Raw genomic sequence first — 56,433 nt, 5'->3', positions numbered from 1 at the left:
GACCCCTTGAAGACTACAAGGTAGATAGGTTGGAGGTGTAAGTGTGGTAACACATTTAGCTGACCAATACTAATAGGTCGAGGTCTTAATCTAATAAAAGCCGGCTTTAAACCTAGAGAAACTTATGTCTAATTAGTTGAACTTGGATTAAAACGGCTAAACCGTAAGTATGGCAGACGCGTATCTGTCTTAAATAAAGACAAATACAATATGTCAAAAACATTAGAATGAACCGTTACAAAACTTCTTCTCAGTATGTAGTTTTTAGAGTATATTCCTCGATAGCTCAATGGTAGAGCATTCGGCTGTTAACCGAAGGGTTGTAGGTTCGAGCCCTACTCGGGGAGTTTCACTTTAAATTAAATAAGGCCCATTGGTCAAGCGGTTAAGACACCGCCCTTTCACGGCGGTAACAGGGGTTCGATTCCCCTATGGGTCATTTTCGGTGGCGATGCGTCTATGGGAAACACCCGTTCCCATACCGAACACGTTGGTTAAGCCATAGACGGCCGATGGTACTTGGTTGGAGACGACCCGGGAGAGTAGGTGGCTGCCGATTTTTACATGAATAATTTATATGATGTAATCATATATATATAATATAAACAATGGCGCCATAGCCAAGTGGTAAGGCAGAGGACTGCAACTCCTTTATCATCGGTTCAAATCCGGTTGGCGCCTTATATCGCGGGATGGAGCAGTTGGCAGCTCGTCGGGCTCATAACCCGAAGGTCGTAGGTTCGAGTCCTGCTCCCGCAATTAATTAGTAGAACGTCTATCCATTAGGATAGGCGTTTTTATATATCTATAAAACTAATTCCAAAAGCATAATAGCCTTAGAATAGGGATATTCAGTATAAATATTAACGAAGTCTATGACTCTTACTTTCCAAAAGCCACTAACTTCTTTGAAAGTCTAATTTTATTTATGACTGGAAAAGAAGTGTATTTTTAAAGAAAATTATACTTTGGAAATATATACTTATGTAATTAATTTGTGATAGAATAAGAGAAAGATAATAATATCTAAGGATATAGTGTAATAAAATATTTTAGGGTTATTGATTGTTTTGTATAAAAATATAAATGGATTTAAAGCACATTGTTAGAGCTCTTAATACCAATTATAATTAGAGGTGATAGAATGAACTTACAAATTGGAGATATTGTAAAGCTTAAAAAATCCCATCCTTGTGGAAGTTTTGAGTGGGAAATTCTTCGAACAGGTATAGATTTTAAAATAAAATGCCTAGGTTGTAATCATTTAGTTATGGTACCTAGAAAAAAAATTGAAAAAAGTATAAAATCAGTAGTATCATCAGAACAAAATCTTAAAAACAGTTGATTTAATGTTTCAACTATGATATAATAAGCAACTGTGAAACATCCTTGCTCTTTCCAAAGAGAAAGGGCCAAAGTCCAAAAGGAGGTGCTTAAAGATGAACAATTACGAATTAGCTTTAGTTATTAATGGTAAAGTTGATGAAGAAGTAAAAACTGCTACAGTTGAGAAAGCAAAAGAATATATTGCTAGATTTGGCGGTTCTCTTACAAAAGTTGATGAATGGGGCAAAAGAAGACTTGCTTATGAAATCGATAAAGTTAGAGAAGGTTTTTATTTTTTCTTTACTTTCCAAGCTGATGCCGGTGTTCCAGCGGAACTTGAAAGAGAACTTCGCATTACGGAACCAGTATTAAGATTCTTAGTTACAAGAATAGAAGAATAATAAGCGGGGGTGTATTTTTATGAATAAAGTAATCTTAATGGGAAGACTTACTAGAGACCCTGAGGTACGTTACTCACAAGGAGCAAACCCAGTAGCAATTGCAAGATATAGTCTTGCAGTAAATAGAACTTTTAAAAGAGAAGGCGAACCAGATGCAGACTTTATTAATATCGTTTCATTTGGAAAGCCTGGTGAATTTGCTGGTAAGTACTTTAAAAAAGGTCAAATGGTTGCAATAACAGGACGTATACAGATTCGTACTTATGATGATCAAGATGGAAAACGTCAGTATTTTACTGAAGTTATTGCAGAAGAACAACATTTTGCTGAAAGCAAAGCGTCCTTCGAAAACAATAGACAAACTACGCCAGCTCCGTCAGGTGATTCTGCCGAAGGCTTTATGCCAATAGATAATAGTTTTGATGACGAAGATGATTTACCGTTTTAAATAAATGAAATACCTATTCCCATTGTAAAGGAGGTTATAACTATGGCTTTTCAAAAAAGAAAAGGCGGACGTAGAAGAAGAAAAGTTTGTGCTTTTTGTTCAGATAAAGCAGGACAAATCGATCACAAAGATGTAAATAAATTAAAAAGATATGTGTCTGAAAGAGGAAAAATTCTTCCTAGAAGAGTAACAGGAAATTGTGCTAAACACCAAAGAGCGGTTACTGTTGCAATAAAAAGATCAAGACATATAGCTTTAATGGCATATACTTTAGATTAATAATAAAAGTCCTGGATGACCAGGACTTTTTATTTTTTTACTTTATAGGAAAGTTCTATTTCCTATAAAGTAAAAAGTTAGAAAAATGCAGCGCAAGAACAAAGGTGACTTCAGATAAGAAGTTAGCAAATGTTTTTTAGAGTGACGAAGTCACTTTGTTGTTTTAGAAGTTAATTTATAAATTTTCAGCATTAATTACATTGAAAATAATTTATTTAGCATTATCTTAAAATATATTTTTAAGATAAGCTAATAATTTATTATATATCATTTATATCAGTTGTAATTTACCTTTGCATATTACTCTTAAAATGTTATAATTAATAATTGAGATAAAAGAAGTTATGAGAGGCAGGAATAGGGATGACTTTTTTTGAGGGTGAGTTAGATATCACAAAAAAAATAAAAATGATTGAAAAACTCAAAAGTAGTTTGTTAAGCCAAGTTGCAGATTTATATTCTAGTATGGCAGATGATGACAATAGTAAAGAGGAATCTTATTTAGATATATTATCTGACATACTAATTTTAACATATTTATTATCAAATAAATTAGGAACATCAAATGAAGCATTAGATATAAGAGTATTAAACAAATTAAAGATTGCAATGCTTGGAAGTAAAGATCATTATACAGACTGGGATAGGGAACTAGGGGAACTTTCTAGACATCTATTAAAGTCAAGAAACCTTTAATGGAGGTTGAAAATGAATAATCGTAACGATATATTAAGCTTATTAGGGGTAATTATAGTTATTTCAGTATACAGTTACCTATTAGGGATTACAGCGTCTTCTATCATAGTTTTAGAGCTTATTTTTGCTATTCCTATTATCATTTATGTATATAAGAAAAATATTAATATGTATTTTATTGGAGCCGTTGTAATAAGTCTGTTATACCATGCTATGGTGTTTGATAATACTGGGGTCTTGTTGTTGCTTTTAATATACATAATACCATCAGTAATAATAGGTTGTTTAATAAGAAGGAAAAAGCTATTATCCGAGACAGTTGCTTTTGTAACCATAATTTATTTTTTGAGTATAATATTAATAATATTTTCATACAATCAAATTTATCAAGTTGATATAATAAAAGATACCTATGATTCATTAGAAACTGTACTTCTAGAAAATAAAGATGTATTCGAAGAAATGTTTCAAGAACAGCCATCATTTACTTTTGAGCAATATGTTTATGAAGTTATAAGTACATCCAAATACTATTATATATCATTTATATTCATACTATCTCTTATTAGTATATTTATAAAGGTGCTTTTAGCAAGAACCCTATTAAATATACTCGGATGGAAAGAATTTAAGTTGAATAGTATTATCAAATATAATCCGCCACGAAGTTTTTTATTATTCTTTTTGATAATAATAGTGTTACAGGGATTAACGGAGCATTATAGTTTTGTTATGACAACTAGCAATCTTATTGTAATATGTATTTTTATATTATTTTCTGTTGGTATTCTATTTGAGATATACTTAATTAAAGTAGCAAAGAATTTCGGAATGAAAATAGTGTTACTACTAATATCAATTATATGCTTATTATTTATGCCCTTTTACTTTGTTGTTATCGGCGTAGTGGAAATATTATTTAAAATCAGAGAAAATAAAAGCATAAGTAAAAATTAACCTCGTTGAAGGGGGTGTTACTATTGAAAGAGTCAAAATATCAATTTAATACAAAAGTAGAAAGGTACTTTATTTGGCCAGCATTTTATTTATTGGCTTTCGTATTACTATCAATAATTATTTCTATTTATGATAAAAAATTGGGATTAATTAGTTTTATATTTTGTAGTTTTATCTTAATAATTACTATACTATTACATTATGTGGTAAAGAAAAAACTTATGAGTGAAGTAATTAATTTTGCTCTTGATTTTGGTGTAGTTCAAAAAAACCTTTTATATAACTTTCCTATACCTTATATCGTGCTTGATAATCAAGGAAAAATCAGATGGTATAATGAAAAGTTTGAGAAGTTATGTGTTGATGATAAAATATTAAACAAACCGATTTCTTCAATAGTCCAAGAAATAAATTATGAAACATTAATAAACAACAAAGACTCTATTAAACATATACAAATAGGTGAAAACTTTTATGAACTGGAAGTAAAACCTATATATGTAAATGAAATAAATGAGGACAAAAGTGCGGAATTCGATGAACCAATAAAAATGTATGCAGTTTATTTATTTGACGAAACAAAAATTAAAGATTTACAAAGTAGAATTAAAGATCAAAAAACAGTTATTGGTTTATTATATATAGATAACTTTGAGGAAGCATTGCAAAGCATAGAAGAAGTAAGAAGACCCTTATTAGTTGCCTTAATTGATAGGAACATAAACAAATTTGCCCAGAACATTGATGCAGTAGTACGAAAGTTTGAAAAGGATAAATATTTTTTTATATTTCAACATAAATATCTACATCAATTACAGTCAAACAAATTTGCCATATTAGACGATATAAGAGCTATAAATATAGGGAATGAAATGCCAGTTACACTAAGTATGGGAATAGGTGTTAATGGAAAATCTTTTACTCAAAGCGTAGAATTTGCAAGGACATCTATTGATTTGGCCTTAGGCCGTGGAGGAGATCAAGCTGTAGTTAAAGATATGGAAAGGTTGTACTACTACGGAGGCAAAACAAAGGATGTAGAGAAAAGCACAAGGGTTAAAACAAGAGTAAAAGCCCACGCTTTTAGAGAGTTATTAGAAGGCAAAGATAAAGTAATTATAATGGGACATAAATTGCAGGATCTAGACTCATTAGGAGCTGCAATAGGAATATATAGAGCTGCCAAAACATTAAATAAAAAGGCCTATATTGTATTAAAGGACATTACTACATCTGTAAGACCATTATATGAGTTATTCAAATTGGATGCAGAATATGAAGAGGATATGTTTCTAAAGAACGAAGAGGCCATAGAAAAAGCTGACAATAATACTCTTTTAGTGGTAGTAGATGTTAATAGGCCTAGTTACACAGAATGTCCCGAATTGCTTGAGATAATTCCTAATATAGTGGTTTTCGATCACCATCGTGTTAGCTCTGAGAATATAGAAAATGCAGTTCTTAGTTATATAGAGCCATATGCATCATCAACTTGTGAGATGGTAGCAGAGTTAATTCAATATATGTCAGAAAAGATAAAATTAAAACCCCTTGAAGCAGATGCACTTTTTGCAGGTATTACTGTGGATACAAAGAATTTTATGGTTAAAACAGGTGTTAAAACTTTTGAAGCAGCCGCTTTTTTAAGAAGAAATGGTGCAGATGTGGTGCGGGTTAGAAAGTTATTTAGAAATGATATGGAATCATATAAAGCAAGGGCTGAGGCAATTAAGAATGCAGAAATCTATAAAGATAGCTTAGCCATAACATTTTGTCCTGGGGATAAAATAGAAAGTCCTACAATCGTTGCAGCACAAACTGCAGATGAATTGCTAAATATATCAGGGATAAAGGCATCCTTTGTACTGACACAAATTGAAAATACAATATATATTAGTTCTCGTTCAATTGATGATATAAATGTACAATTAATCATGGAAAAACTTGGAGGAGGGGGTCACTTAAATGTTGCGGGCGCTCAACTTGTCAATTTTACTGTAGAAGATGCATTAGATGTTTTAAAAGATAAAATAGATGAATTAATTGAGGAAGGTGAATTATAATGGAAATAATTTTACTTGAAGATGTTAAAAAGTTAGGTAAAAAAGGTGAAATAGTTAAGGTCAATGATGGTTATGCACGAAACTTTATTTTACCTAAAAACCTAGGTGTAGAGGCTACAAATCAAGCTAAAAATGAGTTGAAATTCAAAAAACAAGCAGAAGAGAGACTCAAACAAGAAGAACTAGAAGAGGCAAAAATTTTAGCTGAAAAACTAAAAGAGTCAACAGTAGAAGTAAAAATTAAGTCTGGTGAAGGTGGAAGGATTTTTGGTTCTATTTCCACAAAAGAAATTGCTAAGTCGGCTAAAGATCAATTAGGGTTTGAAATAGATAAGAAGAAAATGCAATTAACAGATCCAATAAAATCACTTGGAACACATATTATTAAAATCAAAGTACATCCAAAAGTAACAGCAGAACTTAAAGTAAAAGTATTAGAAGAAAATTAGTTTAAAAAGGTAATTAGAAACTTATGTCTCTTGGGCAGGAAGAGACATACGCTGGTGAATATAAATAACAAACCTTACAAAGGAATGCTTTGTAGGGTTTTACTTCTGTAAACAGGAAATAGGAAAAATATGGACATTAGAAGAAGGGAGGAAGTTGTAATTACTTATGAAGAATTACAACGCAATACATGGATGAAGCAGTTATTAAAAAGGTTCTTCCCCATAGTTTAGAAGCTGAACAGTCAGTTATTGGCTCAATGTTATTAGATCGTGAAGCTATATCTGTTGCTTCTGAAACATTACATAGTGAAGATTTCTATCAAAAGCAACTAGGACTTGTTTTTGATTCAATTATAGAATTATACAATAGTAATCAGCCAGTAGATTTAGTAACATTACAAAATAAACTTAATCAAAAAGGGATACTAGAGCAAGTTGGTGGTATAAAGCATTTATCAGATTTGGCTAATGCGGTACCAACGTCTACAAATATAAAGCAATATGCTAATATTGTATCAGAGAAATCATCTTTAAGAAGGTTAATAAGAACATCTGAGGAAATTGTCAATGAATGTTATCAAGGACAAGAAAAATTAGATGTGATTCTAGACGAAGCTGAAAAAAGAATTTTTAATTTGGTACAAAATAAAAGTTCAGAAGAATTTTCACCTATTAAAGACATTATATTAACAACATTAGATAAAATTGAAAATGCTCATAAGTTTCAAGGTCAAGTTACAGGCATAGCCAGTGGTTTTTCTGACTTAGATTATAGGACAGCAGGTTTACAACCTTCTGATTTAATATTAATAGCAGCAAGACCATCTATGGGTAAAACAGCATTTGCTCTTAATATGGCTCAAAATGTAGCAATAAGAAGTAATGTACCTACGGCAATTTTTAGTCTTGAGATGTCAAAAGACCAATTGGTTAATCGTTTGTTATGTTCTGAATCAATGATAGATGCACAGAAAGTACGTACAGGAAACCTTGATGAATCAGATTGGGAAAAGATAGCAGAAGGATCGGGAGTTCTTGCAAAAGCCCCAATATATATAGATGATACTCCAGGTATATCTGTATCTGAAATGAGGGCGAAATGTAGAAAGTTAAAGTTAGAAAAAGGGTTAGGATTAATTTTAATTGACTACTTACAACTTATGTCAGGTAGTGGTAGATCAGAATCAAGACAGCAAGAGATATCAGAAATATCACGATCTCTAAAGGCTTTAGCAAGAGAAATGGAAGCACCTGTAGTTGCATTGTCACAGTTAAGCCGTGCATGTGAAGCAAGAGCAGATCATAGACCAATGTTATCCGACTTAAGGGAATCAGGAGCAATAGAACAGGATGCTGACGTTGTTATGTTTTTATATAGAGATGAATATTACCATCCAGATTCAGAATCTAAGAATCAAGCAGAACTAATTATAGCAAAACAGCGTAATGGTCCAACAGGAACCATTAATCTAGTGTGGTTAGGTCAATATACAAAGTTTGTAAATATGGAAAGATAGTTGTAAACCAATTAATTTAATAATATAAAAGGAAATAGGGAAGAAATATTCTCCCCTATTTTTTTACTTTTAATTATGTGAAACAATATCAAACCCTTTATTAATTAAAAGATCAATAATGCCTTCTTCACCAACGAAGTGTCCAGCACCTATAATAACAAAGTAGGTACCTTTAGTTTCACCTATTAGTAATGCTTCTATGGCATCGGTCATCTCATAATTTCTTTTTATCATAAGAGCATCCAAATACTCATTTGATAATGCTTTTTCTTCAGATGTCATTTCATTTTCATCTAGAACATAAATGCTTTCAAGAAGTTCAAGATCCCCATCTTTCCACATATTCATTAAGATAAATTCATCACTGCTATTTCTTAAAACATCAGCGAGAAGATACTCTTGTAATTCTGGAGAATAACTATTTAATAACTCCATTTGATATATCAAACCTTCTAATTCAATAATTTCCATGGATTCTGGTTTGTAATTTAGGAAATAACTTTCAATTCCATATTCTCCTGAAAAACCTTGCATTGCTAAGTTGACACTGTTAATTTCTAAGGTTAAAGCCCAGGGTTTAAATAAATTAATAATATCTGCACCAATACCAAATTGAGCATAAAACTCAAGAACTTCATTAAAAAGATCTTCGGATATATTGTCTTCTAAAGTAGATCCATCTGTGTACATTTGTAAGTTGTTTAAATATGGAATAATAGCTTCATCAACATTTAGAATATCAGCTTCTAAAACTAAGTAATCAGAGCTTAGAAAAGCATATTCTATTGCACTTCTAATAGGATATAAGTCTTCCTTACCAACATGTATAGAACCAAGAAGATACACTAATACACCATCATTGTTTATTTCCCAGAAGAAGCCTTGAGATGGAGCTGCAATATGGACTGCGTTAAATTCATCATACCAATAAGCATAAACAGGTAAAAGCTCAGTTATGAATTGGACGGATAGTAATAAACGACCATTTAGTACAAGTGTTTCCTCATAAAAAAAATCTTCGCTTAAGTAGGTTTTAACAAGTGAGTCATCGATTTGAACATTAATGGTATAGTCATTATAAATACCAGTTGCAATCCTAGATTCCTCGTCCCATAACACCTCTCCTCCCAAAGCATCAAAAAGTGCACGAAAGGGGATATAAAGTGTATCTTCTACCCACACAGGAGATTGATCAAAGTCTACCTCAATATGGTTAACTAATAAACTAATCTCACCTAATTCACTACCGCTAACAATAGGTGTTGTCAATAAAGTAATGCTTAAAACCAGAGCAATAAAAAAACTTAATCTTTTCTTCATATTAATTCTCCTAAAAATATTTAGTATATTAAAACAATAAATCAATGCATAGAATTTTATCAAACACAAAAGAATAAGTCAACGATTAATTTAAAAAAAGAAAATAATCGAATGATTTATTATTACAATAAACGACATTTAATATAGGACATGTTTATTTATCCTTATTTATTAATACAATAATAGAAACATACGACTAAAAAATAAAAATAGCAATAGGTGTAAGAATTGTAGAATCATATCAAAAAATGTCATAAAACAGATAAAATATTTAAATAAACACAATTAATTTAAAAAACTTTTAACATATTCTTGTATAACTGTAAAAATATGGTATAATAATAAATAATTGGTAATTATTTACAAATGCGGAGGGGTTCGATGGTACGCTATATTATATCAGATGCATCTAAAAGGCTTAATGTAGAGCCTCATGTTCTCAGATATTGGGAAGAAGAATTAGAGTTAGATATTCCAAGGAATGAATTAGGTCATAGATATTATAGAGAAGAAGATATTATGGCTTTAGAAAATATTAAAGCACTTAAAGATCAAGGATTTCAGTTAAAAGCTATTAAAATGTTATTGCCTAATATGGACCAAGTAGAAGATGTTAGTGACCATATATCGGAGAACGAGAAAAGTAATGATAGAATTAATGAAATACAAGATAGTGAATCTAATACAGATAATTTAATGGAAAAAAAGTCCCAAGAAATAGATTTGAAACTTGGAACAGATAACAAGTTAAAACAATTTCAGTTAATAATGAAAGATATGTTCGAGGCAACATTAGAAGAAAACAATATTCTATTGACAGATACAGTTTCTGAGAAAATTATTAAACAAATGGATTATTTATTGAGACTAAAAGAAGAAAGAGAAGAGGAAAGGTTTAAAAGATTTGACGAAACATTAAGAGAAGTTCAAAAAACTAGACAAGAAGCTGCGGTAACTAAGTCTAAAAAATTTAAGTTGTTTTTTTCAAGATAAAAAAAGGTTAAATTAAGGTATAACAAGTAGTTTGGTAAATAAACCAATTACATAGGTATAATAAATAATAAAAAACTCATCTTATAATAGATGAGTTTTTTTAAGTACAAAAATAATATAGATTATTCTGGTTGTGGAGCATCAACTGGACAAACGTCAGCACAAGCACCACAATCGATGCAAGCATCTGCAGCTACTACGTATTTATCTCCGCCTTCTGATATAGCTGAAGTTGGACATTCTGGCTCACATACACCACAGTTAATACATTCTTCTGATATTAAATATGCCATAATAAATTCCTCCTAAATATTAAAATAAAATCTTAGTATATAACGTGTCAGTTACATTTTATAATATAATCCTTGTTTTTACAAGTATTTTAGTTTAAAATTCATGGCAATCTATTCATTGGTATAAACATTGAGGTTATAAGATTCAAAAATAGATTTTGCTTTTTTTACTTCTTCATTTGTAGGTTCTGGTGTGTTTTTTAATTTGTATTCATAACCTAGCTCTTCCCATTTGAATTCTCCCATTTTATGAAATGGCAAAAGTTCTAATTTCTCAACATTAGTAAAACCTGCTAGATAGTTACCTAGATTATGCATATCCTCTTCATTATCTGTTAAGTTAGGTACCAAAACAAATCTAACCCAAGTAGGTTTATTGATTTGACTTAGATACGTCATGAAATCTAATGTAGGATTAAGAGAAACACCTGTAAGATTTTTATAATTGCTATGGTTATAACTCTTAATATCTAATAATACCAAATCAGTGTATTCAAGTACTTCTTTAACTTTATCATTAAAAATATACCCTGAGGTATCTAGAGCTGTATGAATACCATTTTCTTTACATGCTTTTAAAAGCTCTCTGACAAAATCAACTTGTAATAAAGGATCTCCCCCAGTAACAGTAACCCCACCACCAGAAAAGCGCATATAAGATTTGTATTTTAATACTTCATCAACGAGTGAATCCAAATCCATTTCTTTACCATCTGATAGTTTCCAAGTGTCAGGATTGTGACAATATTGGCAGCGTAGAGGGCAGCCTTGCATAAAAATAACAAACCTTATTCCAGGGCCATCTACAGTACCACAAGATTCAAGAGAGTGTATTCTTCCTTTTAGAGGATTCATAAATAAAACTCCTTTATAAATAATTTCAGGTGGATATGATCCACCTGAAACTAAAAAATAATTATGCTCTTTCGTGGAAAGTACGATTAATAACGTCTAATTGTTGTTCTCTAGTAAGTTTTATGAAGTTAACCGCATAACCTGATACTCTTATGGTTAATTGTGGATACTTCTCAGGACGCTCCATAGCATCTAATAAAGTTTCTTTATCAAAAACATTAATGTTGATATGATGTCCTTTATCGTGGAAGTAACCGTCAAGTAAACCAGATAAGTGAGTAATACGTGATTCTTCATCTTTACCTAATGCCTTAGGAACGATTGAGAAAGTATAAGATATACCGTCTTCAGCGTGTTGGTAAGGTAATTTTGCTACTGAAGCCATTGATGCAATGGCACCATTTGTATCACGTCCATGCATTGGGTTAGCACCTGGTGCAAAAGGTTCTCCAGCTTTTCTTCCATCTGGTGTATTTCCTGTTTTCTTTCCGTAAACTACGTTTGAAGTAATTGTTAAAATAGATAATGTAGGTACAGAATCTCTATAAGTTTTGTGTTTTCTTAACTTATTCATAAAGTCTTCTACTAATTTTTCAGCAAGTCTATCTACTGCATCATTATTATTACCGAATGCTGGGTAATCCCCATCTACAACGAAGTCAACAGCTAAACCTTCTTCATTTCTTATAACTTTCACTTTTGTATTTTTAATTGCTGATAATGAGTCAGCAACTACTGATAATCCAGCTATACCACAAGCAGAAGTTCTTAATACATCTTTATCATGTAAAGCCATTTGAAGACTTTCGTAATTGTATTTATCATGCATATAGTGAATGATGTTTAATGTATTAATATAAAGTTGAGCTAACCAATCCATTACTTGATCAAATTTAGCAACCACTTCATCATACTCAAGATATTCTGATGTAATAGGTGCAAACATTGGACCTACTTGATCACCAGATTTCTCATCTTTACACCCATTTATAGCATACAATAATGCTTTAGCTAAGTTTGCTCTTGCACCAAAGAACTGCATTTGTTTACCAATTTTCATTGCAGATACACAGCAAGCGATTCCGTAGTCATCACCAAACCATCCACGCATTAAATCATCATTTTCATATTGGATTGAACTTGTATCTATAGAAACTTTAGCACAGAATCTTTTGAAACCTTCTGGTAAACTTTCAGACCATAACACAGTTAAGTTTGGTTCTGGTGCTGGTCCTAAAGTATATAATGTATTTAACATTCTAAAGCTGTTTTTAGTTACTAGAGTTCTTCCATCAATACCCATACCACCAATAGCCTCAGTTACCCAAGTTGGATCTCCTGAGAAAAGGTCATTGTAAGCAGGTGTACGTAAGAAACGAACCATTCTTAATTTTATTACAAATTGATCCATTAATTCTTGAACTTCTTTTTCTGTAAGAGCGCCATTTTTTAAATCTCTTTCAATGTAAACATCTAAGAAAGTTGCAACTCTACCTATTGACATTGCAGCACCATCTTGCTCTTTAATAGCACCTAAATATCCAAAATAAGTCCATTGAATTGCTTCTAATGTATTTTTAGCAGGTTGACTAATATCATACCCATAAGCTGCTGCCATATTTTTAAGGGCTTTAAGAGCCTTAATTTGCTCAGCAATTTCTTCTCTTAAAACAATAATATGAGCTTCCATATAATCCATTTCAAGTTGTTTTTTCTCTAATTGTTTTGCTTGAACCAAGTAATCAATACCGTAAAGAGCAACTCTTCTATAGTCACCAATAATTCTACCTCTACCATAAGAGTCAGGTAAGCCAGTAATAATACCAGAACGTCTTGCTCTTCTCATCTCATCTGTGTAGGCATCAAAAACACCATCATTATGAGTTTTTCTATATTTTGAAAATGTTTCATTTGTAATTGGATCTATTGTGTATCCATAAGATTCAAGTGCATTTTCAACAACACGGATACCACCATTAGGCATTATACCACGTTTTAAAGGTTTATCTGTTTGATAACCTACGATTAGTTCAAGATCTTTATCAACATAACCAGGACCGTGAGAGTCAATTGTTGAAGGTATTTTAGTCTCCGCATCTAATATACCTTTTACTCTTTCCTCGTTAGTTAATTCACAAACTTTTTCCCATAATTTTGTTGTTTGCTCCGTTGCGCCTTCTAAGAAACTTGCATCACCTTCATAAGGTGTAAAATTTGATTGAATAAAGCTTCTTACATCAACACTGTTTTGCCAACTACCTTTTTTAAAACCTTGCCACTCAGTTTTCATAATAAAATCCTCCTTTATAATATTAGAATGACTTCTAAAGTCATGATTTATACTAGTTTTATTAAGTATATCCCTTGACTATATTATATATGAATACTGTATACACGTCAATACAGTTTTAAATAATAATTATTATTACTTATATTAATAAACTAAGAATGGTGATTAATATAAGTAGGGATATTCATATCAAAGCAGATTATTGAAATATACTAGATAAATATTAAGTATAGTGCTAATATTATATAGAAGAAAGTATACTATAAGTCTAGTGAAAATATAACAAAATATTGGGTGATTAATATGGGTGAACCGATTTATTTAGCAGTTAAAAAAGAGTTAAAAAATAGAATTAAAATAGGTGTATATAAATCTGGAGAACAGATACCTTCCGAAAGAGAATTAAGTGAACTATTTAATATTAGTAGAATGACAGCTAGGCAAGCAGTAAACGAGTTAGTAAATGAAGGTTTAATTAAAAGAGAAAAAGGAAGAGGTTCATTTGTATCTTCACCACAATTTTTACAAAAAAATATTAGATCATTTACTGAAACATTACTTGAACAAGGACATGAACCAAGTACAAAACTTATTGAATTTTGTACTGTGTATAACTTAAAAGAAATAAGTATGAAATTAGGAGAAAAACCAGATACTAATTACTATAAAATTAAAAGATTAAGGTTTGCGAACCTAGTGCCAGTTGCATTAGAAACAGTCTATATACCAAAATATAGATGTGAAAAACTAGAAGACTATGATTTAGAAACATCCTTATATAATATTCTAGAAGATTACGGATATATAATACAATCTGTGTCTTGTAATATTGATGCTTGTTTGTCAAGTAGACCTATTATGCGTACATTTGATGTATCCAAGCCAGTTACTTTATTAAAAGTAGAAGGGGTTAATTATACAATCAATGGAGAAAAATTATTTTATGAAGAATCCTATTATAGATCTAATTTATATAAGTATCATGTAGATATTAATAGAAGATAGAATAACCTATTAGACATTTTTTACTTTATATATTATAATGTTTTATGAAAGAGGGATTTGTAAATAATGTATTTTATTTCTAGATTTCTTTCAATAAATTTTTACATCTATTAATGTAGCTGTAAGTTTATATATTTTTTAAAGGAGGTTTTAATAATGGCTAAAATAACGAAAGATATGATTATAGCAGATATAATTGCAGTAGACCATGGTATTATTCCTATTTTATTAGAATCAGGAATGCATTGTGTAGGGTGTCCTTCTGCCCAAGGAGAAACATTAGAAGAGGCGTCTTTTGTACATGGTAAGAGTGCAGATGAACTAGTTGATAAAATTAATGCATATTTAGAAAGTAAATAGATAAAAAAGAAGGACTGTAGTAATTACTACAGTCCTTTAATTTTTATAGATAGAGTTACAGACACCTCTTATAACTTGCTTAATACTTGGATGGCATTATGTTTGACAATTGAATCAAAATGTTCATTATAATATGATTCAGTTGCATAAGTAGATAAAATTTTAGTCCCAAACTCTGATCCAATAGCAGATATTGACTTAAAAGTTATATCATCAAAATCAGACTTATGTAAAACAAGATAGTAATTACTTTTATTATCCTTATACAAGGAATTAATGCCAGAATAACTGATATCTAATTGTTTTGAAAAAGAAGATACATTATCTAAATTATTGAATAGATAAACAAGTAAGTGGTTATCAGATTTAACAGAAAACTTCTTACTATTTAGGTCTTCATTATTTTTTTCTTCAGTTGATGATTTGATATCTTCACTATCTTGATCTGATTTTTTCTTTTTAAATCGTTTTATATTCGATGTTAAATGGGCAAACTTGGTATCTAGATCTTCAGGATTGTCTACTTTTGTAATAATTAACATAATGCTCTCCGTTGACAACGGGATAGCTTCGATCATTAGAGGAACATCATCTGCTTCAAATCCAAATTCAAAAGAAGCTTGCTCCATCATATCCCTAAAAAGATCTTGTGCTTTTTCTGTACCATAAGCTAACTCACTAAGTTTTATTTCGCGGTCACTTAAGTCATTCTTACTTAATGTACATTTAATTTGATTATCATTGATTTTTTCTATTTTCATAAAATCACTTCCTTCACTATGAGAATTTAAGCAAGAAAGTAAAGACGTAGTCTTAGTAATAGTATAATGAAGTAGGGGGCAAATGTAAAGAGTATATTAATGGATATTTCAGAACTAATGGTACAAAATAATAATAATCTAAAAAATATTTACCGAACATTTTCAAGTAAAAACTCAAAAACATTCGAAAAAACTCTTGCAATTGTTTTAATGTTTTGATATGCTAATTAAGGTATGGGTAATTATATGAAAGCAAAAGTTTAGATTGCTTTTAGTAGTTAACCCTGTCTTAATGGAAGTAAGAGGCAAGGGGAAAATTAAGATGTATATATAATTATTATACCAAGAATACTAAATTTATGAAATATGATTTATAAAACTTACTATAAATTATAAATTCTTTTGTAAAGAAGGGAGCAAGGACAATGCCTTCAAAAGTTATTATAGGAGCCCAATGGGGTGACGAGGGAAAAGCAAAAATTATTGATATATTATCAAAAGAAGCGGATGTAGTTGTTAGATCACAAGGTGGAAATAATGCAGGACACACTGTAGCGGTTAATGGCGAGGTATATAAATTTCATTTAATTCCTTCAGGAATTTTATATGGAGATAAATTATGCGTTGTTGGTAATGGCGTAGTAATTGATCCAAAAGGCATCTTAGAAGAAATAGATGGTTTAGAGGCCAAAGGGATAGCATCTGAAAATTTAAGAATCAGCTTAAGAGCTCATTTAGTAATGCCATATCATAAAGTATTAGATGGCATCAAAGAAGAATACAGAGGCAATGACGATATAGGGACAACTAAAAAAGGGATAGGTCCATGTTATATGGATAAAGCAGAAAGATCTGGTGTTAGAATATGCGATCTTCTTAATCCAGAGTATTTTGCAGAACGTGTTAGAGAAAATGTAAAAATTAAAAACTTAATTATAAATAAGGTATATGAAAAAGACATTCAATTAGACGCTGAAGAAATAATAAAAGAATACTTAGGATACGCTGAAAGATTAAAGAAATACTTTGCAGATACAACTGTTATTGTTCATGATGCGATACAAAGTAATAAAAAAGTATTATTTGAAGGTGCCCAAGGTACTTTATTAGACATAGATCTTGGAACATATCCTTATGTAACGTCTTCACATCCAATAACGGGAGGCGTTTGTGTAGGATCTGGTATAGGGCCTACAGCCATTGATTCTTGTATTGGCGTAATGAAAGGTTATGTTACACGTGTTGGAAAAGGTCCATTCCCTACAGAATTATTCGATGAAGTAGGCACTCAAATTAGAGATGTAGGACATGAGTATGGAACAACAACAGGAAGACCACGTAGATGCGGATGGTTTGATGCAGTAATTGGTAAATTTGCTGTTAGAACAAGTGGATTAACAGAAATTGCGCTTAATAAAATAGACGTACTTGCTAATATAGACACAATAAAAATTTGTACTGCTTATAAAAAAGGTGAAGAAGTTATATCTGAGTTCCCACCAAGTTTAGAGGACTTAAAAGAATGCATGCCAATTTATGAAGAAATGCCAGGCTGGGGATCAATTGATCATATAAGAACATATGAAGAGTTACCAGCTACAGTTAAACATTTTATTAAAAGAGTAGAAGAATTATGTGGTGCTAAAGTAACAATGATCGGGGTAGGACCTGAAAGAGATCAAAATATATATGTAGATTAGAATTGCTAAGTATTTAGTAAATCTGTAGAAGAAGATGGGAATAGCATCTTCTTTTTTTTAGGCAAATCACACAAAATCACATAGGACAAAAAGTCGAAACATGTTATAATTAAGTTAAAAAATATTAAAGGAGTAGGGTTATAGTGAATGAAAACAAATTGGAATTGTTCTCTTTAACAGAAGGAACAGTACAAATATTAAATAATAATCAGGAGCTGTATATAAAAGCTGTATCAGAAATAACGCTACACTTAAGTAAACTCTTTAAGAATTTTGATCAACTAATGGATATAAATACAAGAATAAAATCACCATCAAGTTTAAAAGAAAAGATCATTAGGAATAAACTGTATAAATTACATAAAACACCAGAAGAAATAATAGATAATTTATCTGATTTAATAGGTGTCTTAATTGAATGTAGATTTAATAAAAACGAAGGTGAAATACTAGAGATTATAAAACATAAGTTTAATGAGAAGAATGAAATGGGGTTGTATTATAACACCAACATTCCCAATATGTTTTTTGACTTAAGTGCAGAACAACCACAAATACAAAAAAATGGACATAAAATATATAGAATAGATTGTCAATATATTATAGATAATACAAAAGTGAATTTTGAGTTGCAAATAAAATCTCTAGTCAATACCTTTTGGTCTGATATAGAACATAAAGTTATTTATAAAAATAATGTTTATATTCCATACTCAAGCTATATTATGGAAATGTTAACAGCCATAAAAGGTAACTTAGTAGGCATAGACAAAATGTTACAGTTAGTAAATGATCAAATCCAAGATTCAAGTGCCCATAAAGCCACGGCTCAAATCGATTTTAACCTTGCCATTGCTAAACTGATAAGTGATACTTTTGTAGCGAAAATGAGTGAATCAATTGGGTTTACTGTTAACTTTAAAAGCATTTGTGATTTAATCAGTGGGTATATCGTTAACAAATACAATGATTTGCCAGTAAAGGAAGCTCAATCAGCCTTCTTAGATTTGGTACATCGATTTAATGATATCTATGGCAGAGAAATTAATTGGGAAGAAAAAATATATCTTGAAGGGGAATTTGTTGGAGAAGATAAATTTTGCCAAATATTTGGTGACAGATTAATATCCTTTATGAATACTGATTTTGAATGGCATATATTCTTCTTAATACTTTTCCAAATTGAATCAGATAGTAACAATTTAGAGAGTTTTAGTGACTTTATGAGTACGTTAAAATATTTCTACTCGGATAAATTGCTGTATAAAGAATTATATAGGGAGTTTCCAGAGGAAGATGCAGATCGAATTCATAGTGAAATAACGGAGGTTTTAGCATACACTTTATCTACAGCAGCTAGCATTACCATTATTGATAGTGAAAATGAAAAAATATTAAAGCTTATAAGTGAGGTTATAACCTATATCATTATTAATTTTAATTCTTATGAAGAATTCTTAGAAAACAAAAAAGCAGTTCGCTTAATGATTTTAGATAAATGGGAACAATAATATGTGAAAAAGTATACTCTATAAGGGGTATGCTTTTTTAGTTTGTAAAATTAATTTCTTTAAAATTCATAAAAAGTGTAAGAAAACCTCCTATTAGATTGTTATATATATAGAGGATTTAAAAGTATACACTTAGTGTATTAATGGCATAATACACTAAAGACAAATAAGGTAGCACCAATAGATTCTATTCAAAGTTAGGTAGGTGATAAAGTTTTGATTGATTTCTCTGAACTTAAATTAAACAATAAAGACCCCGTATATACTCAAATTGCAATGTTTATAAAAAGAAAAATATTGTTAAAGCAGGTTGAAGCAGGAGATATATTGCCATCAAGAAGAGAACTGGCAATTAAGCTAGAGATAAACCCCAACACAGCTCAAAAAGCCTATAAATTAATGGAAGAAGAGGGGTATGTATATACTTGTGGAAACAATGGGAGTCGAATATATGTTAATGAATATATCTACAGAAAAATTGAAGAGGAATTAAGGAAAACTATGACTAAAGAGTTTATTAAATTGGCAAAGAACATTAATTTGTCCTTTAAAGAAGTTGTTGATTTAATCAATGAGATGTGGGATGAGGTATGAAATTTTTAAATGTTTCAAAGATGATGGATTCAAGAAATAGAAATAAAAGAGTATTAAGTATAATAATGAAAGAAAAGGTAAATAGGGGGATTAATATGAAAAAGTTTATTTATTTATTTGAACATGAGTTTAATTATATTTTTAAATATGTATTGTTGTTGTGCGGGTTTTCTATAGCACTCCAAGGATTTTTTATTTGGCATGCTAGGAGAGGAATAAACGTGTATACCTACATTCCTTTTGAAGAAATGTTTATAGGATCAGGAGCAGTGATCATTGCTCTAATAAGCCTTGCGGGAATGATCGGCATATGTATTTTGAGCTTTTATAGTAATTTTAATGAAAGTAAAAGCATTTATACCCTTATGGCATTGCCCCAAGATAGAAAAAATATGTTTTTTGCTAAAATATTAGCATGGTTCGTAGGGTTTATATCCTTAGTTGCAAGTCAATTGCTTATTGGCATTTTAGGGTATGCCATATTTGCACCTACCTATTTAAAGGAGCTAGGGCCAAGAAACATTGTAGAAACTAGAGTCAATAATGGATTATTTTTGTCCTTTGTTAGGTCTGATTTTTACCGAATTGTAATGCCCTTAAGTTTTGAAGGCTTTTTATCTACCTTTGCAATTTTAATCTCTATAATCTTTGCCATTTATTATAGCCTTCTATGTATTAAAGGGATGTATAAAAGAGAAATATTAGCCATTGTTGTTGTTATTCAACTTATTGTTGTTATAAATGTCTTAAGGTATAGAGTGCAACTACCATTTGAGTATCATAATTTATATATTTCTAGTGGCATTCTGTTTGTAATAACAGGTTTCTATGTATGGGATAGTATTAAAATATTAAGGAAGTGTACCTTTATATAAAAGGTGGTGGAATGATGAAGTTTAAAGGAATAACAATATTCATAATATGTCTAAGTATAATAAGCATTTATAGGGTAGGAGCCTATAGATTAGTAAGAGAAGCTACCTTTTATATTGAAGATATACAAGGTGATTCCAGTGTTTTAGATGATGTTATTATAAGTGGTCTAATAAGGGATGAAAAGTATGGACAGTATTTTGAGATAGGTAATAACAAAACAAAAAACAGTTTAATTCCTTATGAAAGTTTATGGACAGATGAACGTATAGATGCATTTTGGTATAGAGAAAAAATGAGTGAGAATACTTATGTACCTAGATTTTCTTTGTTTAGAGGTGAAGATATTGATTATGAAAAAACCATTATGGCATATTCTACGTCATCAACACTTTTATACAACACTGGAGTAAGATACGATATACACTTAGCTGGATATAAACATAAGAATATTTATACTATAATCGACAATAGTTTTTACTTTACAGTGCCTACAGGACCAGGATTTATGGGAGAAAATGGCATATATCGAATTGATGATTTTTCCTATTCTCAAGGGTATTATTATAATCACCTTGAAGCAAAGGGTAAAGTAAGTAGAATTGTAACAATAGATTTGGATAAAGAAGAAAACAAAGGAATAAATATTTGGGGCATAACCAATGTTGAGAACAAATTAGTATTAATAACAAGTATTGATGATGCCTTTACTATAACTGCATATGAACCTGAAACGGGTGAGGTGGTAGTAGAAGAAACTTTTATAGTTAATACCCATAATAACCACCAGTTAAATATTTTTGTACAAGAAAACCTAATGCATTTAGAGTTTTTTACTGAGTTAAGGAACAAGGTAGATAGAGTATATATAACAATAGAGTTGAAGGATGATATAACCATAAAAAACAATACACATTTCAAGGATCATTATATGGATTTATGTACAGGAGAAACACGATTTATTTATTATGTTCAAGATAAATGTTTTATATTTGCAAAGATGTATTCAGAAGAGTATTTTTCAGAGTTTAGTATGTTTGATCAATACAGTATATTTGTATTTGATAATGATGTTCTTTTGTATCAAGGAGCATTCATAACAGATATAGAAGAGGATATGATTGCAGATAGATTAAGAGGCGTACCAACTATAGATTATACCAATAATCAAAGGAAATACCAATATAGAAATATAAAAGAAATAGTCGTAAGGCCTAGAAGATGAATGAGGTGATTGTTTGAAGTATAAAGGATCAATTGGATTAATATTTACAATAATGTTTATAGGATTCTTGGTGGCAAGGGTTCATAGTTTATCAGAAGGATCAACTTTGTATTTCAAAGATATACAAGGGGATATTAGTGTTTTAGAGGATGTGACTATAAAAGGCATAATACATGATAGATACCATGTTCAAGAGTTTACAATAAAAAATAATAAAATCAATAAGAAAATTAGAGCGTTTACCCATTATAAACAATGGAAAGAACAAAGTGTGTCCGAAACTTATAAAGTATGGACTAACGTAAGAGGTAATGTAGTATCCTTTGAATTAACAATGCCTTTTGGAACAACAAGAAGGTATCGCTCAGGGATTGAGCAAGGAGTAGTAGAGGGAAGAGAATATCCTTACGGTATGTTTGATGGGAATAATTTTACGGTAATAGATGATGTCATGTATTTTACATTTAACACACCAATAGGTTACAAAGGTGTTAATGGAATTTTTAAAGCAGAAGGCCCTTTTTATAGAGATGCGAATAATAAGCTTAGACCAACTAGCATTAACAGAATCGTTACACTGGATTTGGATGAAGCGAATAATAAAATGAGTATTTTAGGGATTACTTCTATGAACAATACACTATACCTATTTACTTTAATGGAAAATATTTTAACGGTTACAACGTATGATCCCATAACGGCAGAAATAATTAATAAAGCCTCTGCAGAAATAGATTGGAAAAGGTATCATAATGGTGTCATAATGCTTCATTCGTTAATACTACATGAACAAGATGATTATCTCCATTTAGAATTAATGTTTGGAAGGAATGAAAGAACAATTATTACTTTTGATATGAGAGATGGTGGTGTTGAGTTAAAAAATCTATCAGAGCCTAGAATAGATTATAATAATTTAATTGGTTATACAGATGAACTAGATAATATTTATTATTTAGAAGATAAATTATTTGTGTTTATAAAAATGGACTATAGATATGGGGATAGTAATTATTTTCAATATAACATCTTAGTATATAAAGACGATGCTTTGTTATATCAGGGAGAGTTAGTAACGGATATAGAAGAAGACTTTACAGTGGATAGACTCAAAAGGGAGGCGTTATATACGAGGGGGAACAGGAGATATAGCGGCTATGAGTATAGAGAAATTGATAAAATCGTTGTAACAAAAAGCAATTAAGGTTGATAAAGGAAAATTAAGTTGAAATAAAAATGAAGGGTGAGATAAAAGATGATAGAGTTTAAAAAAGTAAAAAAGTATTATGAAAGAACTATTGGATTATATGAAGTAGATATGCAGATTAAAAAAGGAGAAGTTGTTGGGATCCTAGGGGAAAATGGTTCAGGAAAAAGCACCATGTTAAAAGTTATGATGGGTCTGACAGAAGTAACCTTTGGAGAGGTAAGCATTGAAGAAAAAAAACCATCAGAGTTATATGAAAGAATGGCATTTATTACTGAGGAGGGCAGTTATTTCCCTAATATGACAATTGGAGAATATGGGGAATTTTTATCGGTATTTTATCCTAAGTTTGATCATGAGAGGTATAGAAAACTTACAGATTATTTTGCATTATCTAAACTTAAAAAAATCAAAACTTTTTCAAAAGGTGAAAAATCAAAAGTTGAAATAGCAGCAGGATTTGCAAAAATGGCAGATTACATACTGATGGACGAACCTTTTTTAGGAAAAGATATGTTTACTAGAAAGGACTTTTTAAAGCTAATGGTATCAAGTTTAAAAGAAGAAGAAACCATTCTTATATCAACACATCAATTAAGTGAAATAGAGAATTTTATTGATAGGGCTGTTGTTTTAAGAGATGGCACCATAAAAGCAGATTTTTATTTAGATGATATACGAGAGGAAGGAAAGAGTCTGCCAGAAAAAATGATGGAGATATTAGGATATGATGAGAATCGTTATAAAAGAGTATTCGAAAATCAATAAAACGGTGTTATTAAAGAAGTAATTTGATAAATTATACAGGGGTGAATGAGATGAAAAAATTATATTATTTGTTTGAACATGAATTTAATTATATTTATAAGTATGTACTATTGTTGTGCGTATTTTCCACGGGGCTCCAACTTTTTTTCATTGGCTATAGTAAAAGAGGTCGACATAACTATGTGCCATTTGAAGAATTATTTATGGGATCAGGGGCAGTGATGATAGCAATCATTTCTTTTGCATTTATGTGTTATATATGTATTTTAAGTTTTATTAGTAATTTTAATGAAAGCAAAAGTATATACACATTAATGGCTTTGCCACAAGATAGAAAGAATATTTTCATAGCCAAAATATCTGCATGGCTTACTGGCTTTTTGTCCTTAATTGCAACCCAGGTTATTATTGGTATTTTAGGGTATGCTTTATTTGCACCAACATTCCCAGAGCGAATTTATGAAGGGAGTAGAGTTGTTGATGTTATTAATCTAAAAGCCAGCAATGGATTATTCTTGTCCTTTGTAAGGTCAGACTTCTATAGATTGGTATTCCCATTAAGTTTTCAAAGTTTGTTATCTTCCTTTGCAATATTAATGTCAATTGTATTTGCAATGTATTATATACTCATCAATACAAGAGGTGTTTATAAAACACAAAAATTCGCTGTGGTAATTGTTCAATTGATTATAATCATTATCGTCTTAAGGTATAGAATCCAACTCCCTATGTCTTATCACAACTTATACCTGTCCAGTACCTTTTTATTACTCATCACAGGATATTATATATGGGATAGTATTAGAGTGTTAAGAAAAACAACATTTATATAATAATGTTGATAAAGGAAGGCGGAAGGGGGATAACTTTATGGGAAAGAGAAGGCGTTGGGGGATAGTTACGATAATCATAATATTTATAGCAATGGCTTTAGCGGTAACGCAGTTACACTCTTTAGCAGAGGAGACTATATATATAAAAGATATTAAAGGTGATCCAAGTGTTTTAAAAGATGTCACTATTACTGGGATGGTACAAGATAAATACCAAGGGCAATTTTTTACAATAGAAGAAGGAAAAGTAAGGCAAAAAAGGGAAGCCTTCGATCATTATCTAAACAACACATGGGAAAGAAGAAATTATAGGGAACCTATTAAAATAGATGATAAAGATGAATTGCATTACTTTGAATTCAGGGTAAGTCCAGGAGATAGCGATATTTTAGATGTTGAAGCAAATTTAAGAGGGACATTTGGCTCTATTGGTTACGATACAGGCTTAGTTGGTGTTGAAGGATCTGTTAGAAAAACCAGACAAGGGAAATCCGTAAGTCGTCCATCATTACGTAAGGGAAATGAATACGTCATTGTTAATGAAAAGATATTTTTTACAGTGCCCACAATTTCTGAGTATAGAGGTAAAAATGGTATTTTTAAAGTAGAAAACCTTCCTGATCAAGAAAATAACATACACGAAGAAACTATTAAGAGAATTGTTACTTTTAATTTAAATGAGTTAGAGGATCAGTTTAATGTTTGGGGGATAACTTCTGTAGATGATAAGCTCATCTTAATTACAAGTATAAATGATGACTTAACCATTAGCCTTTATGAAGAATCAGGATTACTCATTGAATCAAAAACCATTGAAACAAATATAGAATATTTCAGATTCTTTGACTTGAATATCATTACTAAGGAAGAAGACATCATTATGGATTTTGAAAGTACGGTTAGGTCACAAAGCCCAGTAATTGTATTTGATGTAAAGAACGGGATTAATATAAAGAATATAACATATCTTGATTTGGTTTATGAGGACTATAAATTATTAAGAGTAGATGCATTTTATTACATAGGGAATAGGTTATATGTTTTTGCAGATATGGGTTCAAAAATGTGGAGATCCGATGACTATGCTTATTATATCTATGTATATGAAAACAACGCATTGGTATATGTAGGGGAATTGGTTACAGAAGTCACTAAAGAACATGTACCAACGCGGCAGGTTGTTGAAAAAGATTTCAGAAACTATGATTATCTATATATAGATAATATAGTCGTTACACCAAACAGTGAGATTTAGGGGGTATTGGTTATAAAACATAAAGGTTTAGTGACACTCATTATAGCTATAATCATTATAACAGCATCTGTAAAAGGAATATATATATTGGCACAAGAAGGCACTTTGTATATAGAAGATATACAAGGAGATGCCAGTGTGTTAGAGGATGTTGTTATAAAAGGGCTTATTCAAGATAAATATGTAGGTAAGACATTTGAATTAAGGGGCAATACAAGTTCAAATGAACATATTTCATATGATCATTATTTAAACAAAAGATGGCATAATGGAAGGGATACAACAGAAAGGGTAGCACTTGGTAGAAATATTTATTTGGAGAATATAATACTACCGATATCCTTTGATCGGTATAGGGTAGAGGAGGATTATCTAAATTGGGTAGATTTTCAGGTATATACCAATAAGGGAACATACACCTATACCTCGGAGGTTAGTGCAAAACCTCGATTAGTAGAAACGGATGAGGGTCAATATCACTATGAAAGTGCAGTTAGCAGCTTAAATAGAACCAATCCTTTTTATACGTTAGTTAATAATGAGATATATTTTACTATACCATCCTCACTTGAATACGCAGGAAGCAATGGCATATTCAAAATAGAGGGAATTGATCATACAGGGAACCTTAATGTATCAAGACTGTCCACTTTAAGTTTGGACAGTGGTGGTATAAAGGTCTATGGCATTGCATCAACGAATGATAAACTTGTTTTAGTTTTTTCTAAAGACGGGATACTAATATTAAATACCTATAGTTTAGAGGGGGGAATCCTTTATTCTAAAAAAATTGTAGAATTAGATAGTAGAGGTAGCGTCTCTAAAATATATTCTGAGAATAATCATATTCACTTAATGTTTAACATGGGGAGTGAGGTTGAAATTTTTACTTTTCTAGTAGACGATAAAGGCATTGAGAAGATAAATCTCTCAACAATTCAAAGAGAATTAGGATCTAGGAATATTATAGCTTTTTATATTAAGGATAAACTGTATATCTTTGAAAATGCAGCAATTGCCCAATCCATAGAAGACAAAAATTATGCCATCCCCAAGTATAAAATTATAGTAACCCAATACGGAGAGTTATTGTATGAGGGTTACATTACGCCATATAGCGTCTTAAATTTTAGATTAAAGTATGATATTAGAATGATTACCAATGAGTACAATGGTAGTTCTTTAAGTTTAGATGAGTTGATTATAGAAATAGATAAGTAGTTAGTTTCAAAACAATAAAAGTAGGGGGATAACTTTATGGGAATTAGAAAGCATAGGGGAAAAATTACAATAACCATAGCACTTATCGTAATGATTTTAACGGTAGTAGGGTTATGTACTCTTGCTGAAGAAGCGACTTTATACATAAGAGACATAAGTGTTAATCCAAGTGTTTTAGACAATATTATTATATCAGGTGCCATAGAAGACAAATACCATGGTCAGTATTTTACAATAGAAAATAGTCAAGTCAATCAAAGGATTAAATTCTATGACCACCATGTAATCAATAAGAAAGAGGATGTCAAAGAATCTCTTTCGGGTATGGTGAAAGTATCAGAAAATATACATTTATCAAATCTTATGGCAAGACAACTTGGTGGCAATAATGCCTTTGTATATGTAAGTGCTTATGGCAGTTTTCCAAGCTTTACAGAACATAATACAGGCATCATTAATGGTATAAGGGATGAAAATACTTACTTAAAAATAGATAACAATAATAATTATACAATACTAAATGAAGCAATCTATTTTACCGTTAATACTTCTCCTGGTTTTAGAGGGGAGAATGGCATTTATAAAGTTGTGGACTCTTATTATGCCAGTTTAACAGTAAAAGGAAAGATAGAAAAAATCAGTCCCATAGATTTAGATGAAACCAATAATCAATTAGGGGTTGTTGGCATAACATCTAAAAATGATTTGCTACTATTAATTACCCAAGTAGGGAATCGTTTAATGGTAACAGCATATAATCCTGAAACAATGGATGTTGTTAGTGAGGACGCTTTGGAATTAGAATTAAGATATCCTAATAGAGAAGTGGTAATAATTGAAGAAAATGATTACATCCATTTGAGTTTTGAATACCAACAAGAAAATTTCTATGAGTTAAGAAATTATGATACAGGGTACTTTTACCCACCTAGTCAAGAGAGAGTAATTGTTACTGTTGAAGTAAAAGAGGCTATTCAAATTATAAATGTTTCTAAAATAGATACATTGGATTTAAAGTATAACATGATTGATATGGATCGAGTTTTTTATATAGAAAACAAATTATTTGTATTTGGAAATATGTTTAGGCTTAAAGAGAATGCGTTTGATTTTAAATACCATCTTTTCGTTTATGAAGAGGAAAATTTATTATATCATGGTGAATTGGTAACGGATATAGGAGAAGATTTTATAGGGTCTAAAGAGGATTATAGAGGAGACAAATTAAAAAGTCTCAATGCATATTACTCTATTGAAAGGTATTTTGAAAGATATGATTTTAGAAATATTCAAGATATGAGGATAGAATTAAGAGGCTAGGAGGTGTATAAAGGATATGAAACATAAGGGCTTAATCACGATAATTGTTACACTAATAATGATTACATCATCTGTAAAAGGAATATATATGTTAGCTCAAGAAGGGACTTTATATATAGAGGATATACAAGGGGATTCTAGTGTATTAGAGAATGTCGTTATAAAAGGACTTATCCAAGATAAATACGTAGGTAAAGCATTTGAATTAGAAGGAAATACAGTGCGCTATGAATACACCTTATATGATCATCATTTAAATAAAAAATGGCAAAAGGGAAGAGAGATAACAGAGAGGCTAAAACTTGGTAGAAATGAATATTTAGTAGATTTACGGCAACTGGTAATGCAAGAGCAAAGGGTTAAAGTGGGAAGAGAATATTTTACTGATTTAAGTGTAGAATTATATACGGACAAAGGCATTGGTTATACCTATACTACAGAGGTTGTTGTAAAAGGTGTTCGTAGATATATTGAATCAGACCCTGATGAATTTAAGTCTTATCATATAGATTATCAAAATTTAAATGGAGGGAATGCAATCCCTTTTTATACATTTGTTGAGGATGATATCTACTTTACTATAACGTCATCCCTAGGCTATACAGGAAAAAATGGTATATTTAAAATTCTAGGATTGGATGAAGAAGAAAAGACTTTAGATGTATCAAGATTAACAACTCTTGAGTTAGGGGATGGGGATATACAGGTCTATGGTATCACTTCCATAGATGATATATTAATATTAATTATATCTATAGATGGCATATTAACAGTAAAAAGCTATGATTTAGAAGGAAAACTACTAACGATTGAGGAAATTGGAAAGATAGACTTGGAGAGTAGTAGCTATGAAATAGTTGTTAAAGAGAATGTGGTATATTTAATAGTCAATATTGAGTGGCACGAAATAAAAGTGATTGTTTTTTCTTTGGAAGATACAGAAATTACAACAAAAAACGTCTCGACAGTAACAACATCTGATTATTCAACAACAACAGAATTTAAATTCTTTTTTATAGAAGATAAATTATATACTTTCCGTACAGATTACTATCAATTTATAGATAGCAGATCTTATTATAATCCAAAGTATGAAATAATAGTTACTGAGAATGATAAATTACTTTATCAAGGTGTTATTATTTCTCAAAATCAAAAAGGGCTCATAGAGTATATTTCCCGGGATACACAAAGATGGCTTCATTCTAGCGATGTTTTAAGCTTAGATGAGTTGGTTATAGAGAAGAGATAAGCAAGGAGCGGAAAAATGTTTTATAAGGCAAAAGGATTAGTAACACAGCATGACAATCGATACTTTCAAATTGAGCGACACAGAGCATATGAAAAGCGTAGAATAGAGGAACTTTCAATCGATGAAAGAAGGTAAAACACTTTGACTTATTAAACTTATAGTATTATAATAATACCATATATTGTAATTATAGCAATGTTTTCAACATATTTTGCACTAGAAGATTAATGCTTTAGTATTAAAGGTTTTACGATACTACATTTTGAAAGGATCGATTATGGTGGATTATATTGTATTACAAAAAGAAGATTTTTCAGATTTTAAAATAGGGGATTTTCCTTATGATCCAGATCATTCTGCTATGGGTGAATATCATTACTATCCTCCAAAAGGATATAGAGGGAATTGGTACAGTAATTTAGCAGATTATGGGTTAAAAGGACCTATGTGGTTAATTGTTAAAGATGGTAATCAGAAGGCAATGGAATCTCAGGTAATGGAATTGGTAAGACCATGGGCATGGAATATGTTGGTCACAGGAAATGAGTCTTGGGATGATTATATATTAGAAGCAGATATAAAAATGTTGAATTCAAATATACAAAGTGGATTGGCTTTTCGTTATCAAAATAGTAGATGTTTTTATGGTGTGTGTTTTGAAGAAGGCAAAATAAAAGCTATAATGAGAAATCACGAAGACTATGTGGAACTAGTATCTGAGTCATTTGTGTTACAAAAAGACAAAAAATATTCAGTTAAAGTGATTGGAAAAGATAATAATTTTTCTGTGTACATTGATGACAAGCTTGTATTAGAATTTAATGACAATACGTATGCTACAGGTAAGGTAGCAATATTTGCTAAAGGACCTACTCAGTTTTCAAATTTATCTGTATCTTGTACAAAAGAAAGCTATGAAAAGCTTTTACAAAAGAAAAACCAAGAAGCATTAGCATTAGAAGAAGAAAGAAAAAAATACCCACAGCCAAAACTATGGAAAACCATTGATTTAAAAGACTTTGGTGCAGGAAGAAACATACGATTTGGTGATTTAACTGGTGACGGGCAATGTGATGTTATTATTGCACAATGTCAAAAAAGAGTTTTTAAAGACCGATATGGTCATATTAGTTGTTTAACTGCTTTTGATTTAGAGGGCAATATCATTTGGCAAATAGGAGAACCTAATCCAGAGCATGGTTATATTTCTGCTGATTTACCTTTTCAAATAGCGGATATTGATATGGATGGTAAAAATGAAGTCATTGTATCAATAGATTTTAAATTAATGATTTTAGAAGGTAGCACAGGAAAAGTAAAAATGTCTATTGATACACCAATATCCGATGACCCAATGGAAACTTTATATTCAGGGGTACCTTTTGATCAATACGCATTTGATCATGTGAATGTAGATTGTATTAGAATATGTAATTTTACAGGTAAAGAAAAGCCAACAGATATCCTTATAAAAGACCGTTATAATAGATTATGGGCATATGACAATCAATTGCAATTCTTGTGGAAATACCATGATGGGATTACTGGGCATTTCCCTTTTACAAAAGACATTAATGGGGATGGAAAAGAAGAAATGGTCGTTGGCTATAACTTAGTAGACTCTAATGGTAAAAAAATCTGGACTTTACCTGTTGAAACAGATCATACAGATGAAATTCTTATAGGTCCATTGGATCCAACTAAAGACGAAGATATTATAGGAATGGTGTCTGGGGATGAAGGATTTATTTTATGTGATTTAGAAGGAAAAATATTATTAAAAGAGCTTATAGGCCACGCCCAAAGAATCAGTGCTGGTAATTTCAGACCAGAAGAAAAAGGTTATGAAATCGCAATAACCACTTATTGGGGAAGCCAAGGCATTGTAATGATTTATAATGGAAAAGGTGAAAGACTATATTCCTTTGAGCCTGGGACAGATGGTAATATGATTACTCCAGTGAATTGGACCGGTGATGGTCAAGATCTCATATTGCTTAATGGGAATGTAGAAAAGGGTGGTATGATTGACGGGTATGGTAGAAGAGTTGTGACTTTCCCTGATGATGGACATCCAGATTTATGTGCTGAAGTTATTGATCTGACAGGAGACTGTAGAGAAGAAATCGTATTGTGGGATAAGGAAAAAATGTATATTTATACACAAGATAATGAAATATCACAAGAAAAGATTTGTGATAAAGAGAAATACCCACATTACAATGGTTCAAATTATAGAGGAGAGTTTTCTTGGCATAAAAAAGGGTAAACTTTTGTCATAATATGTTGAAATAATATAAAATATTATTTACAATAAAGACAAAAGGGTGAAAAGTATATTTATTAACTGAATATGTATGTAGTAATAAAAACCCCTTTTAGGGGTTTTTTGTATTAGGGGGATTTGTAGATGGATAATTTGCTATTTAACAAGTATGAAGTAGTCAGAAAAATAGGACAAGGTGGAATGTCAGAAGTTTTTTTAGTTAGAAACATAAACCTTGGTAACTTTTGGGCTGTAAAAGTCATTAATAAAGCTAACGGGGAGAGATTTGGGTTACTAACAGAACCACATATACTAAAAGAGTTAAATCATCCTGCCATTCCTAAGGTAGTTGATATTGAAGAAGATGGAAAATCTTTTTACATCATTGAAGAATTTATTGATGGAGAACAGTTAAATACTTTTAGAGAACAAAATGCTGATATGAAAGAAGAGTTAATTCTTGATTTTGTAATACAGTTGTGTGAGGTGTTAGAGTATTTGCATTCTCATAAACCATACCCTATTATTTACAAAGACCTAAAACCAGAGAATATATTAGTTACAAAAGATAATAAACTTAAACTGATTGATTTTGGCATTGCCCAAACGGAGTTAAGAAAAGAGAGTGTTTCTTTAGGGACAAAGGGATATGCCTCACCAGAGCAATATAGAGTGGAAGATGTGGATGAACGATCGGATATTTACAGTTTAGGGATGACCCTTTTTTACTTAGTTACTGGAATACATGGAAAGTATGTAAAAGATGATTTACCTAGTATCCATGGTTTTTCAAAGGAATTAATTGGCATAATACATAAATGTACTAGAGCTGTCCCTCAAGAAAGATATCAAGATATAAAAAAATTAAAGAAAGAATTTTTAAGGATTTATAAAAGGGAAAAAACACATAGTATTCAGACAACAAGACCGATTATTATTGGTGTGATGGGAACACAACAAAGGGTAGGTGCTACCCATATGGCTATTACAATAGGGACATATCTTTCTAAAAAAGGCTTTAAAGTTCTTATAAAAGAACATCATGAGTCAGAAGATTTTTTGCTATTTCAGTCCAGTCACTCAAGCAAAATAAAAGAGTATAATACCTTTCAAGTACAAAAAATAGATTTTATGCCTTATGAATTAGAATTCAAGTTTAGTAGGTTAGCTACTCTAGAATATAAGTTTATTGTTTTAGACTTGGGTAGCTTTAATATATCTAAAATCAATGATTTGTTTTTTACTGATATTAAGCTTATTGTTTCAGGAGGAAAGGCATGGGAAACAAATCATTTAGAAAAAGTTTTATTTCATCTAAAAGATGAAGAGTCAATTAATTATATATTTAATTTTATAGATTATAAACTGTATAAAGAAATTATAAAAGGAATGGGGAAACTTACTTGTTATAAGAGTGGATATAATCCTAATCCCTTTGAATTAACAGAAGTGGTAAAGGCCAGTTTAGATGAAATGTTTAAAGAGTATTTACCTTATAAAAAAAGTTTTTATAGAGGATTACTTAAACAATTTAAGAAGTAAAACAATTCATAATTGAATATAAAAAACCAAAATGATATTATAGGTATAAGAAATATTCCAAGGGGTCAGATCTTATGAGTAAAAGAATTAATGTATTCTTTGTATTTCTAGTAATATTTAATATTGTTTTGTTTTATTTTGCACTTAACTTAGAAAATGCAAGTGTTGAAAGGCATAGAATTCTAGTAGGATTATTTGTCTTCCATTTGTGTGCCTTGTTATTAAGGGTTTTTATTTTTAAGAGGCATAAATTATATATATTTCTTTTAATGGTTAGTTTAGGAATAGTTATTGCATTGGAGTTACAATCTAAGTTCGTAGTAAATTATTTTTTTCATTTCTTTTATGTTTTTATAATATTAGAAGGAGCTTATTTCTTATCTTTGAAAAAGAGTTCCATTATAAATATTATTGCACTTTTCCTTTCTATGACAAAATACATACATTTGTTATCTATAGATTTTAATTATAGAAATTTAATTGAAGCTGTCTTCTTTTTTCTAATAAATGGGTTGATTATTGTTACCACTGCTTTTGCAAAGTATTATGTAGAAGAAAAGCAGAAAGCAGAAAAGTTATATAGTGAACTATTAATGGCTCATGAGAGGCTTAGAGCTTATTCCGATGAAATAAAAGATCTTACTGTTGTTAAGGAGAGAAATAGAATTGCAAGGGACCTACATGATACATTAGGCCATAGTATGACAGGGATTATTATGCAATTAGAGCTTGCAGAGAATTTTATTGAAAAAGATATAGAAAAGGCTAAGGGATTAATTATAAAAACAAAAGAAGGGGCTAGAGATAGTCTAAAACAAGTTAGAATGGCTGTTGATACATTAAAAGAAAAGGAAGAAGTTATGGGATTGGATTCTATTAGAAATCTTATTGATAATTTTATGGAACAAACAGAAGTTGGTATTAATTTTGGTGTTCTTGGTAAGGAAAGGGCTTTAAGTCCTGAGGTTTATGTGGTGTTGTATAGAGTGATTCAAGAAGGGTTGACCAATTGTGTTAGGCATGGGAAAGCTAGTGGCGTTGATGTGAAGATTACTTTTAGTGAGGCGTGTTTGTTTCTTTATGTTGAGGATAATGGAGGGGGATGTGAAAATCTTATACTTGGGAATGGGTTAATGGGGATGAAAGAGAGAGTTTTTAGTGTTGGTGGTGAGGTTGTTTTTAGAAGTGGAGTAGATGGGTTTAAGATTAAGGTTTCTATTCCTGTTTAGATTGGATTGGTGTTATTTTATTTTCGTGGTAATTTTCGTATGTGAATGTACTTATACAATAGGTTCCATTAAATATTTCAAGAAATTCTAAGTTCATAGAAATTCAACATGCCTAAGCCTTAGAAACTCCCTTCGGTCAAACATCTAAGGCTTTTTACGGCTTGTTAAATTGCTATGAACTAAGATTTTCTTTTGAAATCTTTAAAAGTCACCTTTTGCAGAAATACATTCACATACTCGTTCCGTTGTTATGAAAGTAGTCAAACTTTATGCAGTAAGACATAGGTTGAGTTTAGAACCTTAATTTTCTAGGGCATCCTTGCGCTTTGCTTAGGATGGGAGTTTGTTATTTAAATTAGAGCAGGAGGGGTTTTTGTGATTCGAGTTATGATTGTTGATGATCAGGATATTTTGAGGGATGGGTTGGCTTTGTTGCTTGGGAATGAAGAGGATATTGAAGTGGTGTGTACTGCCTCTAATGGAGAGGAAGGGGTTAATCGTTGTAAGAATCATTCTGTTGATGTGGTTTTGATGGATATTCGTATGCCTGTTATGAATGGTGTGGAGGCTACTAAGTCGATTAAAGCGTGCCATAAGGATATTAAGGTGCTTATATTGACGACTTTTAATGATGATGAATACATATTTAATTCTTTAAAGTATGGGGCGTCAGGTTATGTTTTAAAGGATTCTTCCCCAAAGGAGATTGCTTGTGCCATTAGGACGGTTCATAACGGGCAGGCTTTTTTTCAAGCCAATGTGGCCACTAAGGTTGTGGAACAGTTTTTGGAGTTGGCAGAGGGTAAGAAGATAGATAAACCTGATAGTAGAATTGGTAGTCTTACAGAGCGGGAAAAGGGTATTTGTAAGTTATTATCAGAGGGTAAAAACAATAAAGAAATAGCAGAAGCTTTATTTATAACGGAAGGGACTGTTAAGAATCATATTACCAATATACTGGTAAAACTGGATTTGCGAGATCGTACTCAACTTGCTATTTTTGCTGTTCGAAATATTAATTCATTTTAATCCTAAGAACATATGACTTTTGTCATATATAAGTGATGACTTAGGCTAGATGTAATAAAGTCATATAGAGAATAGAATAAGAGTATAACAAAGAGAGAAGGTGTTGAGTGTGAAGAAAGTATTGTTAAGTGTGTTAATTATACTGGTAGTTCTTACGGGATGTAATTCTAAAGGGTATGAAACTTATCAGAATGCCATGGATAGATATGGAACAATTAATGAGGGCCGTGAGAAGATTAATGTTTATATTGATCTACAGTTTAACACAGAGAATTTAAGTGAAGAGGAAGTTCAAGAACTAATGATATTTGACAGAATGGATATGGAGTTGGATTTAACATACAATGGAGACCAAGCTATTGCTAAGAATTATATTTATTTTGGTGGAATGGGGATGGAATCCAATTTTTATATGATAGATGAAGATATGTATATGGAAATACCTATGTTTAACTATGTTGTAAAGATAGAAGAGGATGATAATAAAAATGTGGTTGTTATAGATATGGAATCAGATGCATTATCTAAGATAAGGAATATATGGGTAAATGTTTTGAAAGATGAGGATGTGGTGATTGGAGAGAATACCATATTATCAACAAATCAAGGCAATGTTAAAGCGTCTCGTTATATGGTTAATGTATCTGAAGAACAATTAAAGATACTTTTTGACGAAGTTTTAGAAGTGATTGTTGAGGAGTTGGTAAGGTTTGCATTACAGAATAAGCTATTAGAAGATAGGAATTTTAATTTTAGTATTGTTGAAATGAGAGATTTTATTAATAGAATACAGTTAAAAGGGTTTAAAGGGGAGGTTTATATTGATTATGATGGGTATCCAATTTATCAAAGTTATGAGATAGATATTGCATTTAAGGATTCCCAAAGTAGGCAAATAAGTGGCATTAAGCTAGTCTTTGAGGAAGAGTTGATTGAGTATAATAAGTCTCAAGAGTTAGTGTTTCCTGATTTTGGTGCGTTAAATATTAAGAGTATGGATGAGTTTGTTGGTTTGGAATTTATTCAAGGAGATTTTATGGGGCAGTGGATTTTTTGGGAGTAAATTAGTTTTTGTCCCTTCGGTCAAACACTTTTATTTGTATATATATTCTCATACTAGCCCCAAGGCTTAATCTAGCTGTCTGGTTTCGTATGCAAGATTGTTTTTAAAATTAAGGCAAGTTTTTATGTTGAGTATAAACTAAATTTACTTTTTTGGAGGTATGTTATGGCTTTGTTAAGAGTTGATAATATTAGTAAGCGTTTTAAGGATATAAAGGCTGTGGATGGGATTTCTTTTCGAGTTGAGGAAGGGGAGATTTTGGGGCTTTTAGGGCCTAATGGGGCAGGGAAGTCTACTACCATTTCTATGATTTCTACATTGCTAGTGCCTGATTCAGGAGATATTTTCTATAGGGATGGGAGTATTGTTAAGACACCTAAATTGATAAAGAAAGAGTTGGGATATATTCCTCAAGAAATAGCCCTTTATCCTACTTTGTCTGGTATGGAGAATCTTCAGTTTTGGGGAAGAACTTATGGTTTAAGAGGTAAAGAGCTAAAAGAAAAAATTAAAGAAGTTTCAGATATTATTGGGATTGATAAAAGATTAAAAGATAAAGTGGATAAGTATTCTGGTGGAATGAAAAGACGTCTTAATATAGGGGTTGCCCTGCTTCATAATCCAAAGCTGGTAATAATGGATGAGCCAACAGTTGGGATTGATCCACAATCACGTAAGCATATTTTAGATACAGTTATTGAGCTTAATAAGAAAGGTATGACTGTTATTTACACCAGTCATTATATGGAAGAGGTAGAGTATCTGTGTAATCGCATTTGTGTTATGGATAATGGTAAGGTTATTGCAGAAGGGACTAAAGAGCAGCTAGTAGATATGATTAATGATAAAAAACAAGTTACGATAAAAGTGGATAAAGTTACAGAAGAGGTGATAAGTTGTTTAAAAAACACTGCCTATGTGGATAAAGTTGAAAGTGAAGAAGATGCTATTCTTTTAACGGTTAAAAAACATAATGAAGCATTAAAAGGAATTATAGATTGTTTTACCAATACACCATCTAATATTCTTTCCATTGATGTAAAAGAACCTAATTTAGAGGCTGTGTTCTTGCATTTGACTGGGAGAGCATTAAGGGATTAAGGAGAGTGTTGAGATTGAGGTTGATAGATTTAATTATAAAGGATGTAAAAAATATCATTTATGATAGAAAAAGCTTGGCTCTAATTCTTTTAATGCCTATAGTCCTTACAACTATTCTTAGTTTTGCTCTTAGGGGGAATTTTGAAGCAGGAGATAGTGGTATTCGTATCATTACTATTGGTGTAGTAAAAGAGTATGACTTAGAATTAGAAAATAGAATGTTTGAAAACCATATGGCATCATATATTACTGATGAAGTAGAACTAGGAGAGTTTTTTAGGGATATAGAAGAGATTAATCCAGAGAAACTTTTTTTTCAAGACTTTTTAGGAAATGAAAATGTAAAAGAATACGTTCAATACATTGTTTTAAATAAAGAGGAAGCAATCCAACAATTAAATAGAAATGAAATCAGTGCAATAGTAGTCCTGCCCAAGAGATATATTTATGACACATATGTAAATCTTTGTGGGGTATATAAAAACAAAGTAAATATTGATGTAATAAAAACTTCAGATGCACAGTTTAGTGGAACCATCGTGGAAAGTATGATAGAAGGGTATAACAATATGCTTAACACTTTTAGTATTAACAAGGACACGGTTATTGGTGTTTTAAGTATTCATTTTGATATGGAGCGTGCCTTCGAAGAGTACTATGCTGAATTTATAAATGGAAATATAAATAATGAAGAGATTAGATTAATAGAAAGAACTGTTGAAGGAAAAAAACAAATAGATAGTTTTGCCTATTATTCAATGGCTATAATGACAATGTTTATTCTTTATAGTGCTGGATATGGTGGTAGAGCAATGCTTCAAGAGAAACACGAATTCACTTACCATAGGTTAAAAGTAGCTGGTATTACAAAAAAGAAATTGTATTTTGGAGCCTTCTTCACAACATTTATAATCGCTTTTTTACAAAGTATGATGATGATAGTATATTCTTCTTTTGTTTTAAAAGTAAACTGGGGAAATATAGGGTTGGTTTTTTTAGTAACACTTTTAATTACACTGGGTATTGGTAGTATAGGTGTTTTAATTTCTGCTATTTCTATTAAAACCAATAGTTTTAAGGTGGCTAACTTATTTGAAAATGGTATTGTGTTTTTTTTAGCAGTCATTGGTGGAAGTTTTACACCCATATATCTTTTGCCAGAATTTTTGCAAAGGCTAAGTGATTTTTCTATAAATGGTGTTGGTCTTAAAATGTACTCTAATATTATGATGGGTAGTACGTTAGAAGCATTGTTAAATCACATTCTGATAATAATTGCTATGATAGTAGTTTTTATAATAGCAGCAACATTAGTAATAATAACTGGAAAGGAGGCAGATTAATGTTTTCTATTATTTGGTTAAGAATAAAGAGAATCAAGGAAAGCCTTCCAATTATAATTGGTTTAACAGTCATGGCATTTGGTTTAATCGCCGCTTTTAGTTCTGCTTTTAAAAGTGAGTATAGACCAGTAGTATTTCTTGTTGATAGAAATGAAACGGAGTATGCAAAGTTATTTATTAATAACTTAGAAGCTGCAGATTTATATGACTTTAGGGTAACAACTTATGATAATGCCATGGATGGTGTTCAAAATTTTGGAGGAATAGCAGCTGTTATAATAGAAGAAGATTTTTTAATTAAGGGTGATAACAGCATTTCAATAGTCAATATTAATACATCAGCTGAGTACGGTAATTTATTACAAGTTGTGAATAATAAGCTGAATCAATTTGTAAATCAAATTAATCTATCTAATTCTATTCAAGAGTATTTTCAAGTACAAAATATGAGGGTGAATGCATTAGAAATTGATGAATTTGTTAGCAGAAATTACAATGATGGTTGGAATTCCCCTACGTATAAAACCAACAGTTATTTTATAGAGGGGTCTTCATCTAATGATTTTATGTTGAAACACTCATTAATTGGTTTTACAATTTTCTTTTCTATGTATACGATGATTTTTGGTATTGGTGATATGGTAGAAGAAAAGAGAATATATGTCTATCATAGACAATTGGTTACGCCAATAAAAAGTCGATCTATTCTTTTTGGGAATTTAATATATACTTTTAGCCTCTCATTTATTCAAGTTCTTATAATGATATTAGGAGGCGCATATATATTTGGTATTGACTGGGGTAATAACATAGGTGCAATTCTATTGGTTATGAGTGCTTTTGTTTTTTGCGGAACAAGTCTTGGACTATTTATGTCAAGTATGGTTAAGAATATACAACAATTAAGTGCACTAACGCCTATTGTATTAACCAGTACTGCAATGATTGGCGGTTGTATGTGGCCGTTGGAAATGATTGATAATAATATACTTTTATTTTTAGCAAGTTTGACACCTCAAAAATGGGCAGTGACGACAATTAGTAGAATGGCTATTTATAACTATGCCCCAAATATTATCATAATGCCTATAATAATTTTATTGGTTATGGGTGGTGTTCTATTGGTGTTAGGAACAAACAGATTTAATAAATTTTCTTAGATATGACTACCTTAAAATGAACCCAATATATTGGATGAAGAATCTAATAGAAGGGTTTGTTTTTTATTATATATGTTTTATTGAGGTTGTAAATTTTTGCATAAAAACCAATTCAAACACAATATAATATATAAATAAATCTTTATAGAGGTATATCTAATGAAAAAAATTGACTATATAATTTTTTCGTTAATAGGAATATTAATTGTACTTATCGGTAATTTGTGTATAAATCAGTGGGTTTTTGCAAGTGCCAAAGTTGTCCCTAAACACATAGTCGTTATTGATCCAGGTCACGGCGGTAGAGATCCAGGAAAAGTGGGAGTAAATGGTGCTCTTGAAAAAGAAATAAATCTTGCAATATCACTTAAAATTAGAACTTATCTTGAGCAAAGTGATATTGAAGTCATATTAACAAGAGAAACAGATATGGGCTTATATAGTGAATCTGATTCTAATAAGAAGAGGGCAGATCTAAATAAGAGAGCTAGGATTATAAGAGAAAGTGGGGCAGACGTGGTTGTAAGCATACACCAAAATAGTTTTAATCAAGCTCAGTACCAAGGAGCCCAAGTATTTTACTATTCTCACTCAGAAGAGGGAAAAAAACTAGCAGAGTATATTCAAAATGAAATCATTAGATATGCCAAACCAAAAACGGAACGTACGCCAAAGGCAAATGATTCATACTTCATTTTAGAGCAAACCCCTTGTCCTGCAGTAATTGTGGAATGTGGCTTTTTATCCAATTGGGAGGAAGCAGAGCGTCTTAATACAGAAGAATATCAAGATAAGTTAGCCTGGTCTATATCTATGGGAATTAAACAATATTTAGTAAGTCAATAGGTGTATAAACTAAGCATACTTTTGTATGCTTAGTTTGTTTAGCTGCTATTTTTTGTATCATTTGTCACTTTTAATATTTTTTTATATATTTATAACTATTTTTCCTTTTATATTTTAAAAAAGATGATATAATAATATAAACAAAAATTTTTATGATTAGAAAAGAGTAAAAATGAAAACAAAGATATATAAAATAGACAAGAATAATATTGATGATAATAAAATTAAAGAAGCAGCAGCCATTTTAAAAGAAGGTGGACTTGTTGCTTTTCCTACGGAAACGGTATATGGTCTTGGAGCAAATGCTTTAGATGTTGATGCTGCCAACAAAATTTATAAGGCAAAAGGGCGACCATCTGATAACCCTCTTATTGTCCATATTGCCAATGTAGAAAGCTTGAATGAATTAGTGGCATATCTTCCAGAAAAGGGTAAAAAAGTCATAGAAGCTTTTTGGCCAGGGCCTCTAACATTAATCTTAAATAAGTCTAAAAATATTCCTGATAATATCACTGGGGGCTTAAATACTGTGGCAGTAAGAATGCCTTCCCATCCCATAGCAATTGAAGTAATCAAAGAAGCAAAAATACCAATAGCAGCACCAAGTGCAAATACATCAGGAAGACCTAGCCCTACAAATGCCAATCATGTGATTGAGGATTTAGAAGGTAAAATAGATATGATTATTGATGGTGGAATGGTTGATATAGGTTTAGAATCAACAGTAATAGATTTTACAAGTGATATACCTCTGATTCTTAGACCAGGGTATATTACAAAAGAGATGATAGAAAATGTTATAGGTAAAATAGAAATTGATAAGGCTCTTTTAGAAGAGTTTGCTCATAGTGAGGCACCAAGATCACCAGGTATGAAATACAAACATTATGCACCTAAAGCGCCACTTAATATTATTGATGGGGAATTGGATAAAGTAGTATGTAAAATTAATGAACTCTTATTAGATAATGAAAAAAAGGGATTAAAAGTTGGCATAATTGCTACTAAGCAAACAAAAATGTATTATAACTCAGGCATTGTAAAGGTCATTGGAGATAGAAACCATGAAAATGAAATTGCAAAACATCTTTTCAAGACACTTAGAGAATTTGATGCATTAGGTGTAGACATAATATTATCTGAAAGTTTTAATGAAAATTATTTAGGACAAGCAATAATGAATCGGCTTTTAAAAGCATCGGGATACAAAATCATAAAAGTGAATTAAGGTGATAGTTTTGAGTAATAATAAGGGAAAAATAATTTTTGTTTGTACTGGTAATACTTGCAGAAGTCCAATAGCTGAAGCTATTGCAAAAAGTAAGGTTGCTAAAAATATTGAAATAATATCTAGAGGAATCTTAGTCCACTATCCTTCAAATATGAATGATAAAGCAAAAAAAGTTATTGAAGAAAATAACATGGTTTTAGAAAACCATATATCAAAATTATTTAATATAGATGAAGTTGATGGTAATACCCTAATTTTGACAATGACTAAAACTCATAAACTCATGTTATTGGAAAAGTATGGTGTGTTAGAAAATAAAATTTATACCCTATGCGAATATATTGGTGAATTTGGTGATGTAGAAGACCCATATGGAGAATCACTAGAAGTATATAGAAGTTGTTATAGACGGTTAGAGGCTGTTATAAGTAGAGCCATTATAAAATTTGAATTGGAGGAATTAAAATGATAGCACTAGGTTCAGACCATGGCGGTTTTCAATTAAAAGATGAGATAATCAAATATTTAGAGGATAATAATATTGAATATAAAGATTTAGGGTGTTATACTACTGATTCTTGTGATTATCCTGATTTTGCTAATAAAGTTGCTAAATCTATTCAAAACAATGAGTGTGATAAGGGTATTTTAATTTGTGGTACAGGTATAGGCATTTCTATTGCAGCAAATAAGCATAAAGGGATAAGGGCTGCCTTATGTCATGATTGTTTTAGTGCAGAAGCAACGAGATTGCATAATGACGCCAATGTATTGGTTATGGGTGGAAGAATTGTTGGTCCTGGACTTGCATTAAAAATAGTAGAAATCTTTTTAAGTACTGACTTTTCAAATGATGAAAGACATATTAGAAGAATTAATCTAATAGAAGAATAAAAAAATAAATTATGTTTAATTACATAAGGAGGATAAAATTATGTCAAATGTTATTGTTATGGATCATCCATTAATACAACACAAGGTTGCAATATTAAGAAATAAAGAAACAGGTTCAAAGGAATTTAGAGAAATAGTAGAAGAAATATCCATGCTTATGTGCTATGAAGCTACAAGAAATCTAACTTTAGAAGATATTGAAGTAGAAACACCTGTTGCTAAAACAACAGCAAAAGCAATTGCTGGAAAAAAACTAGGAATTGTACCAATTCTTAGAGCTGGACTAGGAATGGTAGACGGGATGTTAAATTTAGTACCAGCAGCTAAAGTTGGTCATGTTGGTTTGTACCGTGACCCTGATACCCTTAATCCTGTTGAGTATTACTGTAAACTACCAATTGATGCTATTGAAAGAGATATATTTGTTCTTGATCCAATGTTAGCAACAGGGGGATCTGCAGCATCTGCTATACAATTTATTAAAGATAAAGGTGTAACTAAGATTCATTTAATGTGTCTAATTGCTGCTCCTGAGGGTGTAAAAAAAGTGCAAGAGGAGCATCCAGATGTAGATATATATATAGCTGCATTAGATGAAAGATTAAATGAACATGGTTATATTGTACCTGGATTAGGTGATGCAGGTGATAGGTTATACGGTACGAAATAGTACGAGAATAGTGGGGTATTAGATGAGACCAAGTTGGGATGAATACTTCTTAGAAATAGTAGAAATGATAAAAGAAAGATCCACATGTCTAAGAAGAAAAGTTGGCGCCATAATTGTTAAGGATAAGAGAATTCTCACTTCAGGATATAATGGTGCACCATCAGGTTGTACTCATTGTGAAGAAAAGGGATGTTTAAGAGAGCAATTAAAAATACCATCAGGGCAAAGGCACGAATTGTGTAGAGCATCCCATGCAGAACAAAATGCAATAGTACAAGCAGCTATGCACGGTGTATCAATAAATGATAGTACCATATATGTAACGGCTCAACCTTGTGTTATATGTTCTAAGTTGATTATTAATGCAGGTATTAAAAAAGTAGTTTTTAAAGGTGATTATCCTGATGAATTATCCATGGAGCTTTTAAAAGAAGCTAATATAGAAGTTATTAAACATAAGTAGAAAAAATATTAAGAATGGAAATGAATTCCATTCTTTTTTTTAAAAGAAATTATTTATTGGAAAGACAATAGTAACTTTTTATTGTAGAAGATTGATATTATGGGAATACGTTAGCATTATAATTTGTGAAACTCCTACAAAAAAGACAAATTATGGGAGGAACATTAAATTTGTGTTACCAATACATATTCTCATTGACATTTATTACATAAAAATATAGAATGTACTTGGTTAAAAGAAAAGCTAATTAATAAAACTAGTAATAGGTTCTTAAATTAATTTAGTGATAAAATGAAGATAAAAGTTGAGACGTTTTAAATAAAAGGAGCCGATAATATGTTGAAATTTATGAATGATATCAATCCTAATCTTATATATATACTTGCATTTGGAAGCGCGTTTTTAATATCATTATTAACAACACCCTTAAGTAAAAAAATTGCATATAAATTAGGAGCAATCGCTTATCCTACTGATAGAGGGATGCATAAAAAACCCATGCCTTTAGCAGGTGGTATTGCAATTGTTGCTGGATTTGTTTTTACTGTTTTACTAATAGCACCTTTTGTTGAAAATTTTTTAACCCTACAGATTGGTGGGTTATTAGCAGGTGGCATATTAATAACAAGTGTAGGATTATTAGATGATATTTATAATCTAAATCCTAAGATAAAATTATTATTTCAAATAATGGCAGCCCTTATAGTGGTATATACTGGAACTACTATCGAACATTTAACTTGGCCATTTTCTGAAACCAATAATATTGAACTTGGCATGTTAAGTAAAGCGTTTACAATGCTGTGGGTAATTGGAGTAACCAACGCAGTTAATTTAATTGATGGTCTTGATGGTTTAGCAGCAGGCGTTTCATCTATTGCAGCTTTATGCTTGATGTTGTTATCTTTATTAACACCAGTTCAAATTCCAGTTGCTATCGTACTTACTGCAGCATTAGCAGGATCTTGTTTAGGTTTCTTGCCACACAACTTTAATCCTGCAAAAATATTTATGGGTGATACTGGTTCTACTTTTTTAGGATTTACATTAGCCGTAATATCCATTCAAGGTCTAATTAAAAGTTATACGGCAATTACAGTTTTTATTGCAATTATTGTGTTGGGGTTACCAATATTTGATACGTTTTTTGCGATAATACGTAGAATAAGAAATGGGCAACCAGTGATGCAGGCAGATAGAGGGCATTTGCATCATAGATTAGTGGATAGAGGATATAGTCAAAAAAGAGCTGTATTAACCTTATATGGCATTAGCAGTTGTTTTGGTGTTGCAGGGATTTTATTAGCCATTAGCGGTGGTGTATTAGCTGTTGGAGTATTAGCTATTATGGTTTTGGTTTGGTTGATTGATAATGCCATAATTGCAAGAGCAAAAAATAAAAAACACGATATATAATTAAAATGTACTCTATAGAGAAAAATCAAAATCTCTTGTAGAGTACATTTTATATTATAAACGTGTTTTTTTTGAACTTCTATTTTAGTAAATATAATATTTTTTAAATTCCTATATTATAATGTTTGGTTAAAGCATTAATAGCTTTCTTCTCATCAGAAGAATATATTAAAAATGAAATGTCTGATTCAGATGTTGTAATGATTTTCACGTCTACATTAGACGCAACAAGTAATTCTAAGGCTTTTGCAAAAACCCCTGTTGTATGTCTCATTGCTTCGCCAAATAAAGAGATTTTAGTGTTGTTTGAGTTAACTTCAATTCTTAGATCAGGAATAGAAGATTTAAAAACCTTAAGGGCTTGAATGGCGTTAAAGAAATCATCGTCATTTAGAGAGAATGAGATATTTATGACCTCTTTAAAGGGTGTTGTTTGGCTTACCATATCAATATTAATACCTGCATCAGCTAATGCAGAAAAAATCTTTGCTCTTTGATCAATGGGACTGGGTACATTAATTAACGTTATCAAGGTTACATTTTGTGTTATATAAAGATTGGTTATAACGGGTTTCATAGTATTACCTCCTAATCATTTTGATTTAAGTAATATTTCCTATAATATACTATTATAGCATGATTTATAATAATGACCAATAAAATAACAAAAACGGTTGAGATTAGCAATATTTTATGGTTTAATTATATTTGACATATTTTTTCTTTAAGTTATATAGTATGCAAAGTACAGAAATAAATAAGTGTTTAATCTAGACAGTGGTTCAAAAATGGTATAATATAGAGAATAAAATGGAGGAAAAATATGAAAATAGATCCTCACGTATTAAAACATTTGGTATTACTAAACCAAATAGCACTAACAATTATTATACCAATAATATTTTGTATATTTATTGGTAAATGGTTAGATGATAAACTAGGTACCAACGGTGTTATAACATTTGTATTTATTATCCTGGGTCTTTTAGCAGCTATTCGTAATTTTTTTGTAATTACAACTAGATTTTTAGAAGAACAGAAAGGATCTAAAAAATGATAAAACATCAAGATAAAGTTATATCAACAATTATTGTTGGTATGATATTAATATCACTAAGCATTGCAGTAATATCTATTTTTATTAATTATAATATAGGCTTTATTATAGGATTAACAATAGGAACGGTGACAGGTGTTTTTCAGATTATGCATATAGGTAAAACTATAAATAAAGCATTAGATAAAACACCAAATCAAGCTAAAAAATATGCTGTCAAAAGTTCTATGTTTAGGTACTTAATAATTGTATTAGTTGTCATAGTAAGTGTAACGATCAATAGAGATTCTATTATAGGGATTATAGTTGGACTTTTTGTTCTTAAGTTATCCATTTACTTAATGCCCTTGATAAAGTCATTTTATTCTGAATAACAAATTGTTTATATAAAACAAAATATTTAATATTGAGGTGATTTTAATGAAAGATTTTACTATAAGAGAGCTTTTTAGCATTAATTTTGGTGAAGTTGAATGGGTTATCGGAGATACACATTTTAGTTTGTTGATAATTTCATTATTTTTAATAGGGTTCGCATTATATGTTAATCGTCGATTTAAAAAGTTTCAAGAAGTGCCAAAAGGATTACAGAACTTCGTTGAAATGGTTGTAGAGGTTTTTGATAAGTTTACTATCACAACAATGGGAGAAAAGGGAAAGAGTTTTTCTACTTATTTCGCTACTGTGTTTATATTTTTATTCATATCTAATATATCAGGGTTATTTGCTTTAAGGCCGCCTACGGCAGATTATGCAATACCACTTGGGTTAGCGTTGATTTCATTTTTTATGATTCAATATTATGGAATTAAATCTAAAGGGATTGGTAGATATTTAAAAGGGTTTACTGAACCAATACTTTTTTTAACACCCATTAATATAATTGGTGAATTAGCTAATCCTGTTTCTTTATCTTTCCGTTTGTTTGGTAACATTTTAGGTGGAACAGTGCTTATTGCATTGTACTATTCTATGCCATGGTTTTTAAATTTAGGTATACCTGCAGTATTGCATTTTTATTTTGATTTATTTGCAGGAGGCCTTCAAGCTTTTGTATTCACCATTTTAAGTATGGTATTGATTACAGGAGCAATGGATTAATTAAAGTAACTAAGCTTGTATTTCTTGCGTTAGTAAGAGGAATAGGCTTTATTATAAATAAAAACATACTAAAATATTTAATACTTATTAAGGAGGAATTAATATGGAAACAATTGATGGAAGAGCGTTGATTTTAGCGGCATCTGCTATAGGTGCAGGATTAGCTATGATTGCTGGTATAGGTGCAGGTATAGGGCAAGGTTATGCAGCTGGTAAAGCAGCTGAGGCAGTAGGTAGACAACCAGGTGCAAAATCTGATATTCAAAGTACGATGATCGTTGGGGCGGCTATTGCTGAGACAACTGGTATTTATGGTTTCGTTATTGCTCTTATGTTACTATATATTAATCCATTAATTACAAGATATATAGGATTATTAGGGTAGGTTTTAATCTCCTTATCTTAAGCTGAAAGGAGGCGCTATTTTGGGAAGATTATTTGGATTTGACGCTCAGCTTCTAATGGATACGGTTGTAATGGTAATAACAATGTTTATTCTTTTCTTTGCGATGTCTTATCTTTTGTTTGAGCCTGTAAGAAGCTTTATGGAAAAACGTGCTGAGAAAATCAGAAATGATATTGAAGAGGCAACCAAACAAAAAAATGATGCTGCAAGTCTTAAAAATCAATATGAAGAAAAGTTAAGAAATATTGAAAAAGAAGCAGATGTAATATTATCTCAAGCTAGAAAAAAAGCGTTATCAAGAGAAGATGAAATAATACAAGGGGCAAATGAAGAAGCTAAACGTATTATTGAAAGAGCGAATTTAGAAATTTCAAGAGAAAAAGAAAAAGTTAAAGAAGATATAAAAACAGAAATGATTGAAATTGCTGCAATCCTTGCAGAAAAATTCATTTCCGCTTCTATAAACGAATCAGAACAAAATAAGTTAATAGAAGAAACGCTAAACGAGATGGGTGATAAAACATGGCTCAATTAGTAGTTAAAACATATAGTCGAGCATTATTTCAATTAGCACAAGAAGAAAATATTAAAGAAAAATTAGAAGAAGAATCTATTGTTATTTTAGATGTTTTGAAAAACAATGAAGATTTTTTAACATTATTAAATCACCCAAAAATATCTAAAGATGAAAAAATATCTATTTTTGAAGAGTCATTTGTTAATTTATCTAATGAATTATTAGGTCTTATGAGTGTTATTATTAAAAAAGATAGATATATGTATATCATTGATATATTGAAGGATTTTTTAGAAATCATTAAAGAAGATAAAGGCATTGTAACTGCATCAGTCTTCTCTGCAAAAGAATTAGATGAAAAACAAAAAGCAAAAATAGAACAACGACTTGAAAATCTAACCAATAAAAAGGTTGAGACCGTTTATACAGTGGATCAATCATTAGTTGGTGGATTGAAAATTCGTATAGGCGATAGAATTGTGGATAACAGTATAAAAGGAAGAATTGACTTAATGGCTAAAGAATTATTAAAAATACAATTAGCCTAGAAATTCTGAAAGAAAGGCGGTGTTATAAAGACATGAATCTTAGACCAGAAGAGATTAGTTCCGTTATTAAAGAGCAAATCAAAAGATATAAATCAAATTTAGAAGTATCAGATGTTGGAACAATTATTCAAGTTGCTGATGGTATTGCTCGTATTCACGGATTAGAAAAAGCCATGGCTGGAGAATTATTAGAGTTTCCAGGTAATGTTTATGGAATGGCCTTAAACCTTGAGCAAGACAATGTTGGAGCCGTATTATTAGGATCTGATGATGGAATCAGGGAAGGTGCTGTTGTTAAGGCAACTGGTCGTGTTGTTGAAGTACCAGTTGGAGATGAATTAATTGGTCGTGTCGTTAATTCATTAGGACAGCCAATTGATGGTAAAGGACCAATTCAAGCAAAAAAATATCGTAAAGTAGAAAGAGTTGCACCTGGTGTTATTGAAAGAAAGTCTGTTGATACACCTCTTCAAACAGGGGTCAAGGCAATTGACTCAATGGTTCCTATTGGAAGAGGACAACGTGAGTTAATCATTGGAGATAGACAAACAGGTAAGACCGCTATTGCTATTGATACAATAATAAATCAAAAAAATGAAAATGTATTATGTATTTATGTAGCTATTGGCCAAAAGGCGTCTACAGTAGCACAGATTGTAACAACATTAGAAGAAACCGGTGCTATGGATTATACTACCGTTGTTGCTTCAACAGCTAGTGAGTTAGCACCACTACAGTATCTTGCACCTTATGCAGGATGTACCATTGGTGAAGAGTGGATGGAAAGCGGTAAAGATGTTTTGGTAATTTATGATGATTTATCAAGACATGCGGTTGCTTATAGAGCCATGTCTTTGCTACTTAGAAGACCACCAGGTAGAGAAGCATATCCTGGAGATGTATTCTATTTGCATTCAAGATTATTAGAACGTGCAGCAAGATTATCTGATGAGAACGGTGGGGGATCTTTAACGGCATTACCGATTATTGAAACTCAAGCTGGGGATGTATCTGCATACATACCAACAAATGTTATATCTATAACAGATGGTCAGATATACCTTGAAACAGAACTATTTAATGCAGGGGTAAGACCGGCAATAAATCCAGGGCTTTCTGTTTCACGTGTTGGTGGAGCAGCTCAGATTAAAGCAATGAAAAAAATTGCAGGACCAATTCGTGTAGAGTTGGCTCAGTATAGAGAACTAGCTGCATTTGCACAGTTCGGTTCTGATTTAGATAAAGATACTAAAGAAAAATTGGCACAAGGGGAACGTATTATGGAGGTTTTAAAACAACCACAATATCAACCAATGTCAGTTGCTTATCAAGTATTGATTCTATATGCAGTGACTAAAAAATACTTAATGGATATAGATGTTAATAAAATTCAACTTTTCCAAAAGAAATTATTTGAATATATAGATTTAAAATATCCAGAATTACCAAAAGAAATTTTAGCATCTGGAGAAATTAAAGAACAAACAGAAGGCACTATAATCAAAGTAATTGAAGAATTTAAAGATGAGTTTAGAAAAATTCTAAAAGAGGTGTGATGCTATGGCATCCATAAGAGATATAAAAAGAAGAAAAACAAGTATTCAAAGTACTCAACAAATTACAAAAGCTATGAAGCTTGTTGCTACGGCTAAGCTTCAAAAAGCTAAAGTAAAAGCTGAGGAAACTAGAGAATATTTTAATAAAATGTATGAAACAGTGACATCTATTCTTTCTCAAACTGGAGATATAGATCATCAATATCTTGCTTCTAGAAATGGGGATAAAAAAGGATATATCGTGATAACATCTAATAGAGGGCTTGCTGGAGGATATAATGCTAATATAATCAAGCAAGTGCTAAACAATGGTGTTTCGAAAGAAAATATAGCTGTTTATTCTGCTGGAAAAAAAGGTAAAGACGGTTTAAGAAGAAGAGGCTATTCTATTGAACAGGATTTTTCTGAAATGGTTGAAGGACCAACATATAATGATGCTGTATCAATTGGAAAAGTCGTTTTAGAAGATTATTTAAATAATAAAATTGATGAGATATATTTGGTATATACAGGTTTTGTATCTACTATTTCTCAAGAGGCAAAAACAATAAAATTATTGCCCATTGAATCAAGCAATCAAGACACCAATAAAAGTGTTGCTTTAATGAATTATGAGCCATCTGAAGAGGATGTTTTAGATGTTATGATTCCAAGATATGTTTACAGTCTAATTTATGGTGGACTAGTGGAATCTGTAGCAAGTGAACAAGGTGCAAGGATGACGGCCATGGATTCGGCTACAAGTAATGCAAATGATATGATTGAAGATTTATCTCTTGAATATAACAGAGCAAGACAGGCATCTATTACTCAAGAAATATCTGAAATTGTTGGTGGAGCAGAAGCACTTAAGTAAAGGAGTGAAATTAGAATGTCAGAAAAAAATATTGGAAAGATCACTCAAATCATTGGTGCCGTTCTAGATATTAAATTCTCCCAAGGTAAATTACCGTCATTAAACAATGCAATTGAAATTAATGATAGAAATGGAGAAATACTTGTTGTTGAAGTTGCACAGCATTTAGGAGATGATTCTGTTAGATGTATTGCTATGGGGGCAACAGATGGTTTAGTACGTGGAATGGAGGCTGTTGATACTGGTGAACCGATATCAGTACCAGTTGGTGAAAATACATTAGGTAGGATTTTTAATGTAACTGGAAAACCAATAGACAATAAGCCAGTGCCAAAGGATGTTGATTATTGGCCAATTCATAGAGATGCGCCAAAGTTTGAAGAGCAATCTACGCGAACTGAGATATTGGAAACAGGAATTAAGGTAGTAGATTTACTATGTCCATATCAAAAAGGTGGAAAAATTGGATTATTCGGTGGTGCAGGGGTAGGTAAAACTGTTTTAATTCAAGAACTTATAAGAAATATAGCAACTGAACATGGTGGTTACTCAGTATTTACTGGAGTAGGGGAAAGAACCAGAGAAGGTAATGACCTTTACCACGAAATGACAGATTCAGGGGTTATTAATAAAACGACAATGGTATTTGGACAAATGAACGAGCCACCAGGCGCTAGAATGCGTGTTGGATTAACGGGTCTTACAATGGCAGAGTATTTCCGTGATCAAGGTGGTCGTGATGTATTATTATTCATTGACAATATATTCCGTTTTACACAAGCAGGTTCAGAGGTTTCAGCGTTACTTGGACGTATGCCTAGTGCCGTTGGGTATCAACCAACGTTGGCGACAGAAATGGGTGCACTTCAAGAACGTATCACATCAACTAAAAGCGGATCAATCACCTCTGTTCAAGCGGTATATGTGCCAGCGGATGACTTAACGGATCCAGCACCAGCTACAACATTTGCTCACTTAGATGCAACAACAGTACTAAACCGTGCAATTGTTGAGCTAGGAATATATCCAGCTGTTGATCCACTGGATTCAACTTCAAGAATTCTTGACCCGCGTATTGTTGGTGAAGAACATTATAATGTTGCTCGTGGTGTTCAAGAAATATTACAACGTTATAAAGAGCTTCAAGATATTATTGCAATACTTGGTATGGATGAATTGTCTGAAGAAGATAAACTTATTGTATCAAGAGCAAGAAAGGTACAACGTTTCTTATCGCAGCCATTCTTCGTAGCTCAACAGTTTACAGGCTTAGAAGGACGTTATGTACCAATTAGTGAAACCGTACAAGGATTCAAAGAAATTCTAGAAGGCAAGCATGATGATATTCCTGAAAGTGCATTCTTACTTGCAGGTAATATAGATGATGTTGTTGCAAAAGTATAGGTGATATATTATGGCAGATTCTAAGTTTAAGTTGCATATAATTACGCCAGAAAGAGTTTTCTGCAAAGAAGATGTTGAAATGGTTATGTTTAATACCACTGAAGGCGACATAGGGGTTTTAAAAGGTCATATTCCACTTACAACGACTCTTCAAAGTGGTGTATTCAAAATGAAAATTGGCAATGAGGAAAAAAGAGCAGCTGTTCATACTGGATTTGCTGAAATAAAGCCAGATGAAGTAACCATATTAGCAGATGCTGCAGAATGGCCAGAAGAAATAGATTTACAAAGAGCAGAACAAGCAAAAACAAAAGCTGAGAATAAATTAAAAGATCGAAGAGATCATATTGACTTATTAAGAGCAGAAGCGTCTTTGCGTCGATCCGTTGCTCGAATTGAAGTAGTTAAAAATAAATAAAAAAATAGGCATAAATTAACAAAAACACTTGTATAATATTATTAAGTTATAATATTAATCCAAGTGTTTTTTTGTGCAATTCGCACTATGGATTTTAAAGGTAATTATATAAAAACTACATTTTTTGTGAAAAACTGATTAAAAAAAATAAACATAAGAAAGAAAAGCATACATATAATACAAATATTGCAAGAAAAACATTGATTTAAATTTATAATAGGATTATACTAGTATTTAATACCAATAATTGGAAATAAATTATAAATTGTGTGTTTAAATAATATCAATAGTAAGTCGTTGGTATAGAAAACTTTCCATGAATCATCATCAGTATAACTAAATATTCATAGTAACTAGATATTGCCTGATATGTTAGCAGGAGGCAAGTTACAAAAGCCAACTGTAACAATCAAATAAATAAGCAAATTAAAAGGAGATGGTTAAATGAAAAGGTATCGCAAGTTACTCAGTTTAATTCTTAGCATTATTTTGGCATGTACATCTATTAGTGTTTTGGCAAGTGAAGAAGCAGAAAACACTTCATTGGATGTATCTGATTTAGTATGGCAATCCATTACTTTTGGTCAATCGACAGACCTTAACTTTGCATCAAATGTATTACCAGAAAAAGTAGGAACAAACTATGCAGAACCTGAAGCGCCAGGAACAATAGAAGGAAGAATTGTACTAGAAAGTCGTGGTGGTAAATTAGCACCAGGACATGATGGTTTAACTTTCTATTATACAAAACTTAATGCAAATGAGCATAACTTTGTATTAGAAGCAGATATCATTATTGAACAATTTGGACCTGAAACAGGAGCCTCTCCAAGTGGACAAGATGGTGCTGGTATTATGGTAAGAGATGTAAATGGACCACCTAGACAAGAACCATTATTACTAGGTTTTGAAGAAGTTCCAGCAGCATCCAACTTGTTCGGTGTAGGGATGATGAGACATGGAATAAGCCCGATGTATAGAACGGGAGTAATATATCCTTGGGGTAATGTAGGAAGTAGATTAAGTGCTGGAGCATTTAGTGGTGGTATTGGGATGGTACTTGATACGCCAATAAGAGTAAGACTTGAAAGAACAAACACTGGATTTATAATGTCATCAACTTTTACAGATCCTAAAACAAATGAACTAAAAACTGTTGAAAGAATAGAAGAAGGAGCAGACTTAGTACAAGTAATCGATGAAGATTACATGTATGTTGGATTTTTTGCCTCTAGAAATGTAAAGATGATAGTAGAAAATGCAAGCATTACATTAAGTGAAGCGGATACCCAACCATCACCAGTAGTAGTACCAAATCCAATAGGAGCATCAATGAGTATTGTTTCAGCACCACAATCTGCTACAGAAGACTATGAAATCAAAGCCATTGGAAACTATGCAGGAACAGTAACAGTCCTTAAAGATGGCAGTGAAATTGTAAGCGATCAAAGTGTTGAAGCAAACAATACCTTTATACACGAAGTGAAACTAGAAAATGAGCAAACAAGCTTTGAAGTAATATATACACCAATAGGAGCACCATCTGAAAATCCTATAGTAAGAAGTATAACAGTAACAAAAAGAATATTTAATGTTGGGGAAGGTTTATTTGTATCTCCAGATGGAACAAGTGAAGGCCAAGGAACCAAAGAAAGTCCGTTAGATATTATGACAGCAATACAATACCTTCAACCAGGTCAAACAATTTTTATGAGAGGTGGAACATATACACCAAGCTCAACAATCGATATAAGCGGAGCTTATAGTGGAAAAGAAGGAGAAATTAAAAAACTAGTACCATACAATGGAGAAAAAGTAATTATTGATGGTCAAGGTAATATAAATACAATAATGAGACATAGAGCAGATTACTGGCATATGTATGGCATTGAAATTACAGGATCATCAGGAACTGGTATGAGATTAAATGGTAATAACAATATCATAGAAATGATGGTATTCAATTATAATAAAGGTACTGGATTCCACTTACACGGTAGTGGGGAAAACCCAGACTTATGGCCAAAATACAATTTAATACTTAATTGTGAAGCACATGACAACAGAGACGATAGAAACATAGATGCAGATGGATTTGCAGCAAAATTAGGTGTTGGTGTTGGAAATGAGTTTAGAGGTAACATAGCACATCATAACATTGATGATGGATGGGACTTATACAACAGAACAAATGAAGGAGAGAATATGCCAGTAATCCTAGACGGTAATATTGCATATTCAAATGGTAAATTAAGCAATGGTTATAATGAAGATGGTAATACAGGAAACGGATTCAAATTAGGTGGAGAAGGTTTACCGGTAGCACATATCATCAAAAACAATATAGCCTTTGATAATAATATGGATGGATTTTCAGATAACTTTAATCCAGGAAAAATGGTAGTAGAAAACAATACAGCATTTGATAACAAAAGATTTAATTATATCTTTAGAACTAATCCATATTTTGAAGCAAATGAACAAGGAATATTTAAAAACAATTTATCATTTAAAACCAATTCAGGGTTAGCAGATCAAATTGCAG

56 protein-coding genes, 4 tRNA genes and 2 rRNA genes (1 of these 62 cut by a window edge) are annotated in these 56,433 nt (G+C 31.2%); 56 read left to right on the top strand and 6 right to left on the bottom strand.

The genetic code is table 11. The features are described from left to right. From EDC18_RS12005 to dnaB, 15 genes are all read left to right on the top strand, one after another. Positions 1 to 93 (top strand): 23S ribosomal RNA (locus EDC18_RS12005); the annotation flags it as partial. A gap of 182 nt (positions 94 to 275) precedes the next feature. Further along, positions 276 to 347: transfer RNA gene (locus tag EDC18_RS12000), tRNA-Asn, on the top strand. Between the two features lie 20 nt (positions 348 to 367). After that, positions 368 to 439: transfer RNA gene (locus EDC18_RS11995), tRNA-Glu, on the top strand. A 2-nt stretch (positions 440 to 441) separates the two neighbouring features. Further along, positions 442 to 559, top strand: a 5S ribosomal RNA gene (gene rrf / locus EDC18_RS11990). Between the two features lie 51 nt (positions 560 to 610). After that, a tRNA-Cys gene (locus EDC18_RS11985) sits at positions 611 to 681 on the top strand. Between the two features lie 5 nt (positions 682 to 686). Further along, positions 687 to 759, top strand: a tRNA-Met gene (locus tag EDC18_RS11980). Between the two features lie 385 nt (positions 760 to 1,144). Further along, the gene (locus EDC18_RS11975; protein WP_132253478.1) at positions 1,145 to 1,345 is read left to right on the top strand and encodes a DUF951 domain-containing protein; all 201 of its coding nucleotides are present in this window, start codon (positions 1,145 to 1,147) and stop codon (positions 1,343 to 1,345) included. 94 nt (positions 1,346 to 1,439) lie between these two features. Next, a complete protein-coding gene (gene rpsF / locus EDC18_RS11970; protein ID WP_132253476.1) occupies positions 1,440 to 1,727 on the top strand; it encodes a 30S ribosomal protein S6 in 288 nt (95 codons plus the stop codon). 19 nt (positions 1,728 to 1,746) lie between these two features. Continuing rightward, complete coding sequence (locus tag EDC18_RS11965) at positions 1,747 to 2,175, top strand: single-stranded DNA-binding protein (RefSeq protein ID WP_132253474.1); 429 nt, start codon at positions 1,747 to 1,749, stop codon at positions 2,173 to 2,175. A gap of 42 nt (positions 2,176 to 2,217) precedes the next feature. Further along, positions 2,218 to 2,454 carry a 30S ribosomal protein S18 gene (gene rpsR, locus EDC18_RS11960; protein WP_132253473.1) on the top strand — a complete coding sequence of 79 codons (237 nt, stop codon included), beginning with the start codon at positions 2,218 to 2,220 and terminating at the stop codon, positions 2,452 to 2,454. Positions 2,455 to 2,817: 363 nt separating this feature from the next. Continuing rightward, positions 2,818 to 3,150, top strand: coding sequence for a MazG-like family protein (locus EDC18_RS11955; protein WP_132253471.1), 333 nt, complete (start codon positions 2,818 to 2,820; stop codon positions 3,148 to 3,150). Between the two features lie 12 nt (positions 3,151 to 3,162). Next, positions 3,163 to 4,107 (top strand): DUF2232 domain-containing protein, encoded by a 945-nt coding sequence (locus EDC18_RS11950; protein ID WP_132253469.1) that lies wholly within the window; start codon positions 3,163 to 3,165, stop codon positions 4,105 to 4,107. Positions 4,108 to 4,130: 23 nt separating this feature from the next. Then, entirely contained in the window at positions 4,131 to 6,170 is a 2,040-nt protein-coding gene (locus tag EDC18_RS11945) for a DHH family phosphoesterase (protein ID WP_132253467.1), read from the top strand. Beyond that, on the top strand, positions 6,170 to 6,619 hold the full coding sequence (rplI, locus tag EDC18_RS11940) for a 50S ribosomal protein L9 (RefSeq protein ID WP_132253466.1): 450 nt from the start codon (positions 6,170 to 6,172) through the stop codon (positions 6,617 to 6,619). The genes EDC18_RS11945 and rplI overlap by 1 nt, the downstream gene beginning before the upstream one ends. Positions 6,620 to 6,807: 188 nt before the next feature. Then, positions 6,808 to 8,136 carry a replicative DNA helicase gene (gene dnaB / locus EDC18_RS11935; protein WP_132253464.1) on the top strand — a complete coding sequence of 443 codons (1,329 nt, stop codon included), beginning with the start codon at positions 6,808 to 6,810 and terminating at the stop codon, positions 8,134 to 8,136. A gap of 69 nt (positions 8,137 to 8,205) precedes the next feature. On the opposite strand, the gene EDC18_RS11930 is transcribed toward dnaB, so the two are convergent. Continuing rightward, positions 8,206 to 9,456 (bottom strand): TraB/GumN family protein, encoded by a 1,251-nt coding sequence (locus tag EDC18_RS11930; protein ID WP_132253462.1) that lies wholly within the window; start codon positions 9,454 to 9,456, stop codon positions 8,206 to 8,208. A 381-nt stretch (positions 9,457 to 9,837) separates the two neighbouring features. Between EDC18_RS11930 and EDC18_RS11925 the strand changes: the two genes are divergently transcribed. After that, on the top strand, positions 9,838 to 10,449 hold the full coding sequence (locus tag EDC18_RS11925; RefSeq protein ID WP_165878572.1) for a helix-turn-helix domain-containing protein: 612 nt from the start codon (positions 9,838 to 9,840) through the stop codon (positions 10,447 to 10,449). Positions 10,450 to 10,571: 122 nt separating this feature from the next. Here the strand turns inward: EDC18_RS11925 and fdxA are convergent, their stop codons facing one another. The 3 genes from fdxA to pflB all read right to left on the bottom strand — a co-directional run bounded on the left by fdxA (position 10,572) and on the right by pflB (position 13,887). Next, positions 10,572 to 10,742, bottom strand: coding sequence for a 4Fe-4S ferredoxin (fdxA, locus tag EDC18_RS11920; protein ID WP_132253459.1), 171 nt, complete (start codon positions 10,740 to 10,742; stop codon positions 10,572 to 10,574). 111 nt (positions 10,743 to 10,853) lie between these two features. After that, positions 10,854 to 11,597: a pyruvate formate-lyase-activating protein gene (gene pflA, locus EDC18_RS11915; RefSeq protein WP_132253457.1), complete on the bottom strand. Its 744-nt coding sequence runs from the start codon at positions 11,595 to 11,597 to the stop codon at positions 10,854 to 10,856. Positions 11,598 to 11,658: 61 nt separating this feature from the next. Then, entirely contained in the window at positions 11,659 to 13,887 is a 2,229-nt protein-coding gene (gene pflB / locus EDC18_RS11910; protein ID WP_132253455.1) for a formate C-acetyltransferase, read from the bottom strand. A gap of 303 nt (positions 13,888 to 14,190) precedes the next feature. Between pflB and EDC18_RS11905 the strand changes: the two genes are divergently transcribed. Beyond that, complete coding sequence (locus tag EDC18_RS11905; protein ID WP_132253453.1) at positions 14,191 to 14,892, top strand: GntR family transcriptional regulator; 702 nt, start codon at positions 14,191 to 14,193, stop codon at positions 14,890 to 14,892. Between the two features lie 156 nt (positions 14,893 to 15,048). Beyond that, positions 15,049 to 15,252, top strand: a complete 204-nt coding sequence (locus EDC18_RS11900) for a DUF1858 domain-containing protein (RefSeq protein WP_132253451.1) — start codon at positions 15,049 to 15,051, stop codon at positions 15,250 to 15,252. A gap of 68 nt (positions 15,253 to 15,320) precedes the next feature. On the opposite strand, the gene EDC18_RS11895 is transcribed toward EDC18_RS11900, so the two are convergent. Further along, positions 15,321 to 16,013 carry an adaptor protein MecA gene (locus EDC18_RS11895; RefSeq protein ID WP_132253449.1) on the bottom strand — a complete coding sequence of 231 codons (693 nt, stop codon included), beginning with the start codon at positions 16,011 to 16,013 and terminating at the stop codon, positions 15,321 to 15,323. 425 nt (positions 16,014 to 16,438) lie between these two features. Between EDC18_RS11895 and EDC18_RS11890 the strand changes: the two genes are divergently transcribed. The 27 genes from EDC18_RS11890 (at position 16,439) to EDC18_RS11760 (ending at position 46,025) form a co-directional block, all read left to right on the top strand. Then, positions 16,439 to 17,713 carry an adenylosuccinate synthase gene (locus EDC18_RS11890; protein WP_132253448.1) on the top strand — a complete coding sequence of 425 codons (1,275 nt, stop codon included), beginning with the start codon at positions 16,439 to 16,441 and terminating at the stop codon, positions 17,711 to 17,713. A gap of 143 nt (positions 17,714 to 17,856) precedes the next feature. Continuing rightward, complete coding sequence (locus EDC18_RS11885) at positions 17,857 to 19,224, top strand: RelA/SpoT-related domain-containing protein (RefSeq protein WP_132253446.1); 1,368 nt, start codon at positions 17,857 to 17,859, stop codon at positions 19,222 to 19,224. Between the two features lie 216 nt (positions 19,225 to 19,440). Continuing rightward, entirely contained in the window at positions 19,441 to 19,818 is a 378-nt protein-coding gene (locus EDC18_RS11880; protein ID WP_132253444.1) for a GntR family transcriptional regulator, read from the top strand. Positions 19,819 to 19,913: 95 nt separating this feature from the next. After that, positions 19,914 to 20,693 (top strand): hypothetical protein, encoded by a 780-nt coding sequence (locus EDC18_RS11875; protein ID WP_132253443.1) that lies wholly within the window; start codon positions 19,914 to 19,916, stop codon positions 20,691 to 20,693. 11 nt (positions 20,694 to 20,704) lie between these two features. Beyond that, on the top strand, positions 20,705 to 21,916 hold the full coding sequence (locus EDC18_RS11870; protein ID WP_132253441.1) for a hypothetical protein: 1,212 nt from the start codon (positions 20,705 to 20,707) through the stop codon (positions 21,914 to 21,916). Between the two features lie 13 nt (positions 21,917 to 21,929). Then, complete coding sequence (locus EDC18_RS11865) at positions 21,930 to 23,120, top strand: hypothetical protein (protein ID WP_132253440.1); 1,191 nt, start codon at positions 21,930 to 21,932, stop codon at positions 23,118 to 23,120. A gap of 51 nt (positions 23,121 to 23,171) precedes the next feature. After that, positions 23,172 to 23,891, top strand: coding sequence for an ATP-binding cassette domain-containing protein (locus EDC18_RS11860; protein WP_132253438.1), 720 nt, complete (start codon positions 23,172 to 23,174; stop codon positions 23,889 to 23,891). Positions 23,892 to 23,941: 50 nt separating this feature from the next. After that, positions 23,942 to 24,724 carry a hypothetical protein gene (locus tag EDC18_RS11855; protein ID WP_132253437.1) on the top strand — a complete coding sequence of 261 codons (783 nt, stop codon included), beginning with the start codon at positions 23,942 to 23,944 and terminating at the stop codon, positions 24,722 to 24,724. 37 nt (positions 24,725 to 24,761) lie between these two features. Next, positions 24,762 to 25,979, top strand: coding sequence for a hypothetical protein (locus EDC18_RS11850; protein ID WP_132253435.1), 1,218 nt, complete (start codon positions 24,762 to 24,764; stop codon positions 25,977 to 25,979). A 6-nt stretch (positions 25,980 to 25,985) separates the two neighbouring features. Continuing rightward, positions 25,986 to 27,200 (top strand): hypothetical protein, encoded by a 1,215-nt coding sequence (locus EDC18_RS11845; protein WP_132253433.1) that lies wholly within the window; start codon positions 25,986 to 25,988, stop codon positions 27,198 to 27,200. A 36-nt stretch (positions 27,201 to 27,236) separates the two neighbouring features. Further along, on the top strand, positions 27,237 to 28,520 hold the full coding sequence (locus tag EDC18_RS11840; RefSeq protein ID WP_132253431.1) for a hypothetical protein: 1,284 nt from the start codon (positions 27,237 to 27,239) through the stop codon (positions 28,518 to 28,520). A 16-nt stretch (positions 28,521 to 28,536) separates the two neighbouring features. Then, positions 28,537 to 29,772, top strand: a complete 1,236-nt coding sequence (locus tag EDC18_RS11835) for a hypothetical protein (RefSeq protein WP_132253429.1) — start codon at positions 28,537 to 28,539, stop codon at positions 29,770 to 29,772. A 277-nt stretch (positions 29,773 to 30,049) separates the two neighbouring features. Next, positions 30,050 to 32,041, top strand: a complete 1,992-nt coding sequence (locus EDC18_RS11830) for a rhamnogalacturonan lyase family protein (protein ID WP_132253427.1) — start codon at positions 30,050 to 30,052, stop codon at positions 32,039 to 32,041. A 141-nt stretch (positions 32,042 to 32,182) separates the two neighbouring features. Then, the gene (locus EDC18_RS11825) at positions 32,183 to 33,580 is read left to right on the top strand and encodes a serine/threonine protein kinase (RefSeq protein ID WP_132253425.1); all 1,398 of its coding nucleotides are present in this window, start codon (positions 32,183 to 32,185) and stop codon (positions 33,578 to 33,580) included. A gap of 74 nt (positions 33,581 to 33,654) precedes the next feature. Next, a complete protein-coding gene (locus EDC18_RS11820) occupies positions 33,655 to 34,809 on the top strand; it encodes a sensor histidine kinase (RefSeq protein ID WP_132253423.1) in 1,155 nt (384 codons plus the stop codon). A 375-nt stretch (positions 34,810 to 35,184) separates the two neighbouring features. Next, on the top strand, positions 35,185 to 35,838 hold the full coding sequence (locus EDC18_RS11815) for a response regulator transcription factor (protein ID WP_165878571.1): 654 nt from the start codon (positions 35,185 to 35,187) through the stop codon (positions 35,836 to 35,838). 109 nt (positions 35,839 to 35,947) lie between these two features. After that, positions 35,948 to 36,901, top strand: coding sequence for a hypothetical protein (locus EDC18_RS11810; RefSeq protein WP_132253422.1), 954 nt, complete (start codon positions 35,948 to 35,950; stop codon positions 36,899 to 36,901). 165 nt (positions 36,902 to 37,066) lie between these two features. Next, a complete protein-coding gene (locus EDC18_RS11805) occupies positions 37,067 to 38,002 on the top strand; it encodes an ABC transporter ATP-binding protein (RefSeq protein WP_132253420.1) in 936 nt (311 codons plus the stop codon). Positions 38,003 to 38,016: 14 nt separating this feature from the next. After that, entirely contained in the window at positions 38,017 to 39,345 is a 1,329-nt protein-coding gene (locus EDC18_RS11800; RefSeq protein ID WP_132253418.1) for an ABC transporter permease, read from the top strand. Beyond that, positions 39,345 to 40,505 (top strand): ABC transporter permease, encoded by a 1,161-nt coding sequence (locus EDC18_RS11795; RefSeq protein WP_132253417.1) that lies wholly within the window; start codon positions 39,345 to 39,347, stop codon positions 40,503 to 40,505. The genes EDC18_RS11800 and EDC18_RS11795 overlap by 1 nt, the downstream gene beginning before the upstream one ends. 159 nt (positions 40,506 to 40,664) lie before the next feature. Then, a complete protein-coding gene (cwlD, locus tag EDC18_RS11790; RefSeq protein WP_132253415.1) occupies positions 40,665 to 41,351 on the top strand; it encodes an N-acetylmuramoyl-L-alanine amidase CwlD in 687 nt (228 codons plus the stop codon). A 172-nt stretch (positions 41,352 to 41,523) separates the two neighbouring features. Beyond that, the gene (locus EDC18_RS11785) at positions 41,524 to 42,579 is read left to right on the top strand and encodes an L-threonylcarbamoyladenylate synthase (protein ID WP_132253413.1); all 1,056 of its coding nucleotides are present in this window, start codon (positions 41,524 to 41,526) and stop codon (positions 42,577 to 42,579) included. 10 nt (positions 42,580 to 42,589) lie between these two features. After that, positions 42,590 to 43,051 (top strand): low molecular weight protein arginine phosphatase, encoded by a 462-nt coding sequence (locus EDC18_RS11780; RefSeq protein ID WP_165878570.1) that lies wholly within the window; start codon positions 42,590 to 42,592, stop codon positions 43,049 to 43,051. Further along, positions 43,048 to 43,476, top strand: coding sequence for a ribose 5-phosphate isomerase B (gene rpiB, locus EDC18_RS11775; RefSeq protein ID WP_132253409.1), 429 nt, complete (start codon positions 43,048 to 43,050; stop codon positions 43,474 to 43,476). Before EDC18_RS11780 ends, rpiB begins: the two co-directional genes overlap by 4 nt. Before the next feature lie 40 nt (positions 43,477 to 43,516). Then, positions 43,517 to 44,146 carry a uracil phosphoribosyltransferase gene (gene upp, locus EDC18_RS11770; protein WP_132253407.1) on the top strand — a complete coding sequence of 210 codons (630 nt, stop codon included), beginning with the start codon at positions 43,517 to 43,519 and terminating at the stop codon, positions 44,144 to 44,146. 22 nt (positions 44,147 to 44,168) lie between these two features. Continuing rightward, a complete protein-coding gene (locus tag EDC18_RS11765; protein WP_132253405.1) occupies positions 44,169 to 44,609 on the top strand; it encodes a deoxycytidylate deaminase in 441 nt (146 codons plus the stop codon). 336 nt (positions 44,610 to 44,945) lie between these two features. Next, positions 44,946 to 46,025: a glycosyltransferase family 4 protein gene (locus tag EDC18_RS11760; protein WP_243115117.1), complete on the top strand. Its 1,080-nt coding sequence runs from the start codon at positions 44,946 to 44,948 to the stop codon at positions 46,023 to 46,025. A gap of 103 nt (positions 46,026 to 46,128) precedes the next feature. Here EDC18_RS11760 and EDC18_RS11755 read toward each other — a convergent pair whose 3' ends face one another. Further along, the gene (locus EDC18_RS11755) at positions 46,129 to 46,602 is read right to left on the bottom strand and encodes an ACT domain-containing protein (RefSeq protein WP_132253403.1); all 474 of its coding nucleotides are present in this window, start codon (positions 46,600 to 46,602) and stop codon (positions 46,129 to 46,131) included. 246 nt (positions 46,603 to 46,848) lie between these two features. Here EDC18_RS11755 and EDC18_RS11750 point away from each other — a divergent pair, with 246 nt between their 5' ends. The 11 genes from EDC18_RS11750 to EDC18_RS14685 all read left to right on the top strand — a co-directional run. Beyond that, positions 46,849 to 47,082 carry an AtpZ/AtpI family protein gene (locus EDC18_RS11750; RefSeq protein WP_132253401.1) on the top strand — a complete coding sequence of 78 codons (234 nt, stop codon included), beginning with the start codon at positions 46,849 to 46,851 and terminating at the stop codon, positions 47,080 to 47,082. Next, positions 47,079 to 47,456: an ATP synthase subunit I gene (locus EDC18_RS11745; protein WP_132253399.1), complete on the top strand. Its 378-nt coding sequence runs from the start codon at positions 47,079 to 47,081 to the stop codon at positions 47,454 to 47,456. Before EDC18_RS11750 ends, EDC18_RS11745 begins: the two co-directional genes overlap by 4 nt. Positions 47,457 to 47,502: 46 nt before the next feature. After that, a complete protein-coding gene (gene atpB, locus EDC18_RS11740) occupies positions 47,503 to 48,183 on the top strand; it encodes a F0F1 ATP synthase subunit A (RefSeq protein ID WP_132253397.1) in 681 nt (226 codons plus the stop codon). Positions 48,184 to 48,286: 103 nt separating this feature from the next. Beyond that, entirely contained in the window at positions 48,287 to 48,568 is a 282-nt protein-coding gene (gene atpE / locus EDC18_RS11735; RefSeq protein WP_132253395.1) for an ATP synthase F0 subunit C, read from the top strand. 40 nt (positions 48,569 to 48,608) lie between these two features. Further along, on the top strand, positions 48,609 to 49,124 hold the full coding sequence (atpF, locus tag EDC18_RS11730; RefSeq protein WP_132253394.1) for a F0F1 ATP synthase subunit B: 516 nt from the start codon (positions 48,609 to 48,611) through the stop codon (positions 49,122 to 49,124). Further along, positions 49,112 to 49,654 (top strand): ATP synthase F1 subunit delta, encoded by a 543-nt coding sequence (gene atpH, locus EDC18_RS11725; protein ID WP_132253392.1) that lies wholly within the window; start codon positions 49,112 to 49,114, stop codon positions 49,652 to 49,654. Before atpF ends, atpH begins: the two co-directional genes overlap by 13 nt. A gap of 32 nt (positions 49,655 to 49,686) precedes the next feature. Next, entirely contained in the window at positions 49,687 to 51,210 is a 1,524-nt protein-coding gene (atpA, locus tag EDC18_RS11720) for a F0F1 ATP synthase subunit alpha (RefSeq protein ID WP_132253391.1), read from the top strand. A gap of 4 nt (positions 51,211 to 51,214) precedes the next feature. Further along, entirely contained in the window at positions 51,215 to 52,066 is an 852-nt protein-coding gene (gene atpG, locus EDC18_RS11715; RefSeq protein ID WP_132253389.1) for an ATP synthase F1 subunit gamma, read from the top strand. Between the two features lie 15 nt (positions 52,067 to 52,081). Continuing rightward, positions 52,082 to 53,470: a F0F1 ATP synthase subunit beta gene (gene atpD, locus EDC18_RS11710; protein WP_132253387.1), complete on the top strand. Its 1,389-nt coding sequence runs from the start codon at positions 52,082 to 52,084 to the stop codon at positions 53,468 to 53,470. Between the two features lie 10 nt (positions 53,471 to 53,480). Continuing rightward, entirely contained in the window at positions 53,481 to 53,888 is a 408-nt protein-coding gene (locus tag EDC18_RS11705) for a F0F1 ATP synthase subunit epsilon (RefSeq protein WP_132253385.1), read from the top strand. Positions 53,889 to 54,332: 444 nt separating this feature from the next. Further along, positions 54,333 to 56,433, top strand: partial view of a right-handed parallel beta-helix repeat-containing protein gene (locus EDC18_RS14685; protein WP_207669208.1) — the beginning only. The gene runs 2,822 nt beyond the window's last position; the window shows 2,101 of its 4,923 coding nt (coding positions 1–2,101); it begins with the start codon at positions 54,333 to 54,335; its stop codon lies beyond the right edge, outside the window.

The organism is Natranaerovirga pectinivora, from assembly GCF_004342165.1.
Classification (GTDB): Bacteria; Bacillota; Clostridia; order Lachnospirales; family DSM-24629; genus Natranaerovirga; species Natranaerovirga pectinivora.
Note: the sequence above shows the minus strand (reverse complement) of the source record. Positions and strands in the feature narration are given on the sequence as shown.

Bases quoted from the DNA above. Each gene is read 5' to 3' on its own strand.
- EDC18_RS11975 (WP_132253478.1), top strand. From the start codon at position 1,145: ATGAACTTACAAATTGGAGATATTGTAAAGCTTAAAAAATCCCATCCT.
- rpsF (WP_132253476.1), top strand. From the start codon at position 1,440: ATGAACAATTACGAATTAGCTTTAGTTATTAATGGTAAAGTTGATGAA.
- EDC18_RS11965 (WP_132253474.1), top strand. From the start codon at position 1,747: ATGAATAAAGTAATCTTAATGGGAAGACTTACTAGAGACCCTGAGGTA.
- rpsR (WP_132253473.1), top strand. From the start codon at position 2,218: ATGGCTTTTCAAAAAAGAAAAGGCGGACGTAGAAGAAGAAAAGTTTGT.
- EDC18_RS11955 (WP_132253471.1), top strand. From the start codon at position 2,818: ATGACTTTTTTTGAGGGTGAGTTAGATATCACAAAAAAAATAAAAATG.
- EDC18_RS11950 (WP_132253469.1), top strand. From the start codon at position 3,163: ATGAATAATCGTAACGATATATTAAGCTTATTAGGGGTAATTATAGTT.
- rplI (WP_132253466.1), top strand. From the start codon at position 6,170: ATGGAAATAATTTTACTTGAAGATGTTAAAAAGTTAGGTAAAAAAGGT.
- dnaB (WP_132253464.1), top strand. From the start codon at position 6,808: ATGGATGAAGCAGTTATTAAAAAGGTTCTTCCCCATAGTTTAGAAGCT.
- EDC18_RS11930 (WP_132253462.1), bottom strand. From the start codon at position 9,456: ATGAAGAAAAGATTAAGTTTTTTTATTGCTCTGGTTTTAAGCATTACT.
- EDC18_RS11925 (WP_165878572.1), top strand. From the start codon at position 9,838: ATGGTACGCTATATTATATCAGATGCATCTAAAAGGCTTAATGTAGAG.
- fdxA (WP_132253459.1), bottom strand. From the start codon at position 10,742: ATGGCATATTTAATATCAGAAGAATGTATTAACTGTGGTGTATGTGAG.
- pflA (WP_132253457.1), bottom strand. From the start codon at position 11,597: ATGAATCCTCTAAAAGGAAGAATACACTCTCTTGAATCTTGTGGTACT.
- pflB (WP_132253455.1), bottom strand. From the start codon at position 13,887: ATGAAAACTGAGTGGCAAGGTTTTAAAAAAGGTAGTTGGCAAAACAGT.
- EDC18_RS11905 (WP_132253453.1), top strand. From the start codon at position 14,191: ATGGGTGAACCGATTTATTTAGCAGTTAAAAAAGAGTTAAAAAATAGA.
- EDC18_RS11900 (WP_132253451.1), top strand. From the start codon at position 15,049: ATGGCTAAAATAACGAAAGATATGATTATAGCAGATATAATTGCAGTA.
- EDC18_RS11895 (WP_132253449.1), bottom strand. From the start codon at position 16,013: ATGAAAATAGAAAAAATCAATGATAATCAAATTAAATGTACATTAAGT.
- EDC18_RS11890 (WP_132253448.1), top strand. From the start codon at position 16,439: ATGCCTTCAAAAGTTATTATAGGAGCCCAATGGGGTGACGAGGGAAAA.
- EDC18_RS11875 (WP_132253443.1), top strand. From the start codon at position 19,914: ATGAAAAAGTTTATTTATTTATTTGAACATGAGTTTAATTATATTTTT.
- EDC18_RS11870 (WP_132253441.1), top strand. From the start codon at position 20,705: ATGATGAAGTTTAAAGGAATAACAATATTCATAATATGTCTAAGTATA.
- EDC18_RS11860 (WP_132253438.1), top strand. From the start codon at position 23,172: ATGATAGAGTTTAAAAAAGTAAAAAAGTATTATGAAAGAACTATTGGA.
- EDC18_RS11855 (WP_132253437.1), top strand. From the start codon at position 23,942: ATGAAAAAATTATATTATTTGTTTGAACATGAATTTAATTATATTTAT.
- EDC18_RS11850 (WP_132253435.1), top strand. From the start codon at position 24,762: ATGGGAAAGAGAAGGCGTTGGGGGATAGTTACGATAATCATAATATTT.
- EDC18_RS11840 (WP_132253431.1), top strand. From the start codon at position 27,237: ATGGGAATTAGAAAGCATAGGGGAAAAATTACAATAACCATAGCACTT.
- EDC18_RS11835 (WP_132253429.1), top strand. From the start codon at position 28,537: ATGAAACATAAGGGCTTAATCACGATAATTGTTACACTAATAATGATT.
- EDC18_RS11830 (WP_132253427.1), top strand. From the start codon at position 30,050: ATGGTGGATTATATTGTATTACAAAAAGAAGATTTTTCAGATTTTAAA.
- EDC18_RS11825 (WP_132253425.1), top strand. From the start codon at position 32,183: ATGGATAATTTGCTATTTAACAAGTATGAAGTAGTCAGAAAAATAGGA.
- EDC18_RS11820 (WP_132253423.1), top strand. From the start codon at position 33,655: ATGAGTAAAAGAATTAATGTATTCTTTGTATTTCTAGTAATATTTAAT.
- EDC18_RS11805 (WP_132253420.1), top strand. From the start codon at position 37,067: ATGGCTTTGTTAAGAGTTGATAATATTAGTAAGCGTTTTAAGGATATA.
- EDC18_RS11795 (WP_132253417.1), top strand. From the start codon at position 39,345: ATGTTTTCTATTATTTGGTTAAGAATAAAGAGAATCAAGGAAAGCCTT.
- cwlD (WP_132253415.1), top strand. From the start codon at position 40,665: ATGAAAAAAATTGACTATATAATTTTTTCGTTAATAGGAATATTAATT.
- EDC18_RS11785 (WP_132253413.1), top strand. From the start codon at position 41,524: ATGAAAACAAAGATATATAAAATAGACAAGAATAATATTGATGATAAT.
- rpiB (WP_132253409.1), top strand. From the start codon at position 43,048: ATGATAGCACTAGGTTCAGACCATGGCGGTTTTCAATTAAAAGATGAG.
- upp (WP_132253407.1), top strand. From the start codon at position 43,517: ATGTCAAATGTTATTGTTATGGATCATCCATTAATACAACACAAGGTT.
- EDC18_RS11765 (WP_132253405.1), top strand. From the start codon at position 44,169: ATGAGACCAAGTTGGGATGAATACTTCTTAGAAATAGTAGAAATGATA.
- EDC18_RS11760 (WP_243115117.1), top strand. From the start codon at position 44,946: ATGTTGAAATTTATGAATGATATCAATCCTAATCTTATATATATACTT.
- EDC18_RS11755 (WP_132253403.1), bottom strand. From the start codon at position 46,602: ATGAAACCCGTTATAACCAATCTTTATATAACACAAAATGTAACCTTG.
- EDC18_RS11750 (WP_132253401.1), top strand. From the start codon at position 46,849: ATGAAAATAGATCCTCACGTATTAAAACATTTGGTATTACTAAACCAA.
- EDC18_RS11745 (WP_132253399.1), top strand. From the start codon at position 47,079: ATGATAAAACATCAAGATAAAGTTATATCAACAATTATTGTTGGTATG.
- atpB (WP_132253397.1), top strand. From the start codon at position 47,503: ATGAAAGATTTTACTATAAGAGAGCTTTTTAGCATTAATTTTGGTGAA.
- atpE (WP_132253395.1), top strand. From the start codon at position 48,287: ATGGAAACAATTGATGGAAGAGCGTTGATTTTAGCGGCATCTGCTATA.
- atpH (WP_132253392.1), top strand. From the start codon at position 49,112: ATGGCTCAATTAGTAGTTAAAACATATAGTCGAGCATTATTTCAATTA.
- atpA (WP_132253391.1), top strand. From the start codon at position 49,687: ATGAATCTTAGACCAGAAGAGATTAGTTCCGTTATTAAAGAGCAAATC.
- atpG (WP_132253389.1), top strand. From the start codon at position 51,215: ATGGCATCCATAAGAGATATAAAAAGAAGAAAAACAAGTATTCAAAGT.
- atpD (WP_132253387.1), top strand. From the start codon at position 52,082: ATGTCAGAAAAAAATATTGGAAAGATCACTCAAATCATTGGTGCCGTT.
- EDC18_RS11705 (WP_132253385.1), top strand. From the start codon at position 53,481: ATGGCAGATTCTAAGTTTAAGTTGCATATAATTACGCCAGAAAGAGTT.